This window comes from Halobacteriovorax marinus SJ (genome assembly GCF_000210915.2).
GTDB lineage: Bacteria > Bdellovibrionota > Bacteriovoracia > Bacteriovoracales > Bacteriovoracaceae > Halobacteriovorax > Halobacteriovorax marinus.
Map to the genome: position 1 here is coordinate 461,372 of NC_016620.1, position 57,180 is coordinate 518,551.

55 protein-coding genes, 1 tRNA gene and 1 pseudogene (2 of these 57 only partly in view) are annotated in these 57,180 nt (G+C 36.4%); 32 read left to right on the forward strand and 25 right to left on the reverse strand.

Going from position 1 to position 57,180, the window contains the following annotated elements:
• Positions 1 to 509, reverse strand: the 5' portion of a protein-coding gene (locus tag BMS_RS02145) for a CopD family protein (RefSeq protein WP_014243144.1). Its footprint begins 28 nt before the window's first position; the window shows 509 of its 537 coding nt (coding positions 1-509); it begins with the start codon at positions 507 to 509; its stop codon lies off the left edge, out of view.
• Positions 510 to 562: 53 nt separating this feature from the next.
• Between BMS_RS02145 and BMS_RS02150 the strand changes: the two genes are divergently transcribed.
• Complete coding sequence (locus BMS_RS02150) at positions 563 to 1,180, forward strand: histidine phosphatase family protein (protein WP_014243145.1); 618 nt, start codon at positions 563 to 565, stop codon at positions 1,178 to 1,180.
• Between the two features lie 30 nt (positions 1,181 to 1,210).
• On the opposite strand, the gene BMS_RS02155 is transcribed toward BMS_RS02150, so the two are convergent.
• On the reverse strand, positions 1,211 to 2,791 hold the full coding sequence (locus BMS_RS02155) for a phosphoenolpyruvate carboxykinase (ATP) (RefSeq protein WP_044557197.1): 1,581 nt from the start codon (positions 2,789 to 2,791) through the stop codon (positions 1,211 to 1,213).
• Between the two features lie 228 nt (positions 2,792 to 3,019).
• Here BMS_RS02155 and alaS point away from each other — a divergent pair, with 228 nt between their 5' ends.
• The 3 genes from alaS (at position 3,020) to BMS_RS02170 (ending at position 8,015) form a co-directional block, all read left to right on the forward strand.
• Positions 3,020 to 5,656: an alanine--tRNA ligase gene (gene alaS / locus BMS_RS02160; RefSeq protein WP_014243147.1), complete on the forward strand. Its 2,637-nt coding sequence runs from the start codon at positions 3,020 to 3,022 to the stop codon at positions 5,654 to 5,656.
• Positions 5,657 to 6,967 (forward strand): histidine--tRNA ligase, encoded by a 1,311-nt coding sequence (hisS, locus tag BMS_RS02165; protein WP_014243148.1) that lies wholly within the window; start codon positions 5,657 to 5,659, stop codon positions 6,965 to 6,967.
• A 70-nt stretch (positions 6,968 to 7,037) separates the two neighbouring features.
• A complete protein-coding gene (locus tag BMS_RS02170) occupies positions 7,038 to 8,015 on the forward strand; it encodes an alpha/beta fold hydrolase (RefSeq protein ID WP_044557198.1) in 978 nt (325 codons plus the stop codon).
• Here BMS_RS02170 and BMS_RS02175 read toward each other — a convergent pair.
• From BMS_RS02175 to BMS_RS02185, 3 genes are all read right to left on the reverse strand, one after another.
• Positions 8,012 to 8,410, reverse strand: coding sequence for an META domain-containing protein (locus BMS_RS02175; RefSeq protein WP_044557199.1), 399 nt, complete (start codon positions 8,408 to 8,410; stop codon positions 8,012 to 8,014). The genes BMS_RS02170 and BMS_RS02175 overlap by 4 nt on opposite strands.
• Before the next feature lie 64 nt (positions 8,411 to 8,474).
• Complete coding sequence (locus BMS_RS02180; RefSeq protein WP_044557200.1) at positions 8,475 to 8,969, reverse strand: hypothetical protein; 495 nt, start codon at positions 8,967 to 8,969, stop codon at positions 8,475 to 8,477.
• A gap of 211 nt (positions 8,970 to 9,180) precedes the next feature.
• On the reverse strand, positions 9,181 to 10,239 hold the full coding sequence (locus tag BMS_RS02185; RefSeq protein WP_014243152.1) for a helix-turn-helix domain-containing protein: 1,059 nt from the start codon (positions 10,237 to 10,239) through the stop codon (positions 9,181 to 9,183).
• A 116-nt stretch (positions 10,240 to 10,355) separates the two neighbouring features.
• Here BMS_RS02185 and msrA point away from each other — a divergent pair, with 116 nt between their 5' ends.
• The 4 genes and pseudogenes from msrA to msrB all read left to right on the forward strand — a co-directional run.
• Positions 10,356 to 10,853: a peptide-methionine (S)-S-oxide reductase MsrA gene (gene msrA / locus BMS_RS02190; RefSeq protein ID WP_014243153.1), complete on the forward strand. Its 498-nt coding sequence runs from the start codon at positions 10,356 to 10,358 to the stop codon at positions 10,851 to 10,853.
• 83 nt (positions 10,854 to 10,936) lie between these two features.
• Positions 10,937 to 12,160 (forward strand): TolC family protein, encoded by a 1,224-nt coding sequence (locus BMS_RS02195; protein WP_014243154.1) that lies wholly within the window; start codon positions 10,937 to 10,939, stop codon positions 12,158 to 12,160.
• Between the two features lie 11 nt (positions 12,161 to 12,171).
• Positions 12,172 to 15,228 (forward strand): efflux RND transporter permease subunit, encoded by a 3,057-nt coding sequence (locus BMS_RS02200; RefSeq protein ID WP_014243155.1) that lies wholly within the window; start codon positions 12,172 to 12,174, stop codon positions 15,226 to 15,228.
• 9 nt (positions 15,229 to 15,237) lie between these two features.
• A pseudogene (msrB, locus tag BMS_RS02205) lies at positions 15,238 to 15,672 on the forward strand (peptide-methionine (R)-S-oxide reductase MsrB); the annotation flags it as partial.
• Here msrB and BMS_RS02210 read toward each other — a convergent pair.
• Together BMS_RS02210 and BMS_RS02215 are read right to left on the reverse strand one after the other, a co-directional pair.
• A complete protein-coding gene (locus BMS_RS02210; RefSeq protein ID WP_014243157.1) occupies positions 15,669 to 16,529 on the reverse strand; it encodes a mechanosensitive ion channel family protein in 861 nt (286 codons plus the stop codon). The pseudogene msrB and the gene BMS_RS02210 sit on opposite strands and share 4 nt — an antisense overlap.
• Before the next feature lie 11 nt (positions 16,530 to 16,540).
• The gene (locus BMS_RS02215; RefSeq protein WP_014243158.1) at positions 16,541 to 19,363 is read right to left on the reverse strand and encodes a hypothetical protein; all 2,823 of its coding nucleotides are present in this window, start codon (positions 19,361 to 19,363) and stop codon (positions 16,541 to 16,543) included.
• 163 nt (positions 19,364 to 19,526) lie between these two features.
• Between BMS_RS02215 and BMS_RS02220 the strand changes: the two genes are divergently transcribed.
• The gene (locus tag BMS_RS02220) at positions 19,527 to 19,976 is read left to right on the forward strand and encodes a CBS domain-containing protein (RefSeq protein WP_044557202.1); all 450 of its coding nucleotides are present in this window, start codon (positions 19,527 to 19,529) and stop codon (positions 19,974 to 19,976) included.
• A 33-nt stretch (positions 19,977 to 20,009) separates the two neighbouring features.
• On the opposite strand, the gene BMS_RS02225 is transcribed toward BMS_RS02220, so the two are convergent.
• From BMS_RS02225 to BMS_RS02235, 3 genes are all read right to left on the reverse strand, one after another.
• Entirely contained in the window at positions 20,010 to 20,816 is an 807-nt protein-coding gene (locus BMS_RS02225) for a CPBP family intramembrane glutamic endopeptidase (protein WP_044557203.1), read from the reverse strand.
• A gap of 69 nt (positions 20,817 to 20,885) precedes the next feature.
• Positions 20,886 to 21,092: a DUF3955 domain-containing protein gene (locus tag BMS_RS17320; RefSeq protein ID WP_014243161.1), complete on the reverse strand. Its 207-nt coding sequence runs from the start codon at positions 21,090 to 21,092 to the stop codon at positions 20,886 to 20,888.
• 16 nt (positions 21,093 to 21,108) lie between these two features.
• Positions 21,109 to 21,363, reverse strand: coding sequence for a hypothetical protein (locus BMS_RS02235; RefSeq protein WP_014243162.1), 255 nt, complete (start codon positions 21,361 to 21,363; stop codon positions 21,109 to 21,111).
• 83 nt (positions 21,364 to 21,446) lie between these two features.
• Between BMS_RS02235 and BMS_RS02240 the strand changes: the two genes are divergently transcribed.
• Entirely contained in the window at positions 21,447 to 22,292 is an 846-nt protein-coding gene (locus BMS_RS02240; RefSeq protein ID WP_014243163.1) for a DUF6268 family outer membrane beta-barrel protein, read from the forward strand.
• Between the two features lie 42 nt (positions 22,293 to 22,334).
• Here BMS_RS02240 and BMS_RS02245 read toward each other — a convergent pair whose 3' ends face one another.
• Positions 22,335 to 23,234, reverse strand: a complete 900-nt coding sequence (locus tag BMS_RS02245; protein WP_014243164.1) for a LysR family transcriptional regulator — start codon at positions 23,232 to 23,234, stop codon at positions 22,335 to 22,337.
• 138 nt (positions 23,235 to 23,372) lie between these two features.
• Here BMS_RS02245 and BMS_RS02250 point away from each other — a divergent pair, with 138 nt between their 5' ends.
• The 3 genes from BMS_RS02250 (at position 23,373) to BMS_RS02260 (ending at position 25,319) form a co-directional block, all read left to right on the forward strand.
• Complete coding sequence (locus tag BMS_RS02250) at positions 23,373 to 24,383, forward strand: alpha/beta hydrolase (RefSeq protein ID WP_231853106.1); 1,011 nt, start codon at positions 23,373 to 23,375, stop codon at positions 24,381 to 24,383.
• A 14-nt stretch (positions 24,384 to 24,397) separates the two neighbouring features.
• Positions 24,398 to 24,895 carry a (R)-mandelonitrile lyase gene (locus BMS_RS02255; protein WP_044557206.1) on the forward strand — a complete coding sequence of 166 codons (498 nt, stop codon included), beginning with the start codon at positions 24,398 to 24,400 and terminating at the stop codon, positions 24,893 to 24,895.
• A 73-nt stretch (positions 24,896 to 24,968) separates the two neighbouring features.
• Positions 24,969 to 25,319 (forward strand): cyclophilin-like fold protein, encoded by a 351-nt coding sequence (locus tag BMS_RS02260; protein ID WP_157868222.1) that lies wholly within the window; start codon positions 24,969 to 24,971, stop codon positions 25,317 to 25,319.
• Positions 25,320 to 25,332: 13 nt separating this feature from the next.
• Here the strand turns inward: BMS_RS02260 and BMS_RS02265 are convergent, their stop codons facing one another.
• Positions 25,333 to 26,076, reverse strand: coding sequence for an SDR family oxidoreductase (locus tag BMS_RS02265; protein ID WP_014243168.1), 744 nt, complete (start codon positions 26,074 to 26,076; stop codon positions 25,333 to 25,335).
• Positions 26,077 to 26,150: 74 nt separating this feature from the next.
• Between BMS_RS02265 and soxR the strand changes: the two genes are divergently transcribed.
• A complete protein-coding gene (soxR, locus tag BMS_RS02270; RefSeq protein ID WP_014243169.1) occupies positions 26,151 to 26,609 on the forward strand; it encodes a redox-sensitive transcriptional activator SoxR in 459 nt (152 codons plus the stop codon).
• Positions 26,610 to 26,763: 154 nt separating this feature from the next.
• Positions 26,764 to 26,910: a hypothetical protein gene (locus BMS_RS17965; protein ID WP_407635798.1), complete on the forward strand. Its 147-nt coding sequence runs from the start codon at positions 26,764 to 26,766 to the stop codon at positions 26,908 to 26,910.
• Between the two features lie 43 nt (positions 26,911 to 26,953).
• On the opposite strand, the gene BMS_RS02275 is transcribed toward BMS_RS17965, so the two are convergent.
• Entirely contained in the window at positions 26,954 to 27,472 is a 519-nt protein-coding gene (locus BMS_RS02275; RefSeq protein WP_014243171.1) for a hypothetical protein, read from the reverse strand.
• Between the two features lie 326 nt (positions 27,473 to 27,798).
• Between BMS_RS02275 and BMS_RS17325 the strand changes: the two genes are divergently transcribed.
• Positions 27,799 to 28,548: a serine hydrolase domain-containing protein gene (locus BMS_RS17325; protein WP_157868223.1), complete on the forward strand. Its 750-nt coding sequence runs from the start codon at positions 27,799 to 27,801 to the stop codon at positions 28,546 to 28,548.
• Here BMS_RS17325 and BMS_RS02280 read toward each other — a convergent pair.
• Both BMS_RS02280 and BMS_RS02285 read right to left on the reverse strand, forming a co-directional pair.
• A tRNA-Leu gene (locus tag BMS_RS02280) sits at positions 28,527 to 28,612 on the reverse strand. The two genes, BMS_RS17325 and BMS_RS02280, sit on opposite strands and share 22 nt — an antisense overlap.
• Before the next feature lie 70 nt (positions 28,613 to 28,682).
• Positions 28,683 to 30,674, reverse strand: coding sequence for a M13 family metallopeptidase (locus tag BMS_RS02285; RefSeq protein ID WP_052590561.1), 1,992 nt, complete (start codon positions 30,672 to 30,674; stop codon positions 28,683 to 28,685).
• Between the two features lie 151 nt (positions 30,675 to 30,825).
• On the opposite strand from BMS_RS02285, the gene BMS_RS02290 reads away from it, so the two are divergent.
• Genes BMS_RS02290 through BMS_RS02300 form a run of 3 tightly spaced genes read left to right on the forward strand, consistent with a single transcriptional unit; the run spans position 30,826 to position 34,142 of the window.
• Positions 30,826 to 31,488 carry a succinate dehydrogenase cytochrome b subunit gene (locus tag BMS_RS02290; protein ID WP_014243173.1) on the forward strand — a complete coding sequence of 221 codons (663 nt, stop codon included), beginning with the start codon at positions 30,826 to 30,828 and terminating at the stop codon, positions 31,486 to 31,488.
• The gene (locus tag BMS_RS02295) at positions 31,489 to 33,399 is read left to right on the forward strand and encodes a fumarate reductase/succinate dehydrogenase flavoprotein subunit (RefSeq protein WP_014243174.1); all 1,911 of its coding nucleotides are present in this window, start codon (positions 31,489 to 31,491) and stop codon (positions 33,397 to 33,399) included. It abuts the gene before it with no gap.
• Entirely contained in the window at positions 33,396 to 34,142 is a 747-nt protein-coding gene (locus BMS_RS02300) for a succinate dehydrogenase/fumarate reductase iron-sulfur subunit (protein WP_014243175.1), read from the forward strand. Before BMS_RS02295 ends, BMS_RS02300 begins: the two co-directional genes overlap by 4 nt.
• Before the next feature lie 29 nt (positions 34,143 to 34,171).
• On the opposite strand, the gene BMS_RS02305 is transcribed toward BMS_RS02300, so the two are convergent.
• Positions 34,172 to 35,587, reverse strand: a complete 1,416-nt coding sequence (locus BMS_RS02305; protein WP_014243176.1) for an anion permease — start codon at positions 35,585 to 35,587, stop codon at positions 34,172 to 34,174.
• Between the two features lie 189 nt (positions 35,588 to 35,776).
• Here BMS_RS02305 and BMS_RS02310 point away from each other — a divergent pair, with 189 nt between their 5' ends.
• Genes BMS_RS02310 through BMS_RS02325 form a run of 4 tightly spaced genes read left to right on the forward strand, consistent with a single transcriptional unit; the run spans position 35,777 to position 38,371 of the window.
• Positions 35,777 to 36,421 (forward strand): CDP-alcohol phosphatidyltransferase family protein, encoded by a 645-nt coding sequence (locus BMS_RS02310; protein ID WP_044557207.1) that lies wholly within the window; start codon positions 35,777 to 35,779, stop codon positions 36,419 to 36,421.
• Complete coding sequence (locus tag BMS_RS02315) at positions 36,418 to 37,377, forward strand: phosphatidate cytidylyltransferase (RefSeq protein WP_014243178.1); 960 nt, start codon at positions 36,418 to 36,420, stop codon at positions 37,375 to 37,377. The genes BMS_RS02310 and BMS_RS02315 overlap by 4 nt, the downstream gene beginning before the upstream one ends.
• Positions 37,377 to 38,003, forward strand: coding sequence for a lysophospholipid acyltransferase family protein (locus tag BMS_RS02320; protein WP_014243179.1), 627 nt, complete (start codon positions 37,377 to 37,379; stop codon positions 38,001 to 38,003). The genes BMS_RS02315 and BMS_RS02320 overlap by 1 nt, the downstream gene beginning before the upstream one ends.
• Before the next feature lie 8 nt (positions 38,004 to 38,011).
• Positions 38,012 to 38,371, forward strand: a complete 360-nt coding sequence (locus BMS_RS02325) for a hypothetical protein (protein WP_014243180.1) — start codon at positions 38,012 to 38,014, stop codon at positions 38,369 to 38,371.
• 4 nt (positions 38,372 to 38,375) lie between these two features.
• Here BMS_RS02325 and BMS_RS02330 read toward each other — a convergent pair whose 3' ends face one another.
• Entirely contained in the window at positions 38,376 to 39,335 is a 960-nt protein-coding gene (locus tag BMS_RS02330; RefSeq protein ID WP_014243181.1) for an NAD-dependent epimerase/dehydratase family protein, read from the reverse strand.
• The gene (locus tag BMS_RS02335; protein ID WP_014243182.1) at positions 39,325 to 40,173 is read right to left on the reverse strand and encodes a lysophospholipid acyltransferase family protein; all 849 of its coding nucleotides are present in this window, start codon (positions 40,171 to 40,173) and stop codon (positions 39,325 to 39,327) included. The genes BMS_RS02330 and BMS_RS02335 overlap by 11 nt, the downstream gene beginning before the upstream one ends.
• A 145-nt stretch (positions 40,174 to 40,318) precedes the next feature.
• On the opposite strand from BMS_RS02335, the gene BMS_RS02340 reads away from it, so the two are divergent.
• Positions 40,319 to 40,612, forward strand: a complete 294-nt coding sequence (locus BMS_RS02340; RefSeq protein ID WP_044557209.1) for a hypothetical protein — start codon at positions 40,319 to 40,321, stop codon at positions 40,610 to 40,612.
• On the opposite strand, the gene BMS_RS02345 is transcribed toward BMS_RS02340, so the two are convergent.
• Together BMS_RS02345 and yihA are read right to left on the reverse strand one after the other, a co-directional pair.
• Positions 40,609 to 40,839, reverse strand: a complete 231-nt coding sequence (locus tag BMS_RS02345; protein ID WP_014243184.1) for a hypothetical protein — start codon at positions 40,837 to 40,839, stop codon at positions 40,609 to 40,611. The two genes, BMS_RS02340 and BMS_RS02345, sit on opposite strands and share 4 nt — an antisense overlap.
• Positions 40,839 to 41,513: a ribosome biogenesis GTP-binding protein YihA/YsxC gene (gene yihA / locus BMS_RS02350; RefSeq protein ID WP_014243185.1), complete on the reverse strand. Its 675-nt coding sequence runs from the start codon at positions 41,511 to 41,513 to the stop codon at positions 40,839 to 40,841. The genes BMS_RS02345 and yihA overlap by 1 nt, the downstream gene beginning before the upstream one ends.
• 139 nt (positions 41,514 to 41,652) lie before the next feature.
• On the opposite strand from yihA, the gene BMS_RS02355 reads away from it, so the two are divergent.
• The gene (locus tag BMS_RS02355; RefSeq protein ID WP_014243186.1) at positions 41,653 to 42,894 is read left to right on the forward strand and encodes a sigma-54-dependent transcriptional regulator; all 1,242 of its coding nucleotides are present in this window, start codon (positions 41,653 to 41,655) and stop codon (positions 42,892 to 42,894) included.
• A 1-nt stretch (position 42,895) separates the two neighbouring features.
• Here BMS_RS02355 and BMS_RS02360 read toward each other — a convergent pair whose 3' ends face one another.
• Positions 42,896 to 43,774, reverse strand: coding sequence for a hypothetical protein (locus BMS_RS02360; protein WP_014243187.1), 879 nt, complete (start codon positions 43,772 to 43,774; stop codon positions 42,896 to 42,898).
• A 208-nt stretch (positions 43,775 to 43,982) separates the two neighbouring features.
• Here BMS_RS02360 and BMS_RS02365 point away from each other — a divergent pair, with 208 nt between their 5' ends.
• The 7 genes from BMS_RS02365 (at position 43,983) to BMS_RS02395 (ending at position 52,512) form a co-directional block, all read left to right on the forward strand.
• Positions 43,983 to 44,636: a hypothetical protein gene (locus tag BMS_RS02365; RefSeq protein WP_014243188.1), complete on the forward strand. Its 654-nt coding sequence runs from the start codon at positions 43,983 to 43,985 to the stop codon at positions 44,634 to 44,636.
• A 175-nt stretch (positions 44,637 to 44,811) separates the two neighbouring features.
• A complete protein-coding gene (locus BMS_RS02370) occupies positions 44,812 to 45,792 on the forward strand; it encodes an acetyl-CoA carboxylase carboxyltransferase subunit alpha (protein WP_014243189.1) in 981 nt (326 codons plus the stop codon).
• A gap of 9 nt (positions 45,793 to 45,801) precedes the next feature.
• Positions 45,802 to 46,674, forward strand: coding sequence for a YicC/YloC family endoribonuclease (locus tag BMS_RS02375; RefSeq protein WP_014243190.1), 873 nt, complete (start codon positions 45,802 to 45,804; stop codon positions 46,672 to 46,674).
• Between the two features lie 2 nt (positions 46,675 to 46,676).
• Positions 46,677 to 47,243 (forward strand): guanylate kinase, encoded by a 567-nt coding sequence (gene gmk / locus BMS_RS02380; RefSeq protein ID WP_014243191.1) that lies wholly within the window; start codon positions 46,677 to 46,679, stop codon positions 47,241 to 47,243.
• A 13-nt stretch (positions 47,244 to 47,256) separates the two neighbouring features.
• Positions 47,257 to 49,446, forward strand: a complete 2,190-nt coding sequence (locus BMS_RS02385) for a RelA/SpoT family protein (protein WP_014243192.1) — start codon at positions 47,257 to 47,259, stop codon at positions 49,444 to 49,446.
• Positions 49,447 to 49,501: 55 nt separating this feature from the next.
• The gene (locus BMS_RS02390; protein WP_014243193.1) at positions 49,502 to 49,756 is read left to right on the forward strand and encodes a hypothetical protein; all 255 of its coding nucleotides are present in this window, start codon (positions 49,502 to 49,504) and stop codon (positions 49,754 to 49,756) included.
• A 134-nt stretch (positions 49,757 to 49,890) separates the two neighbouring features.
• The gene (locus tag BMS_RS02395; protein WP_014243194.1) at positions 49,891 to 52,512 is read left to right on the forward strand and encodes a coiled-coil domain-containing protein; all 2,622 of its coding nucleotides are present in this window, start codon (positions 49,891 to 49,893) and stop codon (positions 52,510 to 52,512) included.
• A 7-nt stretch (positions 52,513 to 52,519) separates the two neighbouring features.
• Here the strand turns inward: BMS_RS02395 and BMS_RS02400 are convergent, their stop codons facing one another.
• The 4 genes from BMS_RS02400 to BMS_RS02415 form a co-directional block, all read right to left on the reverse strand.
• Positions 52,520 to 53,158: a YdcF family protein gene (locus BMS_RS02400; protein ID WP_014243195.1), complete on the reverse strand. Its 639-nt coding sequence runs from the start codon at positions 53,156 to 53,158 to the stop codon at positions 52,520 to 52,522.
• A 1-nt stretch (position 53,159) separates the two neighbouring features.
• A complete protein-coding gene (locus tag BMS_RS02405) occupies positions 53,160 to 53,543 on the reverse strand; it encodes a Rid family detoxifying hydrolase (RefSeq protein ID WP_014243196.1) in 384 nt (127 codons plus the stop codon).
• A gap of 2 nt (positions 53,544 to 53,545) precedes the next feature.
• Positions 53,546 to 55,846 carry an NADP-dependent malic enzyme gene (locus BMS_RS02410; RefSeq protein ID WP_014243197.1) on the reverse strand — a complete coding sequence of 767 codons (2,301 nt, stop codon included), beginning with the start codon at positions 55,844 to 55,846 and terminating at the stop codon, positions 53,546 to 53,548.
• Positions 55,847 to 55,929: 83 nt separating this feature from the next.
• A protein-coding gene (locus tag BMS_RS02415) for a sodium:solute symporter family protein (RefSeq protein ID WP_014243198.1) crosses the window boundary here: on the reverse strand, positions 55,930 to 57,180 show its 3' portion. Its footprint extends 195 nt past the window's final position; 1,251 of the gene's 1,446 nt are visible here — the last part of the coding sequence; the start codon falls outside the window, past its right edge; the stop codon is at positions 55,930 to 55,932.

Consider the following 57,180-nt stretch of genomic DNA (forward strand, 5'->3'; position numbering starts at 1 on the left):
TTTATTCCAATCATAAGAAGAATACTGAGGAGAACGAGTCCTGCTAGCCCCTTCCACATAGACATTATACTTTGCAAGATAACGAGGAAGACTATAGCAAAGAGTAGAAGTGTTGCAACTTCATTCCATACTCTGAGCTTATTTGAACTCCACTTGTATTGATCATTCTGTAGTTCTTTAAAGATACGCTGACAAATAAAGTGATAAATATACAACAATAAGACGAAAGCCAATTTTGCTAGAAGCCACGGGTGATCTGTTATTGGGAAGTAGACATGAATAAGACTTGGGCCAAAGATAAGAGTTAAAATAGCTGATGGCCAAGTTATTCCATACCAAAGTCGTTTGGACATAATCTTAAATTGATTAGTGAGTATTGCTCTTTCGCTCTCTTCTTTTTCCTGCGCTTCTGTTTGGTAGATAAAGAGTCTTACAATATAAAATAGTCCCGCAAACCATGTTACAATAAAGATTATGTGCAGTGCTTTTAGATAGGGAAATGCTTCCACGTTTTTTCCTTTTTCTTAAATATTAACATAATTAGATAGGTGCGAGTAGCAATATGAAGATTGAGTTCTATATATTTAGACACGGGCAAACTGACTGGAATAAGTTGCGTAAGGTTCAAGGAAAAATGGATATTCCTCTCAATGATTTTGGGAGAGAAGAAGCACTAAAGTTAAAAAGTTTTTTTCAAGATATAGATATAGAAAAAGTTTATACCTCAGACTTAAAGAGAGCTTTTGAAACGGCTAAAATAACTTTTTCAGATAAAGATCTTACTCTTGAAACGAGTGAGAGACTTAGAGAGGCGAACTTCGGAGAAGTTGAGGGCATGAATGTGGAGGACTTACTGAATCAGTATTCTACAAAGTTTTGGGATATCCATATTGGCGGCGAAGAGGCGGATGATTTCTCCTATCCAGGAGGAGAGACGCGAAGAGAAGTTCGGGAAAGGGTTGTTTCACAAATCTTAGATATTAAGAGAGAGGGGAAGTATTCTAAAGTTGCAATTAGCACTCATGGTGGAAGTTTAAGATCATTGATTCATCACTTTCTACCGCCTCAAAATGAGTTGATAAAAATACCAAATTGCGTGGTCTATAAATTAATTTTTAATGGTGATGAACACTTTGTCGAAGGGCCATTTAATAATGAAGAGGATCTTTGTTATAGATAAAAAAGGCAGCCGAAGCTGCCTTGTGTTTTATTATTTGTGAGTTGGTGCGCCAGAGAGATTCTTCTGGTAGAAGTCTCCAAAGTTTTCCATCTGCTTATGGAAAGAGCTCGCAAGCTCCTTTGCTTTTTCTGAATACGCACTAGAGTCTTGCCAAGTTTGTTGTGGCTTTAGTAATTCTCCAGGAACATCTTCTACAGCACATGGGATACTTAAGTTAAAGATAGGATCGTTTTCAAAGGCAACATCATCGAGTTTATTTGCTTGAATTGATCTGATGATTTTTCTTGTAACTTTTAGAGGGAATCTTTGTCCTTCTCCGTAAGCTCCACCAGTCCATCCTGTATTGATGAGCCAAACTTTAATATCGTATTTATCTAAGTATTGACCTAGAAGTTCAGCGTAAACACTTGGGTGTCTAAGCATGAAAGGTGCACCGAATAGAGGAGAGAAAGTCGCTTGTGGCTCTTTAACTCCAATTTCTGTTCCAGCAAGCTTCGCTGTATATCCTAGAACAAAGTAGAACATCGCTTGTTCTTTAGTGAGTTTTGATACTGGAGGAAGAACACCAAAAGCATCAGCACATAGGAAGAAAATATCTTTTGGAATTTTTCCCTTAGACGAAGTTTCTAATTCCTTAATGAAGCTAAGAGGGTATGAAGACCTTCCATTTTCAGCAATAGATTTGTCGTCAAAATCAACTTTACCTGTTTGCTCATCTAAGACAACGTTCTCAAGCATCGCTCCAAATCTATTTGAAGCATCCCAAATTTCTGGTTCAGTGGCCTTAGATAACTTATAAGTTTTAGCGTAACAACCACCTTCAAAGTTGAAGATACCTTCATCACTTAATCCATGCTCATCGTCTCCAATGAGGTAAGTTCCTTCGTCTGTTGAAAGAGTTGTTTTTCCTGTTCCAGATAGACCAAAGAATACAGAAACATCTTCATTCTCAAGACGAGAAGCACCTGAGTGCATAGGAAGAATATTTTCTTCTGGAAGTCTGTAGTTCATGGCCGCGAACATACTCTTCTTGATCTCTCCAGCATAAAGAGTTCCACAGATAATTGTTGTATTTGTATCTAAGCACGTTACAACAGCAGTCTCGGTCTTAGTTCCAAATTCACTTGGATCAAGTTTTAATTCAGGAGCATGAAGGATTGTATAGTCCGTATCGTTGAACTCTCTAGATTTTTCTCTAAAGAGGTGCTTAGAAAAAAGTGCGTGCTGTGGGTGAGATGTAATTAGTCTCGCACCAATATTGTGTTTTTGATGAGCTCCAACTGATCTCTCTGTGATGTAGAGGTCACCTGCTTGGTTTAAATAATTAATAACTTTTGTCTTTAGCGCTGCAAATGTTTCGCTAGTCATTGGAAGAAGATTATTCTCCCACCAAACTGGTCCTGCTGTCGTTTCTGTTTTTACGATATATCTATCGTTGGCAGATCTTCCTGTGTGCTTACCTGTGAGAACACTTAGGGCACCGTCAGAAGTTAATCTTCCGTATCCCTTTCTCACGGCTTCTGCCACTAGAAAACTTCTAGATGAGTCTAAATATATTTTATGCTCTCCGCGTTCAGTATTAATTCCCAGTTCTTTGTAGAAATTATCCATATTGAATCTCCTCACTTTAATTCAGTGGATGTTTGCTAGCTTAAGCTAATATTTACTATTAGATTTGAATACTAGATACTAAACTGAAATAATCTATTTGGCACCCCCAAAATAGGCCTTAATATTCATCTTTTTTCGCGATATTCTCTTGAAACTTTTGGCGAAGTGAGTAAGTTGTTATATAACTAAAATTAAAAAATATAACATCTTGCGTAAGGTTCCAATTCAATGAAAAAACTGAATTCTAGAGAGATTAGAGAGAAATTTCTCGATTACTTTGAAAAGCACAATCATTTAAAAATTAAGGCCGCATCAGTTGTTCCTCAAAATGATCCGACATTACTTTTTATCAATTCAGGTATGGCCCCTCTAAAGCCATATTTTCTTGGAAAGGAAGAACCTCCAAATAAGAGATTATGTAACTTTCAACCTTGTATAAGAACTAAAGATATTGATGACGTAGGTGATAGACACCATTTAACGATCTTCGAGATGATGGGTTCTTGGTCAATTGGAGACTACTACAAAGAGTTAGCGTGTTCACTGGCCTACGGTTTATTAGTCGATGAGTTAGGTTTTGATCCAAAGAGACTTTACTTCACTGTCTATGGTGGAAATGAAGCTCTAGGTATTAAGCCCGATCATGAATCAGTTGAAGCGTGGAAGAAATGTGGCGTTCCAGAGGACCACATCGTTATGTTAGGCGATGATAACTTCTGGGGACCGGCCGGAGAGACTGGACCATGTGGACCATGTACTGAAGTATTCTTTGATTGTGGTCCAGAGTACGGGCCAGAGTATAAGCCAGGTAAGCACTTTGATGACGTTTCAAGATATATTGAAATTTGGAATGCTGGCGTTTTCATGGAACTCAATAAGAAGAAAGATGGAAGTTTTACGCCACTACCACTTAAGTCTGTAGACACTGGTTCTGGACTAGAGCGTTTGGCGATGGTTATGAATGGGCACGACTCTGTTTATGAGACGGATCTTATGCAACCGCTGATGGATATCTCTCACAAGCTTTTAAAGTCTGATGGAAGTGAGGCCTTTACAAAGAAAGCTAGAATGTTAACTGATCACATCCGTGCTGCAGTCTTTATTCTAAGCGAAGGGGTCACTCCATCTAACGAGGGACAAGGTTATATTCCTAGAAGATTAATTAGAAAGTGTGTTGCTGCACTTATGGCAAAGAAAGCTTCTAAGATTGACTTCTCTGAGATGGTTGATCTCATTGTTGAGATGATGAGCGATTATTATCCTCAGATTAAATCGGCAAAAGAGATGATCACTTATAATTTAAATAATGAAATAAATGACTTTATTCCAATTGTTAAAACTGGACTTGAGCTTATTGAAAAAGAGCTTGCTGAAAATAAGTCTTCCAATAAATCCTTCCCTGGTAAAGTTGCCTTTGACTTGGTGACGACACACGGTCTTCCACTTGATGTTTTAAAGTCAGACCTCTCGGATAGAGAAATTGAACTTGATCAAGCAGAGTATGATAAGTGTTACGAAGAACATAGAAAGGCCTCTAGAGTAATCTCAAGAAAGGGAGCTTCTGGTGACCAAGAAAAAGTAGAAGAGCTGGTAGCAAAATTATCTACTACTGACTTTGTTGGCTATGAAACGGAAGAAACTACTTCTAAAGTAAATCTTTTAATTAAGGACTCTGAAAAAGTTGACTCTGTAAAAGAAGGTGAGAGCTTTCTTTTTACGACGGTGAAGACTCCTTTCTACGGAGAGTCTGGTGGACAGATTGGTGACTGTGGTTGGGCCACGACAGATTCAGCAAAAGTTGAAATTGTAGATACGATGAAGGTTGGAAAAATTCACGTTCACGTTGCCAATGTTATTTCAGGTGAAGTTAAAGATGGAAGTGAAATTCAATTAAAAGTTGATTCTGAAGTTAGATCAGATATAAAGAGAAACCACTCTGCAACTCACTTACTGCATGCAGCTCTTCACAAAGTTGTTGGAAAGCATGCTGTTCAAAAGGGATCTCTCGTTAGATCCGATAGACTTCGTTTTGACTTTCAAAATCAAAGTGCAGTGACAAAAGAAGAACTCGATAAAATTGAGGCCCTCACTAATCAGTGGATCATGGAGAACTCTGGTAGTGAAACTGATCTTCTAGATTACGATGCTGCTATTGAAAAAGGTGCCATCGCTCTCTTTGGTGAAAAGTATGATTCGAAGGTTAGAGTGATTTCTTTTGGAGAAAATTCTGTCGAGTTATGTGGTGGAACTCACGTTTCAAGAACTGGTGATATTGGACTTATGCTCATTACTTCAGAGTCTTCTGTGGCGAAGGGGATAAGAAGAATTGAAGCCGTCACTGGTAGAGAAGCTTATAAGTTACTTCAAGAAAGAAATAATATCTTAAGAAAGACGAGTGAGCTTCTAAGTGTTAAGCCTTCTGAGTTTGAAAGTAAGATTCAAGAGCTTAAGAAGAAGTCTTCAGCAAAGAAAGCTGCGCCTAAGAAAGTTTCAGCAACTGATACAAAATTTGAAAATGAAAATAAAATTGAAGTATCGGGACAAAAAATCTTTGTGGCCCAGTTAAATGATAATGCTGATGTATTAAAAGATTTGGGAGATCAGCTCTTGGCCAAGGGTGAGTATAAAATTATTTGCTTGGCCGGAAATGATGGAAAAACAATTCGTGCCTTCTCTTGGGTTGGTGATGATTTAAATAAGAAAGTTAAGGCAGGGGATCTCTTAAAAGAGCTGCTTAAGCCGGTTGGCGGAAGAGGAGGAGGAAAGCCTCACTTCGCTCAAGGTGGATCACCTGATGTGGCCTCAATGGGGAAGATTTTCAGCAATATTTCAAACGTTGAAAGCTTCTTAAAGGAAAAGCTATAAATGGCACTTAATAAAAAACCATATAAAGGAACTCGTGACTTCTTTCCAGCGGATAAGAGAGTTCAAGACTATATCTTTAATAAAATGAGAAGCTCGGCCGAAGCTTTTGCCTTTGAAGGTTATGAAGGACCGATGCTAGAAGAAGTAGCTCTATATAAAGCGAAGTCTGGTGAAGAGCTGATTAACGAGCAGATTTACTCATTTGAGGATCGTGGCAATAGATTTGTGGCCATTAGACCTGAGATGACTCCTACTGTTGCAAGAATGGTGGCGCAAGTTCATAGAGAAATTCCAAAACCAATTAAATGGTATTCAATCCCAAACCTTATGCGCTACGAGAAACCTCAAAGAGGAAGACTTAGAGAGCACTGGCAATTTAATTGTGATATTTTTGGTGAAGTTGGAAGAAGTAGTGAAATCGAAATTCTTCAACTTATAACTCATCTCTTTAATAGCTTTGGTGCAAACTCTGAGCACTTTGAAATTCTTATCAACGATAGAGAGATAGTTAATATTGTCTTTAATGACTTAATGAAAATTGATGAAGAGACTTCTTATAAACTCTATAAAATTGTAGATAAGGCCAAGAAGGTTAAGCCAGAAGGGCTAGAAAAAATGATCTCTGAGCTTAACTTAAGTAGCGAAGCGGAAGCGATCTTTAAGAAATATCTCTCGCTTCAAAACTTTGAAGAACTCTTCTCTTTCTTAGAAGAAAAAGGTTATGGCGAAAAATCAAATGGATTTAAAGAGCTCTTTCAAATCACATCTGAGATTGGATTAAAAGATTACCTAGTCTATGACCCTACAATTGTAAGAGGACTAGACTATTATACGGGAATTGTTTTTGAGGTCTTTGATAAGAACCCTGAAAATAGAAGGGCCTTATGTGGTGGAGGGGCCTATGCCAATCTTCTACAAATATTCAATGAAAATCCTGTTCCAGGTGTAGGCTTTGGACTCGGTGATGTTACACTAACTGACTTTCTGATCACTCATAAACTTATGCCAGATCTCTCTAAGAATGAAGTAGACCTCTATCTAACATTTCAGTCAGATAGGGCGGTCGCTAAAAACTTTGAACTAGCAAATAAAGTAAGAGAAATGGGATTTAAATCTCTTAACTCTCTAGAGACCATTAAGTTTAAGAAAGTTTTCTCAAATGCTGATAAATTTGGCGCGCGCTTTGTTTCTATTCTTGGTGATAAGGAATTAGATGAAGGATTCTTTCAGGTAAAAAATCTTGCGACTAAAGAATCTTTTGATATTAAATTTAGTGAGCTTGATAAGTTAAGAGAGCTTTTAAACGCTTAGACTTCTTTAGACAAAATTCTATTCAGACAAAAACTAAGTTATAATGACTCCAATATTTAAAGGAGTCATTATGAATAAAATCTTATTAATCCTATTGGGATTAACTCTTGTTTCTTGTGCGAGTACTAATAAATTAAAATTTGATAGTGAGCTAACAGGATTTGATTACCCTCATGAAGTAAAGACATTTAATTTCACTTCTCAAAGACAAAATCTGGCCATGAGATATATGGATATCGGAAGTGAGAATGAAAAGGTTGCAGTCCTTTTACATGGAAAGAATTTCTCTGGTTATTACTGGGAGAGAGTGATGAATGAACTTAATAGTAAGGGATATAGAGTCATCGTTCCTGATCAAATTGGATTTGGTAAAAGTACAAAGCCAGAGAGCTATCAATATTCTTTTGCTCAATTAGCGACTAATACTCACGCACTTTTAAGCTCTCTTGGAATAAAGAAGTTTACTGTTGTTGGTCATTCAATGGGAGGAATGCTCGCTGTTCATATTGCAACAATGTTTAAGAACGAAGTTTCTAAACTAGTACTTGTTAATCCAATTGGTCTTGAAACTTATCTTGATCTTGTTGAGTTTAAAGACCCTGAGTTCTTCTATGGGAATGAGCTTAAGAAAACAGTTGAAATGTTTAGAAACTATCAGAAAAAAAATTACTATGATGGTGACTGGAATGAAACTTATGAAGAGCTTCTTACTCCATTTAAAGGGTGGAAGAATGGTAATGATTGGGATCTTGTAGCGTGGAATAATGCACTTACTTACTCACCAATTTTCTCTGATGATATCGTTGAGAAATTTAGCAAAGTTTCTGCACCTATTTATTTAATCAATGGAACTCGCGATAAGACCGGGCCAGGAAGAGGTTGGAAGAGACCAGGAGTAACTAAAGTCATGGGTGATTACAAGAAGCTTGGTAAGGCAATTAAGAAGAAAAATAGAAAAGTTAAATTAATTGAGCTAAAGGGCTTAGGACATATGCCGCAGTTTGAAGACTACGACACATTCTCTAAAGTTTTCTATCCAATTTTTTAATCACGAATAGCTTTAAAAATAACCTTTCCATCTTTTGCTAAGAGGGAGAGGTTATTTCCTCTGATCTCATAGCGGTTTACAAGTGGTAGAGACTGGAAAAAAAGAAACTCATAGTTATTCAATTTTCCAAAACATAATTTCTTAGTCGAACCAGTTTGCGAAATAGATAAAACTTCTCCATCGACTTTATACTTTCCAAAATAACTATTACAGCTTGAACTTCCTGCCAGGCTATCTTCTAATTTGAAATTTAAGTTGGCATTGGCATCACTTATAAGTGTGACATTTTGAATGTCTGTAACTTTCCAATTCCCTAGAATACTTGGTTGGGTAACTTTCTTTAGGCCACTACACGCGACTAATTGCAGGGAGAGTAGAATTAAAATAACTTTCATATTTATTCCTTTGTTAGAAATTGAAAGCATTTTAACACTAATCCAAGTGAGACTAAAAGCGTAATTATTTCCAGTTTGCGTAGAGAATTTGGTGCTTATTATTCAAGCTATTAAAGACAGACTTCTTTGTACTTCTCATATGATTTGTCTCTAGCTGTGGCGATAGCGTAACAAATTGATAATTGCCAAAGTGGCGAGTTTTAAAAGTAATAACACCGTCTTTAATTGTGTATGATCTCTTTGAGAGAACACCAATAACAGAAATATTGTCACTTGTTTGTGAGTGGTAGATTATGTGAAGGTTATTTGGAATATTATTCGAATTGATTTTGTAGCTTACTTCAATTGGAGTTCCAATTTTAAAATTGGCTTCGCCCTCTGATGGTCTTACGTTGATTGGTCCAGATACTGATTCAACTTTATCGATAATACTGAATTGTCTTATAAACTTCTTAGTAGCGAGGTCGTCGCCCTTATCAATCAAAATATCAGTCGTGTTTGAGCTTAAGATATTATCATGAGTTACACTAATGCCAGCAGGGGCATGACTCGTGTACATAATAAGACCCGCATCCTCATTATTGATGTTATTAAAATAAACTCTCACTAAACCTATGACGAGAAGAACCGCCAGGGGTGCAATAAACTTTATTTTATTGTTGAATATGTGCCAAACTTCCGAAACCATGGCTATATTTTAAATGAAATAGGGCTTTAGAAGTGTGCAGAAAGTCTTATTTCTCTGGGCTTAAAGTCCCAATATGCGAGAATTATAGGGCCCTAAACCAATTTTCCCAGATTCTATCAGGGGAAGTCGCATCAAATTTAATAGATCGATTGGCGCCTTTTTGAACATCTCTTGGCAATTGTTCAAAGAACTTCTTGAAGGCCCTTGTAAAACTAGATTCACTCTCAAAGCCAGATTCATACGAGATCTGAGATATTGTTTTATTATTAGTTTTAATAGAGAGGGACCTATAGGCACGGACCAATCTTCTCTCCTTTACATATCTCATAATCCCACCATTTTGAGTTGGAAAGAGTCGATAGAGAGTCGATTTCGTTAAGTTAAATTCTGCAAGTATGAGAGGAATACTAAGCTCTGTGTTAGAGAGATTCTCTTCAATATAATTCTTTATTCTAAAGATGAGGGCAACATTCTTGTCAGGACTATAGTGTGAGGTTTCATTGTTTGGATTATAATTGATCGCCGCACAGACCATCTCCACACTTGGACTCACAACAGAGTGGGCAAAGTCATTTGTAATTTTTGTTATATTCGCTTGCAGGGAGAGGATATGTGAGTGAAGAAGTGAAGCGAAGGGATTTTGTTGCGTATCTAAAATGAGTCCATGCAGTAGATCTTCATTTGGAACCTTGCCTTTAAGAAGTCTGCGTGGAATCACGAGAGTTAGATTTCTAAATTGTTTATTAAATGCTTTCCAAGGTCTTGAGGTATCAATGATAATTAAAGAGCCGCGAGGACAATTAAATTGATCATTTTGTAATTCTCTTGTTGTATCTCCGCTAATAAACATTTGAACAAGAATATGATCGAGTCCATCCTTGGCAATCTTAGACTTACTGCGCTCAAAGTATTGATCAAGAGTCGTACAGTCGATGAGCATAATCTCACTTAAAAGAAAGCTATGAATTTGGGCCTCAAAGCGGCTGACAATTTCTTTATCTGCTTCTGTATCAAAAACAATTCCCATACTTTCTTTATACACATCAAGCTTATCTTTCTTGTTGTAAGTATCTGTATTAAAAGTGGAATAGGGAACTTTCTTGGTCAAAATAAAGCCTTTATACTTCTTAGTTAAGTGCATTAATTCTTTCTCTTGAATAGAGCTCTGGCCACTTAAGAAAACATAAATTTTCTAGTGAACATGAATAGACATTATAAGCTGTAAATTATAGATATAAGGAATTCGAGGAGTTATCTATGAGTGAGTTAAGTACTGATTATATTATTCTGGCGGGTGGTTGTTTCTGGGGAATGGAGCAATTATTTAGGGAGCTAGAGGGTGTTGAAAGTACAGATGTTGGATACACTGGTGGAAAGCTCGTAAATCCTACTTATAAAGACGTGAAAACAGGTGAGACTAATCACGCAGAGGCCATTAAGATAACTTTTGAAACTTCTAAGATTAGCATTGATGAAATTCTCCATTTCTTTTTCAAAATACACGATCCTACTACAGTTAATAGGCAGGGAAATGATATTGGAAGCCAGTACCGCTCAGCAATTTTCATAAGAAGTGATGAGCAAAGAGAGGCGGCCTTAAAAGTTATTAAGGAAGTCGAAGGTCTTGGGCGCTTTAATGGTGATGTTGTAACTACGCTTGAAGACGAAAGAGAGTTCTACTTGGCCGAAGATTTCCATCAAGATTATCTTTTAAAAAACCCTATGGGCTATACTTGTCACTTTATTAGAAAATAATCGTCTAATGTGCGCATATTCCTGTTTGGCACTTCGAACTCTTCGATTGTTATTGAACTTAACTATGTCTATAATTCTAGGCTATGAAAAAGATTATTATAACTGGCCTTCTAACACTTAGTTTTACTTCCAACGCTTCAGTTGAGGAGTTATTTTTAAAATCCCTAGAAACTTCAAATGAAGTGAAAATTATTGATTTGCAAGAGCGAAAGACTATTGCAGAGCTGGATCAAACTGTAACCACTCTGTATCCTTCGATTAATCTTGTTAATAGAAATCAATATGGGAATGAATCTTACCAATCAAAATCTGGACTGAAGAAGTTTGATAGTAGTATTGCACTTTCTTTAGAACAAAAGATTTTTCAAGGTGGGGCAGAGTTCTCAATTTATAAGCTTCACAAAATAGTTCCTAAAAAGGCCTTAGCTGCTAAAGAGCAAAAGCTTGCTGAATACTTTGCACTTTTTAGCTCTTACTATTTTCAACTTTCTTCGGCCCTCGAGGAAAAGAGAGAAGTTTCTAAACTTCTGGTGAACTTAGAAAAGAGAGTAAGACTAGTAAGAAAGAGAACAAAAATTGGTCGAGATAGAAAGGCTGATCTCTATGCCCTCGAATCTCAATACGATAGATTAAAAGCAGACCTAATCGATACTGAGAGTAAACTTGAAGAGGCGAGAAAGAATTTCTTAAACTTTTCAGGTCTTAAGTCTGCAGGAAACTTTGAAAGAAGAGTTGATCCTTTTGCACTTAATCTTAATGAGAGTGTGGATTTAGAAAATCGTCCAGAGCTTAAAAGCTTAGAACTTGAGTATGAGACATCTCTTACTCGTGCAAAGATAGAGAAGTCTAGTTACTTTCCACAAGTTACTCTTGGATCAAATTACTATTTAGATAAATCTTATACTGGTCGCGATGAATGGGATGTTAGCGTAAATCTAACAATGAATATTTTTGATTTTGGAAAGACGGCGGCATCATATGATACGCAGAATATTCAAGCTCTTATCGATAAAACTAGATTGCAATACAACCGCTCTAACTCGGATAGAGAGTGGTCTAACTTTGTAAAAGTTTTCAATCATAAGAAGAGTCAACTAGCTTCTCTTAAGAAATCACTTTCTCAAATAAAAGCTTCATACACAGAGCAAGTAAAGGATTTAGACAAGGGTCTAGTGGCCCAAATCGATGTGATTCGCTCTCTAGATGATGTGATTAATTTAGAAAAACTTTATATTAAGGCCGCTCTCGAGCTTAAGTCTCTTTATTACCAATCGAAGGCCTACTTAGGCGAATACCCAAAGAAGTAAGAAGGTAGAAAATGAATATTTCAGAAATCTCAATTAAGAATCCAGTCTTTTCTTGGATGATTATGTTTTCGTTAATTCTCTTTGGGATTCTAGGCTTTAAAGAGCTAGGTATTAATGAAAACCCTGATGTCGATTATCCATCTGTTTCGATTTCATACTCCTATGATGGTGCAACTCCAGAAGTTGTCGAAAAAGATGTTCTAGAGCCGGTTGAGTCTGTTCTCGTTTCTATGCAAGGTGTGAAGGATATGACTTCTACTGCAAATAGGGGATCGGGAAGAATAGAGCTAGAGTTTACACTCGATAAAGACATTGATTTTGCGCTTCAAGAAGTTCAGACACTAATTGGTCGTGCCCAGAGACAGTTACCGGATACTGTTGAGCCTCCTACTGTAACGAAGTCAAATGCAGCGGATGATCCAATTCTCTATCTTGCCATTACATCTGAAACCTTGAACGAACGTGAATTAAATATTCTCTTTAAAGATGGAATTGTCGATAGACTCACTACAATTGAAGGTGTGTCGGAAGTTAGGGCCTTTGGTGCAAGAGATCCGATGATGAGAATTGATGTGGATGCTAAAAAACTTAGAAGTTACCAGCTCACATTAACTGATATTATCGATACTTTGGCCAGGGAGCACGTAGAGCTTCCTGCTGGAAAGTTTGAGGATATCAATAAAGAAGAAAGTTTAAGAGTTCTTGGTGAAGGTAAGACTGTAGAAGACTTCAGAGAAATGATTATCAGTAAGAGGGGTGGAAGGGCCAACTATGTGCCAATCAAACTTTCAGATGTTGCCTATATTCACAAAGGTGTAGAAAATAGAACAAGAATCTCAAGAGTTGATGGAATACCTTCTCTTTCAATGCCAATCTACAAGCAGCGTGGAGCTAACGCAGTTGATGTTGCAGATAGAGTAAAGGTAAGAGTTGATGAAATTAGTGCTTCTCTTCCTGAAGGAACAAATCTTTCTGTAAACTTTGATAGAACGCAATTTGTTAGACTCTCTATTGATGAGCTTATTCAAAACTTAATTATTTCGGCCCTACTAACATCATTTGTATGTTGGATCTTCTTAAATTCGATTTCTGCAACAATTAATATTCTATTAGCAATTCCGACTGCCATTATTGGAACTTTCGCTTTTATGCATCTCTTTGGTTTCACTCTCAATACATTTTCATTCTTAGGACTGACCTTGGCGATTGGGATTGTGGTTGATGATGCGATTGTGATGCTCGAAAATATTGTTCGTTATGCAAAGATGGGCAATGATAAAGTTCAGGCTTCTTTTAAGGGGAGTAGGGAGATAACATTTGCTGTTCTTGCTACGACTGCAGTTCTTATCGCAATCTTTGCTCCAATATCACTAATGCCAGGTATTGAGGGACGTTTCTTTAGAGAATTTGCTCTCACTTTATGTGTGGCGGTAGCGCTCTCTTCACTAGAGGCGCTTACTCTTGCTCCGATGAGATGTTCACAATTTTTAAATGTGACTTCAAAAGGTATTTTTATCCACCACTGGGTTGATAAGATGGTGGAGTTTACCAGAGATCTTTATGCGAAGCTTTTAAAGAGTGCCCTAAAACATAAAATTCTCGTTCTAGGTGGTTCGGTACTAATCTTTGGACTATCACTTCTTTCTTTAAATCATATTAATAAGGAATTTGCTCCTGAAGCTGATAGAAGTTTTATGTTTGTAATCTTTATCGCTCCTGATGGTAAGAGTCTTGATTATACTAATGAAAAAGTTAAGCAGTATGAAAAGATCGTACAAGCAAATGAGAATGTTCAAAGAGTTATTGTCTCTGTTGGTGGTGGTCGCGGTGTCTCTACTGGTAATAGAGGATTTGGTGTTGTAATTTTAAAAGATCGTAGCGAGCGTAAGAAGAGTCAATTTGAAGTTGCGGCAGATCTTAGAAAAGAGCTGAAGCAAATTGAAGGGATTCATATCATCGTTAGAGACCGTATGGGATCTGCTATTAGTGGTCGAAGAGGAAGTCCTGTTGAATTTACAATTACAGGTCCAGACTTAGCCGTTCAAAGAGAATTATTTGAAAAATTTAGAAAAGAGATGAGTGATTCAGGCCTTATGGTTGGAATTCGTTCCGATGATACAGGAGAGTTACCAGAGGTTCATATTACACCTGATCGCCTTAAGGCCCAGGAGCGAGGAGTTGAAATTAACACTATCGCTCAAACTCTGAATATCGGTGTTGGTGGTGTAACAGGTGGCAAGTATACAGAGGGCGGTAGACGTTATGATATCTTTGTTCAATTACAAGAAAAGGATAGATTGCCAGACACTATCTCTTCACTGCTTCTACAAAATAATAGAGGAGAGTTTGTAACGTTAACGGATGTTGTCGATATTAATCCTGCTTTTGGACCACAGAGTATTTATAGAGAAAATAGAACTCGTGGTGTTCGTGTGGATGCAAACTTAAGTAATAATGTGACTCAGAGTGAGGCCTTTGACTTTATAAAGAAAATTGCTCCAAATATCTTACCTGAGAAATATAGTATCAACTTCTCAAAAGATTTAAATGAGTCACTTATAAATATTGTTCTTATTATGATCTTAGGTCTTGTTATCGCTTATATGGTTTTAGGGAGTCAGTTCAATTCATTTGCTGATCCATTAACTGTATTTCTAGCTGTTCCATTTGGATTAACCGGTTCTTTCTTAGCTCTCTTAGCAACAGGTCAAACTCTTAATATCTACTCGATGATTGGTATTCTCCTTACAATGGGAATTGTAAAGAAGACCTCGATTCTCATCGTAGAATTTTCTAATCAACTTAGAGATGAAGGGAAGACTTTAGAAGAAGCGGTTATTGAAGCCTGTACGACGAGATTTAGACCAATTATCATGACGACTTTTACTACTCTTGCCTCAGCTGTTCCGGCGGCAGTTATGACAGGTGCAGGTTCAGAGACAAGAATGCCAATGGCCTTAGTTATTTTAGGTGGTGTGTCTCTTGCTACAATATTTACATTATTTGTTGTGCCTAGTTTTTATACTTTAATTGCTAGACCTAGAAGAAAAATTCTAAGAGAAGAGTAAATGGCAAAGTATTCTAAAGATGAAAACAGATTAAAAGAATTGAGTGAATTGCAATTTGATGTCACTCAAAGAGATGCAACAGAGAGGGCCTTCACTGGCGAGTATTGGGATACTAAAGATGAGGGTCTCTATGTTGATATTGTCTCAGGAGAACCTCTATTTACATCAATGGATAAATTCGACTCAGGATGTGGTTGGCCAAGTTTTACTAGGCCAATCGAACAAGACTCTTTAACTGAGCATGAAGATTACAATCTTTCAATGAGAAGAGTGGAGGTGAGGTCCAAGCATGCCGACTCTCACTTAGGTCACGTTTTTCCTGATGGTCCAGCACCTACTGGACTTAGGTATTGCATTAACTCTGCAAGCTTAAGATTTATTCCAGTTTCAAATCTAGAAGAAGAGGGATATGGAGATTACATCCCTCTGTTTAAAAAAGATTAAGACTTTCCTTGCATTTCAATTGTTCTAATTGGAAACGGTATTGTAATAGCATTTTCGTCGTAATGCTTCTTGATACTTAAGATAGCCTGGTGTCTAGAGTTAAAGAAATTGTAATTCTTTGTAAAGTGAATCCATACTTTTGCACAAAGATTAATCGAACTATCACCAAACTCTTCAAAGTGAACTTCCACCTCTGAAGTTTCAACTCGTCCGTCGATTTCTTCTAGGGCCTTCTTAGTCACTTCTGTAACCAGCTCTAGGTCGTCGGAATAGGAGACCCCGACTTTAATGTCTAATCTTCTAGTTGGTGTTGTACTGTAATTAATGAAGGGCTTAGTAAACATATCCTTATTTGGAATAAGTACTTCAAGACCTTGAAAAGTCATAATACTGGTCGTTCTAAGTGAGATTTTTTTGACCTCTCCTAAGTAACTATCAATTTCAACAATATCCCCAACTTGATAAGGCTCCTTAAAGGCAATGAAAATACCTGAAACAAAATTAGATGCAATTTCTTGAAAGGCAAAACCAAGTGCTAAACCAATAACTCCAGCACCTGCTAGTAGGGATGTAACAGTCTTTTCTAGGTGTAGTACTTCTAAAGAGATAAAGACACCTACGAGAAGAATTGTAAGGTAGATACTAGTTCCGATTAAATCTACTACAGTTCTACTTTTAAAAAATCTTCTAAGTAGTGGTGTTGAAATCTTTTTCACAAGATGAGAAAGAAGGATAAATAGAAGAATAACGCTAAAGGCGACAATGATATTGGGGAGAATCTTAAGCAGTGAACCAATCCAGCTCACTACCTTCTCTTGTAAAATGGAATAAATATTTTCAGTATTTATTTTCTTCAAATGATACTCCTTTAAAAAGCTAGTGATGTGGCTAAATAAAGTTCACCAACATTGCTCTTGAATTTTAGTTTGTGTGCATATCTGACACCGAAGTTAATCGGAAGTTTTCTTAAAAATACAGACTCAAATTCAAGCTCAAGCCCTGTACTATTAAAAGTTGTATTTAGTGAATTTGACTCAATCTTAGTGCTGTCAAAGAAAGTGTTAACTGTAAGTCTTCTTAGATAGTACAGCCCCCAGATATCAAAGTCTGGAGTCGCCAGAGGGAATGCGTAATTTGCTGTAATCTTCTGGTAGTGTGGAACACTCTCGTACTCGTACCCTCTAGAGAATACATTCTCCGTTGGATTCATTAACATTGGAAGAAAGCGATAAGAGTTAATATCGTTTCTTTGTTTTTCTTCGCTGAAAGTAAATCTAAATGCATCATGCTTAAATAAGCCTGGTATTTGAATTTTTCCGTATTGATAGAGTTTATATGAAGAATCTCTTTTCTCATTATTCCCTTTTGCATTCTCGTACTTGGCAAAGTATGAAATAGCCCAAGGTGACATTATTGATCGTGCTGTAAGATCTTTTGAAAGGTTGAAGTAGAATTCAGCATAAGTATTTAAAAAATATCTATTATCGTATGTTGGTCTTGTCGAGATTGCTTCGTAGTCTCTTGTGTCAACATATCTTCCCCCAACAGTAACGGCGCTGATTAGATTGTAGAGATTTTTCTTGTGGAAATAGGGAAGGGTCATTGATGAGCCTACTTGTTTTTCTTTCCACGTAAGAGTTTGTTCACTATTAAAGAAGTCCACTTCTCTATTTCTAATCTCTCCTGAAATATTGAAGATAGGATAATACTTTTTGAAACTGATATTAAATAGTGAATAATTTTGATCTTCACTTCCGTCTTTTCCAACTTGAGCGAAGATTCCTAATGTTCTTAGATAATTATCTGTAGTAAGTGATAGGCCAAATCCATTTCCTGCAAAGAAGCTCCATGAGTGTGGTACGATAACTCCTTTGTCTAGGTCTCCGTACTCGTGCTTCTCATAATGCTTTGTTGGATTTGTTCTAAGCTTCGCTTGATCTTCTATAGGTCTAAGAGTGAATTTATTATAACTGTCTGATGGGTTGTCACCTAAGTATTTAAAGTTAACTAAGTTGGAAACATTAAAATTCTGACATTTTTCAAGTGGTGTAACACTAATATGTGATCCATAGGCATCTTCACTACTATAGTATAGATTTTTTCTATCAGCGAAGGGAGAAGTAGCATTAATATCTACATTACTACATTTTTGAAGATTTCCTTTATCTGTAAATTTAAAAATATTTGTTACTCCGTGATATTGAGCTTCAAAGTAAGTATTTTTATTTTCATCTACAAAAACTGAACTAATATTATTTCGAGATTTCGCAAGAATGGTTTTTTTGGTTCTCTTTTCAAGATTTACTTTGGCTAAGAATTTATAACCAGCAGGATCGGCAAGAATAGCGATAACCTCATTTGAATTTATAGGGTACGCTTCAACAATTGTTTCAACTCCAAACCCCATTGAGGATATCTTTTCCCCATTTAAGTTAAAAGTTGAGAGTGTCCATTTTAAATCTTCATTGAACTCTGTAGCATAAAGACTTTTTCCATCTAATGAGAATCTTGGGTTATAGAGTCTTAGGCCAGATGTGATTTTTGTTTTTTCTCCATTCTCTAAATTGATAAGAATGAGATCAGAACTTCCCTTGTGACCGAATCTAGCGTGAGGAAGAAATTGTGAGTAAATAGCGTAATTATTTCTTATGTTTATTTTACTCATTCCTTTTGTAAAAGGGATTTCTGCTACTTTTACCTTATTGCCGTTCTCTTTCTTATAAAGAGTCCAGAAAGAGTCTAATGTATAATTTAGATAGTATGTTTTATTGCCGATTTTAAATGGAGAGAGATTATCTCTGTAGTCTACTTTGGCGAGAGGTTTCTCCTTAATATCCTTTTTCCACGATGCTCTTAATTCGTTCATAGTTTCATCATAGAAGTCGTAGAAAGATTGACCTGAAACTTCTTTAAAGGCGGTGTAGAGTTTATAAGGGTGTGGAAAGTGAACAATCTTATCTGTCACTTTCTTCCAGAAATCATCTCCAAACTTTCTTGTTGCATTTGAGACGAGCACAAACCCAAATGGATAGTGATTTGGAAGGAGAGTATTGTAAGAGCCATTTATTAATTCATCATAAGTTGGTATTTGGTCACTTGTGAGCATAGCCTTTAGTCTGGAAAGAAAGTGTGGAGACCTCCCACGACCAGCATCTGTATATTTAGTTTCTGACCAAACAGCGTCTCCCTCTAGGTACCATGGTTCAACGCCTGAGAATACACCAATTTGGTGGCCAACATCTCCAAGGATCCAAGAGAGAAATTTTATTGTACTTCTTCTTAGGTTATCAAATTGTTGAACATGCCTATATTCATGGATAGAGAGAGTTTGATACCACTCTGAAGACCCCAGTCTCGTAGAGAATTGAGAGGCACTAAACCATTCACTTCTTCTAGGTGCAAGAGATACAAATCCATTTGGTTGGGCGACCTCGGTACGAATAATTATAGGAACTTTCTTAGGGTCTTTTATACCATAAGTAAGACCGACATCTTTAGAGTAGTATTCAATTAGGTTTGCGATATACTCAGAGTCATTGCCAAGAGACTTTGGATAAATAAGTCTCACATGATCATTTTCAATCATTTCCCAGTCTAGAGAACTTGAGCTTTGAGAGTAGTCTTGCTCTAGAAATAGTTGAGCATTAGTACTTAGTGATAATAGGAAAAGAAAAAATAAGAGTTTCTTCATTGTTAGCTTTAACCTTAGTAAGAGTTTAAATTTGTAGTATTTTAGAAAGCTTTAGTAGGGTCTTGCAAGGATTTGAGGCGCGTCATTTGGTATAAATTATTTTAGGAGTAGACCTAGTTTTGTGTTAGAATTTACGTATATATACGTTTAAGTGAGGAAATATATGAAAGTATCAGAATTCATGACGAAAGATGTGATCTCTTGTACAGAAGAAAATACTGTAGAAGAGGCAGCAAAAATTATGCACGATAAAGGATTTAGTGTTATGCCTGTTGTTGATGGGGCAGGAGCATTAGTTGGAATACTAACTGAGTCTGACTTTGTTGGTACAGATGCAAATATCCCTCATGCACTTGCTTCAATTAAGAAGCTTTTTGGACAAAATTTCTATTTTAGTGATGCAGAAGAAATTTACAAGAAGTCGAAGGCCAAGAAACTTGGTGAAGTGATGACTAAAGATGTAACGACAGTTACTAGTGATCAATCACTTTCTGATGTAATTTCTGTAATGTCTCACAATCACTTAAAGCGTCTTCCTGTTGTTGACGGAGGTAAGCTTGTGGGAATTATTACAAGAAAAGATCTTCTTAAAGCCTACACAAAGCTAGCCTAACTCTAACTCCCCACGAAAGTGGGGAAATCTCCATTAAAAGTTAAATGTAAAACTTGCTCCAATTGGCATTTTATTCCAATCAAATTTCTCGTCAGGGTCTTGAGAGGCAATATTGAATGGCCCAATGAGAATCTGATCGTACCACGAATGAGTAAAAATATTTTTATTTAGATTGAACTTATTTCTATAATACTGCCAGCAAAAGAGCATGCCCAAAGCACCTCTTACTATATTGGCTTCAGTGTTTGCTCCCTTGTGGGCAAAAGCAAAAATTGCTGAACTGGTTATGGCTCCTCCCCATGGGCCCACTGCTTGAGAAAAAGCTGGGAAGAGAAATCCCCTAAAGAGAGCTTCTTCTCCCATTCCTACAGAAGCGAAGGTGAGAATTGATTTCCATCCATCTGTGGAGAGTCTTCGGTGAATGGTTTCGTGATCATTATGTTTTCTTGCTTCTTCAAAAGCTGTTTTTCTTGAATTGCTTCTATTAATTGCTGCTGCGGAGAGCAGGCCAATAGCAAAGGGGTCAATGATATTTACAGGGTTAAACATTTGAGCATAATCGTGAAAGATATTACTATTCTTATTGCTGGGTTTTCCACCAGCGTCTCTCCAAGCATCATACATATTATAGAAAGCTATATTTAGCCCTATAGTATTAAGCTTGGGATCCTTTGCTGCAAACATAAGTCCTAATGCTGAAACGAAATAAGCGGCTCCTTCCCAGTGATTACCGTTAAGAGATTGTCCCATTCCTGGAATGATACTTGAAACACCTTGGACTACTTGTCCATGACTATTTAGATTGAATAAGAGTGCTAGTGTTATGAGTAGTTTCTTCATAATCTTCCTTAATTTTCTTCTAGAGGAATTTTACAATGATAAAGGTTTAGGAAGAACTGAGAAAAAACTTCATTTTGATTTCTTCTTTCTCTTAGAAAAACCTATGATGAGGAAAATGGTTCCAAGGGTAAGAAATATGAGTGCTATAGGTAGAAGAAAGAATGGCTCTCTAAGCACTCCATGTTCATCAACATACTTATTGCTAAACTGATAAGATATAAGAGATATGATACCCAAGAGATCCAAACTAAGACCTATTTTGATCAAGTCATTCATTCCTTTTTCATTGATTCTATCTCTCTAGTTCAAGATCTCTTAATTTACCATTTTCGTTAACTTCAATCTCTAGCAAGATATCTTTATATTTTACTTTAAGCTCGTAGACGTTTGCTCCAAACTTCTTTTCAAGTTCAGCAGCTTGAATTTTACTTTCCGGAAAATAATTTTGAATTGTTGCATTTACATTTTTTGGGACTTCAGAGACTGGTACGTATTTTCCTGCAAAAGTATTGAAAGATAGAAGAAGTAGGATTAGGGAAGTTTTCATTAATGACTCCAGTTTTTTTGTAGATTATACTTATTTAATATTTATTATACATTATTAAAAAAAATTACATATAGGATGTTTGTATGAGTCTAAGTAAAATTTCGAAAATAGTTCTTGTTCACTTTTTTATGACAAGTGTCTTTGCCGCTGCAGATATCAGTCTAGATTACTCTGTTCCTCAAGAAGATGATAAAGGAAATGAAATAACTGAAACAAATTTTGCCGCTAAATATACCTATGTTTTAGGTAAGTCTGATTCAGAAAAAAGTACGTATACTTTAGGGGGAGACTTACGTTATACAGAGCTTAAGTTTGATGAGCCACTTCTTGGGAAACTTAAATTATTAAAAGTAAAAATCCCTGTAGGTGGTACGCATGTCTTAGGGAAGAATATTCTAAAATGGACCCTGACTCCAGGCCTACATGGCCAGAGTGATGACTTTCTTAGTGAATCTGAATTTAGACCTGAGGGTAATTTTATTTTCATTTGGCCAAGAACGAACCTTCAATGGCTTCTTGGGGCTGGTTTTTCTGATACTTTTGGTGAAACGAAGATTTTTCCAATATTTGGTGTGGTATGGAAGTTAGATGAAAAGTCGACACTAACACTAATGTTCCCTCAAATTAAATATGAATACCTTACGGAAGCTAAGAATAAGTACAACTTTACAGTAGCTCCAGCCGGAGCTCAATGGCAGTGGAAAGCTGGTCAAATTTTAAATAATAGTGAAGATGTAGATGTAGCAATTTCTGGAATAAGGTTTTCTGTAGGTGGAGACTTTATTTTAAATGACAGTAAATATCTTTATACAAATATTGGACTTGTGACAAATCGTAAGTTTGAAATTCACCGTCATTCAAATACTTCAATATCGGGAGAGCAGGAATTAGTTAATAGTTGGTTCTTCCAAGTTGGAGCAAGATTTTAAATAGTAAAGTTTAAATGGCCAGTGGATAAAAGCACTGGCTTCTTATTTTAATTCAGTCTTAAAGAAATTAATAAATGCTCTTAGTGCTGGAGAAATATGAATCTTATGGGGGTAATAAAGATAGAACCCCGTACTTTGGGTCTTATATTCTTCTAGGACAACTTTTAGCTTTCCTCTTTCCAGATCGTTTATAACCGAACCTTTTTCAATGTAAATGATTCCACTGTGGGAAAGAGCTGCTTGTCTAATGTGTTCGGAGTTGTTTAAAATGAGATTGCCATTAACTCTAACAGTGAACTCTTTCTTCTTGTCTTCAAATTCCCATTTGTCATAAACACTTGTACCAGAACCAAATCGAAGAAGAATACAATTATGATCTAGTAGTTCTTTAGGGTGTGAGGGGCTTCCGAATTCTTTAATATACTTTGGAGAAGCTACTGTTATAAAGTCAATTGGGCCAAATAATTTTAATGCGATTAAGTCCTTTGCTATTATATCATCAACTCTTATCCCTGCATCAAAGCCCTGAGAAAAGATATCAACTGCCTGGTCGTCAGAAAAAATCTCTAGTTGGACTTTAGGATACTTTTTTAAAAATTCTCTCACATAATCTTTAAGATAGTGCTGGTAAAATATAACAGGTGCATTAATTCGAAGTAATCCACTTGGTTCATTCCCTAAGGTTCTTACACTACTCTGTGCATCTATAATTTCATCAATAGCAGGTCCAGCTTTATTGAGGAAAGTGATTCCTGCTTCAGTTGGATTTACATTTCTTGTTGTTCTAGTTAATAAAATGACACCCATTCTTCTTTCAAGGTTTGAAATGATTCTACTAATGGCCGGTGTAGAAATATTCAAAATCTCAGCTGCCTTTTTAAAGCTTTTATTTTCAGCAACTAGTTTTAGAGCGACTAATCCATCTAATTGATCTTTGTTCACTGTTAACTCTTAGTTAATGATTCATTGTTGATTGTGCCATTTATTGGAATTGTTTTCCAGCTTAAAATGAGGAGGAAGTTAAAAAACGGAGGTTATATGAAGAGTTTTACTTTGTTACTTATGCTGGGGAGCCTTTTTATGGCCACTAGTTGCTCATCAAATAATTATAGGGAGAAAGGTACTATGGAAGTAGGTAAAGAGTGGGATAAGACATTTAAGAAAAGCGATAAAGTTAATCACCAAAAAGTGATGTTTAAAAATAGGTATGGAATAACTTTAGTAGGGGATTTATATACCCCTAAAAGAGAAAGTACTGAGCGTTTATCGGCTATTGCAATCAGTGGTCCATACGGAGCAGTCAAGGAGCAGTCTTCGGGGTTGTATGCACAAACTATGGCAGAAAAAGGATTTGTGGCTTTAGCGTTTGATCCTTCGTACACAGGGGAAAGTGGTGGAGAGCCAAGAAATGTTTCTTCTCCAGATATTAACTCTGAAGACTTTAGTGCAGCAGTTGATTTTCTAGGAACTCAAAAAGAAGTAGATAGAGAGAGAATTGGAATCATTGGTATCTGTGGATTTGGTGGAATGGCTCTCAATGCAGCTGCTGTAGATAAGAGAGTCAAGGCCGTTGTTACGACCAGTATGTATGACATGTCTAGAGTTATGTCTAAGGGTTATAATGATAGTCAAACAGCCCAAGAGAGAAATGAAATATTAGAAAAATTAAGCCAGGAGAGATGGAGCGATGTTGATGAAGGTAAGTTTAGACTAAGTCAGCAAGGCTTACCTGAAAAGATTACTGGTGATGAGCCTCTTTTTGTTAAGCAATATTTTGACTATTATAAAACACCTCGTGGTTTTCACGAGAGATCGATAAACTCAAATAGCTCATGGACATTTACCAATCCATTGTCATTTATGAATATGCCAATTTTGAGTTACATAAAAGAGATTTCACCAAGGCCTATTTTCATAATTGCAGGATCTAAGGCTCACTCTAGATACTTTAGTGAGGATGCTTATAAAGAAGCAGCTGAGCCTAAGGAACTTTTAATTATGCCTGAAGTTTACCACACAGACTTATACGATAGAGTAGATGTTATTCCATTTGATAAGATCGATAACTTCTTTAAAAGAAACTTAAAATAATCTTAGGAGTGACTATGAAAAAGTATAATAGAATAATTTTAATTCTAGCTCTGACATTAGCTAGTTGCTCTACAACTAAGTTTAATAAGAGTATGAGCATAGAGAAAATACCCGCTATCGTTCATCTAGATGACAAGTCTCCAACGTTTTCTGGAAATGTTGAAGTTCAAATGCTATTTTCAGAAAAAAATCATGAGCCGTCGAGGTTAACAGGAGCTGAGGTTAAATTTAATCCAAGAGCAAGGTCTGCTTGGCACACTCACCCTAGAGGGCAATTATTAGTTGTGACAGAAGGTGAGGGGATTGTTCAAGAGTGGGGAGAACCTGCTAGAAAGATTTCCAAAGGTAATGTGGTGTGGACACCTCCTGGAGTAAAACATTGGCATGGTGCTTGCGCGGATAAATTTGTTAAGCATTATGCTCTTCAGGAGAAAGACAGTAATGGAAAGAACGTTATTTGGATGGAGAAGGTTTCTGAAGAAGAATATGAGAAAGCAGCAAAGATGGAATAATCTTATAAGTTTTTTTATGTTGGGTGGGCTAGTAATCTCTAGCCTCTCCATATTTGGAGTAGAGGTTGAAAAGATGAAAATAAAAATACTTCTTGGAGAAGATGAAATCTTAATTTCATTGAATGATAATCCATCGTCCCGTAGTCTTTATGAGCAACTGCCACTAAGTGTTAAGGTGGAGGATTATGCTTCTAATGAAAAAATCTTTCATCCTCCTCGTGAGCTTTCTACTTTAGATGCCCCTGTCGGGTATGAGCCAAAGGTTGGAGATGTCACACTCTATGCTCCGTGGGGAAATGTAGCTATTTTTTATAAAAACTTTTCTTACTCCAAGGGACTTATTAAGTTGGGTGAAGTAACCTCAGGGGTTGAGTTACTTAGTAAGTTGAATAATCAAGTTGTTAAAGTTAAAAAAGCCCAGTAATGGGCTTTACACTTTATGGAAGGTAGGCTCCTCCACATACAGGAGTATATGTTCCAGTTATATGAGAACTATTCTCATCCACTAAGAAGGCAACGACATTAGCAACGTCTTTTGGAGTTGCAATTCTATTGGTTGGAGTCATAGATTTTATATAATTCTTAAATTCTTCTGGTGCTTGTTTAGTTGCATCAGTAAGAACAAGACCTGGAGCAACGATATTAGATGTAATTCCAAGTGGTCCAAGTTCTTGAGCTAAGTACTTAGAAAAGCTATCTAATGCTCCCTTTGCTGTTCCATGCGCAATGAAACTAGGTGCTGGACTTTCTGATAATGTACTAGAGATAAAAACTAGTCTTCCATATTTGTTGCCTTTCATATTCTCAGATGCATGCTTAGCCGTAATATAAGAAGCGTGTAATTCATCATTTAATTTTTGAGCAAACTCTTCCCAACTTTGATCTAGAAATGGTTTTTGAGTGAAGCTCATGTTCGCATTGGAAACGAGTATATCAACGCCTCCATGATCTTTTTTGATTTTGCTAAACATTGTTGAAACCTGGTCATTTTCTCTTACATCTGCTTGAATAGAGTAAGATTCTCCTCCGGAGTTGTTAATTTCTTCAACGAGTTCATTTGCTATAGCTGTACTGTTAACATAGTTAATGAAAACCCTGTAGCCTCTCTTTGAAAGTTCCTTGGCTATCGCAGCTCCAATCCCTCTTGCTCCGCCTGTGATAAGTGCATTTTTCTTTGTCATATTTTCTCCTTATGATGTCAATTTAAGGTACAATGAAGTATAAAACCTCAAGTTAACTTGAGGTCAAGGCGATTATGAATAGAATCATTCAAGACAAAGAAATTTTATCAGTAGGGGAACTCTCTGAGAGAAGCGGAGTCGCAATTTCAGCTATTCACTTTTATGAGTCTAAGGGGCTCCTGCGATCGACTCGAAATAGTGGAAATCAGAGGCGGTTCAATAGAAGAGAGCTCCGAGTTCTCGGGTATATTAAGGTAGCGCAGAAAATAGGACTCTCTTTAGAAGAGATTAAGTACGCTTTTAAATCAATTGTTAATAAAGAGAGACCGACCGTAAACGATTGGAAAAAATTAGGAAAAAGTTGGGATGAAGTTCTAACTAAGAAAATGAAACTGATTGAAAAGATGAAGTCGCAATTAGGTTATTGTATAGGATGCGGATGTCTTTCACTAAAAGATTGCCCACTAAGAAATGAAGGGGACTTTTTAGCGGCAGAGGGTTCCGGTCCAAGACTTCTGTTGGATGATGATTAGATTCTAAAATTCATAATTATTTTTATAAAGTATAAATGTACCAACTAGTATTAAGAATAAACCTCTATATTTTGATCTTCACTTTCTACCTACAAGAAGTGATATCGACTCAAGACTGCTCTTAGAATAGATTTTATCTTGTATAGGGTGCGGTATTTTAGGTATTTGTCCTGGGCCTGGAATTTTAAACCTCGTGACACTAGATACTAACTCCGTCGTTTTTGTTCTCTCGATGAGCTTTGGTATGCTAGTATTTAAATTATTGGAATGTCCAAAAATCAATAAAACGTTTTCGATGTAAAGTTAGAAAATGAAAAGGCCCTCAAGTGAGGGCCAGTTATTAACTAGATTTTTGTTCTAGCAGATTTCTTGAAGTAAATACCAACGTGAGTAGCACCTTCTCCACAAAGAGTGGCAGCATCTTCAACTTTAACTTGTAAAGAGATTGCACCACGACCATAGATATATGTATTTGGTTGAGCAAATAGTGAATCTAAGTAAGCCTTACCTGCTTCGCAGTTTACTTCGTTTCCACCATTAACTGAGTATGCAGAAGAATCAGTCTTAGTGAAAATCCAGTTCGCGTTATCAGCAAGTCCAACTAAATTATAACGACATTCAGTACCTTTATTGTGGAATGATGCTACAAGCTTTCCGTGATCAAGAGTGTAGTCAGTTGTCATGTAAGAGAACATGATAGCTTGATTTTTAAACTCTGTTGGTGTTTGAGTTGGAGTTCTATCTTGTCCACAAGTGAATCCACCGTGCTGAGATAGCCAACGTTCTTGTGCTCCAAGACCTAGCTCCTGTGCATTTCCTGATAAAGATAAAAGTAATGTAATTCCAAAAATAATGTTTTTCATATTTCCTCCATTGGATTGTTTTTAATTCATTTGTGCAAAGGGTTTATATGGTGAGACATTTGTTTGGTCAAGCAAACTTGCAAAAAGTTACACTAAAAACAGGTGGTTAGGTCGATGAACTATTGTAAGCAGTACAAATCACTGATTAATCTACCTTTTGTAATAAAGGAAAAGCTATCAATGTATAAGATTAACTTTACTAGGTTCAAATCTGGCATAGTATCTATAACTAGTCTGCCGAATAGCAAGATATAAAAATGTTTAGTACTTTACAGTAAAGTAAATAGAAATGAAGAATAAGGAAATTAAGAATGCTACCCCTTCTTATGGAAAGAGTAATAAATGAAGAAAGCTACATCATTAAAACAAGTAGAGAATCGTCCACTAAAGGATTTAATTCGAAGCAGTTAATAGCATCTCTTACTAAACCTATGATTAGTTACTACTTTAATGAGTTCTTGGCTGAAGAGTATAAGATTAGTCTAGATGATAAAGTCGGAAAGTATTTTGGAACGACTCATTTAATTACTTTAAGAGATCTTATTGAGCATAGATCGGGAGTTTTTGATTACCTAGAATTAGAAGAAAGTTTTATTAATGAGTCGAGACTAGAAGATATTAGTAAAATTATATTAACTAAAAGTCAGTATGATCCGCCTAATAAAGTAGCCTACTCTAATTCAGGTTATGTTCTTTTAAGTAGAGTAATTGAAATTATTACGGGCGCAGAGTATGAGAAGGCAATTGAGAACTTTTACAAAACTAAAGACATTGAAGTCTCTTTTTCTAAAGATTATTCAAATTATATTAAAGGCTGGGGAGACGGTGAATTCATTATGTCTCCTAATGACTACTTAAGATTTATAAAGTTGCCAAACATTAAAACTTACTTTCCAAAATTGAAAAATGGCATATCGTATTTTTCAGGCTTTTGCCCAGGGTTTGAAACTCTATGCTGCTTTAATGAAAATGAATACTTTGTACTCTTTAGGAAAGGGGTAGAGGATTCTTTATTTACTGATGAGTTATTAGATTTGATAGAAGGCATTAGTGATGGTGGCCCGGGCGAGACTTGAACTCGCACAGTATTGCTACCGGCGGATTTTGAATCCGCTGTGTCTACCATTCCACCACCGGGCCAAATTGAATATATCAAAGAGTATGTACTATATATTTAATATATTCAATTGTAAAAATCATTTAACATTCACTACCAAATTTTAACTCTTTTTGACTCTGGTAAATACATTTTATCTCCTTCTTTACATGAGAAGGCCTCAGTAAAACCAGGGTGATTTTTAACTTGCTGATTTACCCTTTGTCTTCCAAGAGAGTGGTAATCTGACTTAAGTCTAAGCTCTTTCATGCTGTCAGTTTGTACTTCACACCAAATTCTACCGTAGGCCTTGAAGAAGTTTTGCTGATCTTCTTTCGAGTATTCCTTAGTTGAGTCTGGAAATGCTGTTTTATATGCAGCAGCAAGCCCAACTAGGTCTCCAATATTCTCTCCTAGAGTCATTTTCCCATCATGTCCGACAGAATTAAATTGCTCTATTAATGGCTTTGTAAGTTCATCAAACTTCTTCTTATCTTCATCTTTAAGCCATTTTCTTAGGCGCCCCTCTGAGTCATACCTTGAGCCATTATCATCTATAGAATGTCCCAATTCATGACCAATAACCATTCCCATTCCTGCTATTATATCTCGATCATCCATCTTGCTATCAAAGAATGGGTATTGAAGAATTCCCTGTAGTAAGACAAACTTATTCAAAGTAGGGTTGTAGAAGGCATTAATGGCCAGTGGGGCCATACCCCATTTCTCTCTATTAATAGGTTTCGTGGCATCTTCAAGTCTTTTTTCTCTTGTAAGTTTTCCAAGAAGAATATCATTATAGATATAATCTTTTTCTGAATATTCACCTAGGTAATTGAAGTCCCACTCCTCTTCATTCTTTGGTTTTACAATTTGTAAGAGTGCACTTTGAATTTTTTTAATGGCCTCTTCTTTTCCTTGTTTAGATAGCCATTGATTTTTCTCTAAAGAATCTACAATAGACCCTCTAATTGATTGTACTAGCTTCTTGATTCTTTCTTCTGGAAAATTTGGAAACATTTTATCTATGACAAAGAAATCTATCTCTTTAGAGAATCTTTGCTTAATCATTTCAGTACACTCTTCACCTCTAGGGGCTCTTTCTTTTGGTTTTCCTAGATAAGTTGAGAGGAAATGGTATTTCTTACTTGAGAATTCTTTGTGACTTACTTCAATAGTGCCAAATAGAGTTAGATACAAGTAGATATTTTTTAAATCATCCAAGCTAGATTGATCTACATAGTTATTAAAGTGCTTCATTGTCTTTGGCATGAAGTCTCTAATATTTAGTCCTTTCGGAAGCTTTGTTAAGACATTGTCTATCTGAAGTGCTGGATATGCTTTTTTGAATTCAGCTATTGTCTTTACATTATTAATAGCAATGAGTTGTCTAATTTCTATTTTATTTGGTGAAACTTTTGACATAGATTCTTCAAAGTTCCAAACTGTTTTCATTGTTTGTTCAGGGCTCTTATCACCAATTATTTGAAAGAACTCTGTAATTAAAACTTTAAGATCATTTGTGAGATCTTTCTTAAGGTAATAAGAAGGATCTGGAAGAGTTACGACGTTAGCTGTGACAAGGAGATCACTTTTGGATGGATTGCTTGGATTAGCAAAGGGCTCAACACCAATAAGTGACTGTTGCCCTTTAAAGAATTGATTATTTATAAATGAAATCAACTCCTCCTTAGATTTTATATTATTGATCTTTTCCTTAGTTTCTTTAATGTAGTTTAGTTCACTTTTTTCTGAAAGAGAGAGGTCTAGGCAAGACATATAATAATTTTTAAGTTGTGATTCTCTTTTTGAGATTGCGTCTCTACTTCTTAACTCTGAGAGAAATTTTTTCTTGAACTCTAGAATTCTTTCATCCGAGTCACTGAAAGCAAATGCATATCTGGCACGGTTGGCAGGTAGCTCAAAAGAGTCGATAACTTTTGAGCAGACGTGATCATAGAAATCATTACACGCAGGGGCCGAAGTGTTGATTGGAAAATCTCTTTTATCAGGTATTCTATTTTTTACTTCTTTGTTACACCCTATTAGGAATATGCTCAGTATCGTTATAGAGCTCCATGTTCTAAAATTCTTTCTATTAATCATTTCTTTCTCCACGAATTAATTAAGTACATTTGTCATGTAAAACAAATATGCATTAAGAAATATTGATAATTTTCATGTTAGAAGATTAAATAATGATATATCTGTATCAAGTTTTCAACTATAATGAACTAAAAATTATTTAAGGTGTATTATGCTATTTTTTAGAAAAAATGTTATGGCCTTTACAGGTTTATTTCTATGTGTGTTCTTAGTAGTTCACTTAGGAGGGAACTTAATTCTCCTTCTCCCTCCACACATTTCTCATGATCTTTATAATATTTACTCTCATAAACTAGGAGAGAATATTTTTATAAAAGTTGTTTCTATAGCACTTTACTTATCGATAATCGTTCACACAATATATGCAGTTCTAGTTACGAAGAGGAACAATTTTTCTAAGGGACAAAAGTACTATGTGAATCATGCTACTGAGAGTAGTTCTTGGACCTCTCAGAATATGGGGCTTCTTGGTTTTATTATTCTCATTTTCATTGTGGTTCATATGGCAAACTTTTGGGCAAGAATAAAACTTGGATTTGGAGATTCTGTTCCCTTAGATTCAAATGGTCTTAAAGATGTCTATATTGTTACAACCTCTCTTTTTAAAAATCCTCTATACGTTTTATTCTACTCAGTTCTTATGGTTCCACTTGCTATGCATATAAATCATGGTTTTTCGAGCGCTTTTAAAACTCTTGGGCTTTATAATCTAAAATATATAAAGAGAGTTTCATTTATTGGAAAAATATTTTCTACAGCTGTGCTTGTTGGATTTGGAATCATTCCAATTATCGTTTACCTAAGGAGTCTTTAAATGAAGTTAGATGCAAAAATTCCCGAGGGAGAACTTGAAAAGAAATGGTCCAACTATCAAGATAAATGCAAACTTGTAAATACTGCCAATAAAAAGAAGTTCGAGGTCATTGTTGTGGGGTCTGGTTTATCTGGCGCCGGAGCAGCGGCAACTCTAGCGGAGCTCGGATATAAGGTAAATTGTTTTTGCTATCAAGATACACCAAGAAGGGCGCACTCTGTAGCAGCTCAAGGTGGTGTGAACGCGGCTAAGAATTATCAGCATGATGGAGATAGTGTCTGGCGTATGTTCTATGACACTCTAAAAGGTGGAGACTTTCGTTCTCGTGAGGCTAATGTTTATCGTTTGGCACAGCTTTCAGCTCCACTAATTGATCACTTTACTCAGCAAGGTGTTCCTTTTGCTAGAGAGTACGGAGGAGTTTTAACGAATAGAAGTTTTGGAGGAGTACAAGTTCAAAGAACTTTCTACGCTAGAGGCCAAACAGGTCAACAACTCTTAATTGCTGCCTACTCTCAGTTATCAAAAATGGTGGCGAGTGGTGGAGTGAAAATGAATACTCGAGAAGAGATGCTTGACCTTGTTGTTATCGATGGAAAGGCGAGAGGAATTATCACTCGAGATTTAGTTACTGGAGAAATTAAGCGCCATAGTGCTCATGCAGTAGTTCTCGCCACAGGGGGATATTCTAGAGTCTTTAGGCTCTCAACTCTAGCGATTGGGTGCAACGGCTCTGCCATTTGGGCCGCTCATAAAAAAGGAGCGTACTTTGCTGGACCTAGCTTTACTCAAATACATCCCACAGCTCTTCCCCAGTCCAGTGATACACAATCTAAATTGACTCTCATGTCAGAGTCTCTTCGAAATGATGGCCGAATTTGGGTACCTTTAAAGAAAGATGACTCGAGAAAGCCTGGAGATATTCCAGAAGAAGAGCGAGATTATTATCTTGAGAGAAGGTATCCTAGTTTTGGAAATCTCTGTCCAAGAGACATTGCTTCAAGGGCGGCTAAAGAGAGAATTGATGCTGGTCATGGAGTCGGACCTCTTAAAAATGCAGTCTATTTAGATTTTAAGCATGCAATTGCCAAACAGGGTGAAGATAAAGTTAAAGATAAGTACGGAAACCTCTTTAATATGTATCTAAAAATCACAGGGATTGATGCTTATAAAGAGCCAATGAAGATTTCTCCTGCCGCTCATTTTTCTATGGGAGGGCTTTGGGTTGATTACGAGCTTATGACAACTATTAATGGTCTCTATGCTATTGGTGAGGCGAATTACTCAGATCATGGGGCCAACAGACTTGGAGCGAACTCACTTCTTCAAGCAAGTATTGATGGTTACTTTATTCTTCCTAATACAATTAATAACTACCTCGCTGGTGAGTTAAATCATGATATTCCGACTGTAGAACATCAAGAATTTTTAAAAGCTCAAGAGGTGGTGAAAGAAAAAATTGATAAACTTATGAGCATCAATGGAACAAAAACAGTTGATGACTTTCATAGAGAGCTTGGTGCAGTCATGTGGCAAGAGTGCGCAATGAGTAGAAATCAAAAAGGATTGGAAGACGCCATTGTTAAAATAAAAAATATTAAAGAAGAGTTTTGGAAAGAAGTAAGTATTTCTGGATCAGATAAAGAGTTGAATACTGAGTTAGAAAAAGGCCTCCGGTTATCAGATTTTATAGAACTGGCAGAACTAATGTGTGTAGACGCTCTTCAAAGAGATGAATCATGTGGAGCACACTTTAGAGAAGAATTTCAAAGTGCAGAGGGAGAAGCTGTTAGAAATGATGAAGACTATAGCTATGTTTCTGCATGGGAATATAATAATGGAGATTTTAAGCTTCATAGAGAAGAGTTAGAATTTGAATTCGTTAAACCTACAGTAAGGTCGTATAAATGAAAGTTAAATTTAAGATATGGAGACAGAGCAATAAAGACTCTAAAGGTGGCTTTGTTTTATATGAAGTTGATAATATTTCAGAAGAGATGTCTTTCTTAGAGGCATTAGATGCGCTTAATGAGAAACTTGCTAGAAAGGGAGACTCTGTCGTTGCATTTGATCACGACTGTAGAGAGGGAATTTGTGGGCAATGTGGCGTTTTCATTAATGGTAGAGCACACGGACCTCATTCTAATACAACGACCTGTCAATTACATATGAGAAGTTTTAAAGATGGTGAAACAATTGTCGTAGAGCCTTGGAGAGCAAAAGCGTTTCCAATTATAAAAGATCTTGTTGTAGATAGAAGCTCATTTGATCGCATTATTCAAAGTGGTGGATTTATTACAGCTAAAACTGGTACAGCTGCTGAGGCCAATTCAATTCTAATAGGAAAAGAAGTTGCAGATGCAGCAATGGATGTTGCTGCATGTATTGGGTGTGGTGCATGTGTTGCGACTTGTAAGAACTCTGCTGCTGCACTCTTTACGTCAGCTAAGATTAGTCATCTAAATTCATTGCCACAAGGTAAGCCTGAGGCAAATGAGAGAACTCTTAAAATGGCGGAACAAATGGAGTTAGAAGATTTTGGGCATTGCTCATTTACGGGTTCTTGTGAAGTTGAATGCCCTGAGAATATCTCAATTTCAAATATTGCAAAGATGAATTTTGATTTACTTAAAGCTAAGATTTTGAAGAAATAGAACTCTCTTCCGAGAGTTCTATATTTATTCTAGTAGAGTCCTAGAATTTTCCACCAGATTCCTCCGACAGTCATCCAGATAATAATATTTAAAATTGAGAGTCCAAAACCAAGTTTCCACCAGTCTCCAAGATCAACAAACCCGGATCCGAAGAAAACAGGCGCTGGTCCTGAACCATAGTGAGTTAAGCATCCAAAAAGATTTGAAAAGAATCCTAATGAAATCGCCATAAGAGCAGGGGGGACACCAACGCTAATACCTACGAGCATAAATACTGATGCCATAGCTGTAACATGGGCAGTAGATGATGCAAAAATATAGTGAGAGTAAAAGTACACACCTAGCAAAATTGGAAAAGCCGTTGTCCATGCTAATCCAGAAACTTCTTTAGAAACAAATTGGCTAAACCATGGAATAAAGCCTAGCTTGTTTAGAAAGCTTGCCATCATCACAAGAACTCCAAACCAAATAAGAGTATCCCAAGCTCCTTTTTCACTTTTTACATCATCCCAAGTTAAGACACCTGTGATGAGTAGAATGGCTAGTCCACCAAATGCAGTAGTTGTTGAAGCAATTCCTAAACTTCCTCCAAAAATCCAAAAAACAATTAAAAAGAGAAAGACTGCTATCATTGTCCATTCAGATTTAGTCATAGGACCCATTTTTTGTAGGTTCTCTTTTGCGTGCTCTTTTGCGTTTGGCGTCTCTGTAATTTCAGGTTTGAAGAATTTATAAATGACAAGTGGGATAATGATAAGTGAAATAATCCCTGGAACTAAAGCGGCCAGTGCCCAGCTTCCCCATGTGATTTTTACTCCATGTTCTCCTGCAAATTGAGCAATGAGAGGGTTCGCTGCCATCGCTGTCATGAACATGGCCGAAGTAATCATATCCACTTGAAAACAACTGAAAGTCAGAAATTCACCCATCTTCTTTCTAGAGGGCTCATGCGGGTCTGAACCAAAGCTATGTGAGAGTGATTTCATGATTGGAAAAATGACTCCTCCAGCTCTCGCAGTATTAGAAGGAGTTACTGGTGCTAGAATTAAATCAGTAAGGGCTAATCCATAAGAGAGTCCAAGAGTTTTCTTTCCAAGAAGGTAGATGAAGAAGTAAGCAATTCTTGTTCCAAGCCCCGTTTTAATAAAACCTCTCGCAATGAAGAATGCAATAACGATGAGCCAAATAGTACTATTTGAAAAACCTGTTAGAGCTTCTCCTTTAAGCTTCAATGTTCCGGTAAAGAGTGCAACTGCAAGCCCTGTCATACAAATAGAACCCATTGGAAGTGCTTTTAAGATAATTCCGATGATTGTTGAGAGGAAGATTGCAAAGAGATGCCAAGCTCTTGGTTCCAGGCCTTCGGGAGAAGGAATAAACCAAAGTACGAGACCAATCACTAGAGTTATCGCCAGCTTAGGTAGGCTAACTTCTGAATTTTTCATAGGTATCCTTATTTTTGAGTAAATAATTTCTATGTTTTATTCTAACTGGAAATATAAGGATTTCAATACGATTGTTAACTAAATTGTATAGAGATTGATCAATTCTTGTAATGTTTTCAGCTACTCCCATTTTTACTGATTGAAATCTTAAAGTCGCTATAATTAAAAAAAATTTACATGGGATATTTAATGGATAGAAGACCTCTAAAGGTTCGAGGCGCGACTTGGGCAAAAAAATTAGCCAAAATGTTATCAGACTTGGGATTAACTCCTAACGCTATTTCAATTTTAAGCGTGGTCTTTGCTTTCTTAGTCTTATTCTCTGCTAAAGAAGCTCATGCAAATAAGCTCTTTCTCATTTTAAGTGCGGCCCTAATCCAGTTGAGATTAATTTGTAATCTACTTGATGGAATGGTTGCTGTTGAACATGGCAAGTCGAAGCCCAATGGCGAATTATTTAATGATGTACCAGATCGATTTGCTGATGCTTTCATTATACTTGGAGCAAGTTTCTATGTTCAAAAAGATCTTTTTTTTCTCACTGCAACTAATGTCGCTTGGATTGCCACATGCTTGGCCATAACTACTGCTTATATTCGTGTACTAGGAAAATCATTGGGGACTAGTTCGTACTTCATTGGGCCGATGGCCAAACAACATAGAATGTTTCTAATAACTGTGGCATTAATTTTAGAGTACTTTCTTTACGGTACGGCCTATGCTCAAAAAGTAATTTACTTCACTTTAGTTCTTATTGCATTTGGAAGTCTCATAACGATCTTTAGAAGATTAATTATCATTTCAAATGATTTAAATAAAGGTGAGTTGAGATGATAGATAGTATTTGCGAAATTACTGGTTTCACTCCGCTCTTTACAGAAGTTCTACTTGGAATCTATGGTCTTTTGGTTTTCTTTACTCTTTTATTTATTCCTTGGAATAAGGTTAAGCCATCCAAGGGAATGCATGAGATTGTTTTGAGAGTTTACTCTTGGTGGGCCATTTTAGTTTTGGCCACAGTGATGTTCTTGCTTCCAACCTCTATTGCACTTGTGGGAATTTCTTTGCTGACATTTATTTCATTGAGAGAGTTCTTAACAAAATTATCGGTAACAAAGCACTTTAGAAGTACTCTCTTTTATATTTACTTAGCAATTCCTATTCAGTTCTACATTGCCAAGAACGGAACTACATATAGCTTTAACTCATTTCTCCCTGTCTATATGTTCTTTTTAATACCGATAAGAAATATTCTCCATGGGGAGTATGAGAAGTACTTAGAATTCAATGGAAAGGTCTTTTGGTCGGTAATGCTTATTGTATATGGGTTTTCAAATATTACATTCTTAAGACATCAGGGAAATATTGAGACATATGGTGGTGAACAAGACTTACTGATTATTCTCATTGTATTTCTAACTCAAATAAATGATGTTCTCCAATTTCTTTGGGGAAAAACTATTGGTAAACATAAGCTAAGTCCAACAATTAGTCCTAATAAAACAATCGAGGGATTTGTTGGAGGAGCACTAACTTTGAGTTTATTAACATTTAGTCTCTCTAGTTATTTACCTTTTGATCATGCTGGTGAAGCTGCGCTATTTGGTTTTTTACTTAGTGTCTTTGGGCTATTTGGTGATTTAAATATGTCTGCAGTTAAGAGAGATCTTGGTGTGAAAGATATGGATGATCTAATCCCAGGGCATGGAGGAATTTTAGATAGACTTGATTCTCTATCGTTTACTTTGCCTTTCACTGTTCATTACTTACTTTTAAGAGGATATTTATAATGGAAAACTTAGCATTTATTATTCGAGTACTACTCTTTAAGGGAATACTAGGACCTTTTGTGAAGATTGTTTTAGGTGTTAAATTTCGTTACGATGAAAGACCTTGCTTTGACCAGCCAAAGATTATCGTCGCTAACCACAATAGTCATGTAGATGCCATTGCAATACTTTGTAGTCTTTCTATTAAAGACTTGAAGAGGGTGCACCCTGTTGTAGCGAGAGATTATTTCTATAGAAATTCATTTACCAAGTTATTTGCCAAGCTTTGTTTGAACTCTGTGTCTGTTTCAAGAAGTCGACAATTTGAGAATCCTTTAAAGCAATGTGAAAGTCTCCTAGAATCTGGTCATTCTCTAATTATTTTCCCAGAGGGGACAAGGGGCAATGCAAATGAAATGAAAGATTTTAAACAAGGCGTTTCTATTCTTTTGAAGAAATTTCCAAATGTTGAATTTGTTCCTGCATTCTGTGAAGGATTTGGTGAGATTCTACCTAAGGGTCAGTGGCTAGTCTTGCCATCTAATTCATTTCTAAAGATAGGTAAAAGTAAGAAGGTTGACCGTAGCCGTGAAGTTTCAGACATTACAAACTATATTAGAAAGTCTATTTTAGAATTAAGGTATTAGGTAGAAAGATGAAAGATCAAGCTGTACCAGCACTTCTTTACCTCATTGCTGCATTCGTTGGAGCAATTGGACAATATGCTTATAAAGTAGGAGGAAATAAAATTGGAGAGGTTCCAATTTATATGAATCTTCCTCTTATAAGTGGGATTGTTCTCTTTTGTCTCGTAATGGTTCTATTCGTTATCTCATTTAAAATGGGAGGTCGATTAAGTGTTGTCTATCCAATTTATGCGACGACTTTTATTTGGGGGACGCTACTAGGTGTCGTTCTAGATAAAGAAAGTGTTTCACCATCACAATTAGCATGTATTGCTCTTGTTGTTCTAGGTTCTGCCGGAGTCGCTTATTTTGCACCTTCTGGTAATTAATATTCTAGAGTTTTAATTTTAAAAGCTCTAGAGCTTCTTTAGTAGAGAATCTTAAAAATTCTCCTTTAAGGTGTTTCTTCAGTTCTGAGTTATCAATGACACAGCTGAATTTAATATACTCAATTAAGTAGTCGGGAAAGTTCCATATTTTCTTCACTGCTAGAGTCATTGGAGTGAGTGTAATTAAAGGAACTTTTAAACTCGGTAGGCCTATGAGCTCTTTTGCCTTTCTAAGGCTTACGACTTCATCAGGAGCAACGTTATATATACCAGTAGGGATCTCATTGAGAGATCTCGCAAGTATATTTGCCATATCAAATTCATGAATAAATTGAAACATTGGATTGAAGTCAATTCCAAGAGGTGCGTACTTTGTTGTCAAATATTGGCTCATGGAGTTTCGAATCTGTGGGCCAATAATACTACAAGGCCTAAGAACGACTGTTTCAATTCGATGTTGATTCTTCCACATCCAATTTGTGGCCAATTGGTCCATCTCTGTAACATCTCTAAGTTCAGGATGTTTGATACTTGCCTTAAGAGGTGAGTCTTCACTAATGAAAGTTGGATTATCAGAAAGAGCTCCGTATACGTGATATGTGCTTAAGATAATCATCTTCTTTACATCAAACTTTAGGGCCAGCTCTAAAATTCTATTTGTTCCCATTATATTTAGGTCAAGTCTCTGGGCAAGGTTAGACTTATTTGAGTAGGCGTGACTCATTCTGGCAAGGTGATAGACAGCATGGAATTCATTATCTCTAAAAAGCTTCTCAAAATTTCCACGAGTATATCTAATTTTTAAAAATTGAACATTATCTCGTTTAAACTCTTCCACTTGCTCTCTAGAGTCCACTCCAATAATTTCATCTTCAGGGTTGGCCTTAGAGAGTATGCTTGTGAGAATTCTTGCTAACCCACCTGCTGCACCTATGATTAATATCTTTCTAGATTTACTTAACATTGGCCCAAAACTTCCTTCTCTTTTTCAAGCCATCATTTGTCATTTGTTGAATGAGGCTCTCAATTTCAAAAATATGCTGGTCTATTTCTTTATCAGTGGAGTCCGCATTTAAATGTGCTGGCGGCATATAGGGTTTTCCAATATAGATATCAATAGGCGATGGTAGTGGAATATAGTTCGCACTTAATGGTAGTGCAGGTAGACCAAGCTTCTTGGCTACTGTCTTGGCCTGGTAAACAAATGGAAAGATTTCCTCTGCTCCAACAACAGCGATTGGAAGAATGGGAACTCCTGAACTGAGAGCAATTCTAAAGAATCCTCTAGTGAAGTTTTGAACTTTGTAAAAATCTTTTGTGCTTTTAGATATTCCTTTTACACCCTCTGGAAAAACGAGAACAGATTGATTTCTCTCTAGTAATTTTTCACAGTTTTGACGATCGCCAAGAACCGCACCACCCTGTGCGGCCCAGGTTCCGACAAAGGGAAGTCCTGTAAAGAATCTCTCGACCATCGCTCTCAAAATTCTAGGGGGATCAATTTCCATAGCAAATGCTGTTGAAATGAGCATTCCATCAATTGCAATTTGACCTGTATGGTTTGAGGTAATCATATAAGGTCTATCATCTACGTTTTCTTTTCCAAAAACTCTCACTTTGAAATAGTTCTTATAGATTGGCCAGACATACTCGATACTTGATTTGGCCTTATGCAGATCGAGTCCCCAAGGGTCTTCACTTTCACCATAGAGAGAGTACAGTTTTGAAAATACCTGATCAAAACTCTTCTTGTCTTGTGCACTGGCCTTCAAATTTATGGTTTCTAAAAAGTCTTTAATCATAGTTCTTTAATTGTAGTGGGTTAGGACAGATTTGGGGAGGGGACAGTCTTTACCTCACTTGGAGGTTTGATCTACCTTTTCAAGAAATTTTAAGATGGTATAATTGTTTCTAGAATTTTAATGGGACTATTTTTTGGAGGAATTTATGCAGAAACAGCCCCAGTGGAAAGACCGCTTCAATGAAATTGTGCAAGTTTGCCAAGAAGAAATAAAGAGAACAACTGAGATAGGTAAGAAGATGTTATCTGCCTCTAAGACAAATACTATGCTTCATGAATCTTATGAAGAGCTTGGTGCTCTTACGTTTAAGGCCCTTGAGGATGGAACTCTGGAGTTTGACGATCCAAGAGTTAAAGAGTTGGTTAATACTATTAGGTCTTGTGAATTTGATCTAGAAAAAATTGAAAGCGACGTTAACGATATTAAGAAGAATAGTTAAAAGATAATTATACTATTAAAATACCTGAGAATACATGTAAGTACCCCTAGTCCAATACTTGCCAGCAGTAAAAGTACTGCAAATAGAAAGCGAATAGGGGGATTACCATAGTTGAATGAAAACCTTCCAAGAAATTGTGGTCTCGCATAGAAAACTAGAGCAATATTTAAAATTGCAATATAGTAAATGAATAAATAAATAAAAGTATTTATTAAACTAGAACCCATTACATTGATTCTAATAGTTCTCTCTGTCTTAATAAATAGGAGATAATTGCTTCTTCTACTTGAGCAATACCGTCTTTTTTCTCTGCAGATGTGAAGTAGATTTGTCTGACCCACTTAAATTCTTTAGAGAGTACCGGCTTAAGCTTGTTAAGTGCTGCTCTTTCCTTTTGCTTCTTTAATTTATCAATCTTATTAAATAGAAGAAAAGTTTCAAAATTAAAGCCTTTTAAGAATTGATGAAATTCTTGGTCTGACTTTTGGTTTGGGTGACGAGCGTCTTGAATATTTACCATCAAAGTATGGAGAGAAATATTTTGGAAAAAAGTTGTCATTAGAATTTCCCAGTTTTTAGACATCTCTTTGGATACTTCAGCATGTCCGTATCCAGGAAGGTCATAGAAGTAAAATTCAGGAAGGTCCTCAACAATCTTTCCATCATTCTTTAACTTGAAAGAAAAGATATTGATCTCTCTAGTTCTTCCTGGAGTCTTAGAGACTTTTGCTATTTTATTGCCGAATAGAGTATTGATAGTGCTGGATTTTCCAACATTTGATCTACCCACAAAGCTTAGACCGATGGCACTTGGGTTATCCTTTAGCCATTGCTCGAGTTGTTCAGGATTACTCATTCCATATCTAAAAGTAGAAGTTTCTCTCGCAATTTCAAAAGCCATATATATTTACCTCAGTATAGTTCATAAATTGAACCGTCTTTAATTCTAATTAATTGAAATGACTATATATAGTATGGCACAAATTATGAAAATGTCTTTGATGAAAAAAATTCTTTAATTCTATCAAAAAGGAGTTCATATGAAGGCAATTGGTCAGGATTTACAAGATGCAGTTAAGTATTATTCAAAATTTACCCTAACTCCACTATATGGACAGGATAAAGAGATTAAGTTGAACCGAACCCATTATCTAATAAAGGGAACGTCTCATGATAGTTTTGAGCAGGATAATTACACATTATTCTTACCTGCTTTTAATAGTGAGGAGGTTGAGCTCTCTCTCAATTGGAAAAAATTTGGGTCTGGTCACTTCTTCTTTCTAGAGAGTTTGAATGAGATTCCATTCAGACACAATGGAAGCTTAGTTTTAAGTTCAATCATCTCTAGAGGAGATCAATTGGATATTGGGCATAATAGACTTCGATTTGATACTTCAACAACCTTGCAGGAAGATGAGTTTGATCTAGACGAAAGAATTGTAGATTCAAATTTAAATATTCTTATTGAGGGGGAAACAGGTACAGGTAAGTCTTATCTTGCAAGGGAAGTTCATAAGCGAAGCAGAAGAGTCGGCCCATTCGTTCATCTAAATCTTGCCTCCTTTTCACCTAGTTTAGTTGAGTCTGAAATTTTTGGTCACATTAAAGGAGCCTTCACAGGTGCAATCTCAAATAAGGTTGGAGCTCTTAAAGAAGCTAACTTTGGAACTTTATTCTTGGATGAGATTGATTCTTTACCCTTAGAGCTACAAACAAAATTATTACTCTTTCTAGACTCGAAAACTTTTAGGGCGGTCGGATCAAATAAGGAAGAATCGGTGGATGTACGAATTATATTTGCTTCTGGGAGAAATTTAATGAGCTTAGTAGAAGAGGGTACATTTAGAAAGGATATGTACTTTAGGATTTCAAGTGGATCATTTAAAAGGCTTGCTCCATTAAGAGAGGATCGCAGAAAGCTTGCGACATTGATTAATGAATTTGAAATTAAGCAAGATTGTATTCTAACTAGAAGGCTTAGAGAGTTTTATTTGAAAGTTGACTGGCCTGGAAATATTCGTCAGTTAATGGGACATTTAAATAAGAAGGCTGTTCTTAGTAATGGGCGAAAAGTAGATTATGATTTTTTAGATGATGAATTAATGTTTTTACCTGCGGAGCTAAAGAGTGATTTATCTGAAAATACGATTACCTATAGAGAGTTAAAACTAAAGTACTTCAACACTGTTCTAGCGCGAGTAAATGGTGATTATAGAAGTGCTGCAAAGAAGCTGGATGTCTCAATTAATACAGTGAAAAATGTTCTTTCGAAAGCGTCCTAAACTAGCCAGCTAGAATAGAGTTGATATGAACTTCCTTAATCTCACCTTTGATATTGAGATCTTTGATAAGTAAGTTCAGCTCTGATTTGATCTTTTCTTTTATTATCATTTTACCTTCGGTCTCTAGTGGAAACTCAGGAATTAGAGGCTGAATTGTTGTATTCAATCTATCTTTAATGAGATGACGATTATTAGAGAAATAACTCTTAATGTATTTATTTGAACTAATAAATGTTAAATCGATACTTAAAGTTTTTAAGTTCGTATCAGTTCCAATATAGACTGGCATAATTACGTGGTTAATGCTGAATCTCTTTTCGTCTAATTTGTAATAGCCCTTTCTTTTACTAACTGCTGTAGCGTTTTCTACTTGAGAAGCAGGCTCTCTCGCTCCGGCACTTGCTTTGTCAGATATCTTCTGGCTTTGAGTGTAAATCGTTATTGATGAAAGAGTTACAGCTGTTAGTGCAAAGGTTGAACCCAAGATAAATTTAGGGCTAAGATTTAATAACCACGATTTAACTTTGATGATTACTGGAGAAAAAATAAGGAGAGCACCAAGGAAGAGCTTCTTGTAATCTAATCTCTTGTAGTCGACTTCTTTTGCCTTAACAATAACTTCAATACTTTTACTTTGAATTTGATTTGCTGTTTTAAGAGTTTTATCTTTCGCATTTAGCGCAGAACTAAGTGCTTTCGTTCCTTGCTGATTTAATGCTTGCTTGGCCTTATTTTTAGTCTCTTCATATTTAAGACCACCATCGTTAATAGACTTCTTTATTTTACTAGGAGTGAGTTTAGATATGAGTCTGCCAAAAGCAGCCATGATCTGCTCAATTAGTGAATTTAAAAATGCTTCAATTTTTATCCAAAATTTCAAAGAAGCCTCCTGTTAATCTTATCGGTCAGGAATTCATAAGTTTTAGTCTTAAAGTTCGCATCTTTAACGGAGTAAAAAGGTCGGACTAGAAAGAACTTCCCATCAAAAAGAAATACTGCCCAAAGACTTATTCATTTGCTGATTGAAGTCGATGAGTCTTTTGCGTGTCTCAAACATGCATGAACATTAATCATTTTGGAATTGTAATATGAAAACGTTTGGATCAATTTTTAAATTAATCATACTTCTAAACTTCACCAGCTGTGCAGGTCTTCTGGCCAATCGAACTTATATAGACGAAATGGACAGGGAGTCAGACTCTTTTTGGGTAGCGGGGGAAGACTTTAGGCTAACCGCTGGAGATAGTGGTAGGGCCCATCGAAGCGAGAGAGAGATTTTAGAAAGAACTCCTGTGGACGGCTTAACTAAAGAAGAAATCCAAGAGAAGTCATTCCTAAGAAAGGAAATTACCCGAAAAGTTAACGCCCTCTCTGACGAAGACTACACACAATATGCAGGAGTGAGGGACTCACTAACTAGCGATTCTGAAAAAGTTTATTACTTAAATCTCCCAAGGCATGAGAGAGATGAATATATTCGCACAAAATTCTTTAGTGCCTATCAAGAAAATAGCCGATCACCTGCTAGTCAGAACTTTGGTTATATGCGATCTAGCGTAACGACAAAGGTTGATATTGGAATGAGAAAGTCCGATATCAAGAGAATCTGGGGAAGACCTATGCAGGTTGATGTAGCCGGAGACCCTCGTTATGAAAATGAGCGATGGTCTTTCTATGACGGCAGTAAATTGCGTCAAATCTACTTCGAAAACGGTGTCGTAAGTGGTTGGATTCTCGAATAAGAAATGACTTAAATTCACTATGCGCGACGCGTATTAAATTAAAGAGGCCCAAGGTCTCTTTTTTTTGCTCTAAACTTTCCAAATGCCACCAATTTTCCTAAGATTGGGAACCAATTTTAATCGTTAAATACCCATGAATACGTAAGATATTCGCAAAAAAGTGGTGAGGTAAAGTATGAGTGATTTACTCAATAATTACACATTAGAATTCGAGAAGCCTGTAAGAGATCTTGAAAATCAAATTAAAGAGCTTCAAGAGGCATCCCTTAGACCTGAAATTGATATCAGCAAAGAGATAAAGGCCCTTCAAAAAAAAGTAAGTACACTAATTAAAGATATATACGCAAACCTAAGTCCATGGGAGAGAGTTCAACTTTCTAGACATCCGAATCGTCCTCATACAATTGATTATATCAATGAGATGGTAGAAGACTTTAAGGAAGTTTGTGGCGATAGACACTTTGCCAATGATCCTGCCATTATTACTGGTTTTGGAAAAATTGATGGTAAGAAAGTTGCTATTGTTGGGATTGAAAAGGGAAGAAAAACTAAAGAGAAAGTTCACCATAATTTTGGAATGCCAAGACCAGAAGGTTATAGAAAGGCATTAAGAGTTATGCAAACGGCTGGTAGATTTGGAATTCCTATTGTTACTTTTGTGGATACTCCGGGAGCATACCCAGGTATTGGTGCAGAGGAACGTGGACAAGCATGTGCTATTGCAGAAAACCTTGCAGAGATGTTCGATATTAAGGCACCTATTATCTCAGTTGTTATTGGAGAAGGTGGTTCTGGTGGTGCACTTGGAATCGCGATTGCGGATAGAGTAATGATGATGGAATACTCTATTTATTCAGTTATCTCTCCAGAGTCTTGCGCTTCAATTCTTTGGGCCGACCCAAAGAAGGCAGAAGATGCGGCTAACTCTCTTCAATTAGTACCTTCAAAAGCACTAGAGCTAAAAGTTGTAGACTCTGTGATTGAAGAACCAATTGGTGGAGCACATAAGGATAAGAGTGCAGCTTTTGAAGTTGTTAAGAAGGCCATCTCAAAAGAACTTAAGGCCCTATCTAAAATGAGCATGGATAAAGTTCTTGAGCAAAGGTTTGAGAAGTTTAGAGAAATGGGTAATCAAACGATTACTACAATTCAATAGGGAGTCTTTGTGGCCATACAGTCGATGACAGGATTTGGAAAAGGTGAAGCCAGTGGAAGTGACTGGGTTATTACTGCTGAAATTAAGAGTGTTAATCACCGCTTTAAAGATTTGCGCTTTAAAATGTCATCGCTCTTTGCGCCTATTGAATTAGATTTAAAAAACTCCCTTGCTAAAGTTTTTAAGCGTGGAAGTTTCGATATTTACGTTAATTATAAAAAAGCCGAGGGAAAAACTAAATTCGACGATATTGATGAAGTTAAGGTCGCTGAATTCCTCGATAAAATCTCCACTATTACAAAGTCAAAAGGTCTTGATCTCGCGATATCTCCAAGTGAGTTCTTAAGACAAGATTTCTATAAAGACCTTGATGACTCCAGTGAAGAGAGCTTTAAGCTGGCCAAGGAAGCGTTTGAATTGGCCCTTAAATCCCTAGAGCAGTCTCGTCTCAGTGAAGGGGAGAAGATGCATGCAGTGATTGAGCAACATGCAAAACAATTTAGAGAGCATTTCAGAGTGATCTGCGGTCTAGTAGATTCATTCCAAGCAAATGTTGAAGAAAAGTTAAGAAAGAGATTTCAAGACTATTCAGATGAAATCTCAATCGATGAGCCAAGATTCTTACAAGAGGTTGTTTACTACCTCGAGAAGATGGATGTTCATGAGGAAATCAATAGAATTAAAGCTCATTTAGAAAAGCTTGACGCTATCTTGAACGATGGGGGAGAGATTGGAAGACAGTTAGATTTTCTTATTCAAGAGCTGAATAGGGAAACAAATACCATAGGGTCTAAATCTTCTCTAAAGGAAATCTCCGATAATGTCGTTCAGATGAAAGTACAATTAGAAAAAATTAGAGAACAAAGCTTAAATTTAGAGTAAGTATGAGTATTGGTAAAATAATTGTTATTTGCGCACCCTCTGGGACTGGAAAATCAACTTTAATAAAGAAGGTTAAGGCTGAGTTTACAGAGTTGATTGAGTCTGTCTCTTATACAACGAGGCCTATCAGAGAAGGTGAGCAAAACGGTGTTGCCTATAACTTTATTGATGAAAAGACTTTTCTTGAGATGAAGGATGACAACGAGTTCCTTGAGTGGGCGAAGGTTCACTCTAACTATTATGGAACTTCTAAATCATTTGTTGAGTCTGAGCTCGAGAAAGGTAAGAATCTGCTATTTGATTTAGATGTACAGGGCGCAGATTCATTTAAAGCCTACTTTGGAGATAAAGCACAAATTATCTTCATTGCTCCGCCTTCTATTGTTGAACTCGAGAAGAGACTTAGAGGGAGAGGTACTGATAGCACTGGTGTTATTCAAATTAGGCTTGAGAATGCAAAAAGAGAAGTTTTACGTAAAGATGACTACGACTTTTGTGTAAAGAATGAAGAGTTGGAAGTCGCTTTCAATGATCTTAAAGATGTAATTACAAAAATTTTAAATTCATAAGGTAAAGAATTAAATGTTTCACCGATTAGACTTCTCACACGAGCGCGATTTAAATATTGATGAACTAGTTAAGAGAATGGAAGCTTACTATCCAGATGCAGACTTTGCACTTCTTAGAAAGGCCTATCTCTTTGCAGAAAAATCGCATAAAGGACAAATGAGAAGTTCGGGGGAAGAATATATCATTCACCCTCTCAACGTTGCAGGAACACTCGTAAAGTTAAGAATGGATATGGACAGTGTTATTGCTGGACTACTCCATGATGTTGTCGAGGATTGTGATGTAACACCTGAAGAAATTGAAAAGGAGTTTTCTCCTGAGATTGCTCAGATTGTTGTTGGGCTAACTAAAATTTCGAAAATTAAATTTAAAACGAAAGAAGAATCTCAAGCAGAAAACTTCAGAAAGATGGTTGTGGCCATGGCCAAAGACCTACGTGTTATTATCGTAAAGCTTTCTGATCGAATGCATAATATGAGAACTCTTCAATACGTCTCTGATGAGAAGCAAAAGAAGATAGCGACAGAGACGTTAGAGATCTATGTTCCTCTTGCGAGTAGACTCGGTATTAACTCGGTAAAAGGAGAGTTAGAGGATCTTTGTCTAAGGTTTATGAAGCCTGAAATTTACTATCGCTTGGCTGAAAAAGTTGCGATGAAGAAATCTGAGCGTGATGTTTACATTAGAGAAACAATTGATGTTATCAAAGAAAAGCTCCTTGAGTACTCTGTAAAGAGTGATGTTAAAGGAAGATCTAAACACTTCTATTCAATTTATAAGAAAATGAATGCAAGAGGAGTTGACTTCGAGCAGATCCAAGATGTTTTAGCATTTAGACTGATCGTAAGTAATATTACTGAGTGTTATAAGGCCCTTGGTATTATTCACTCTTCTTTTACGCCAATTCCAGGAAGATTTAAGGACTATATTGCGATTCCTAAGGTGAATAACTACCAATCACTTCACACGACAGTTATTGGTCCAAAGGCCGAGAGAATTGAAATTCAGATTCGTACTCAGGAAATGGATGAGATTGCTGAAAGAGGGATCGCTGCACACTGGAAGTATAAAGAAGGCAAGAATGGTTTCGCCAAGAAACTTGATTGGGTCCAAGAGCTTCTTGAGTTCAATAAGAGTGTCGATAATAATGACGACTTCATGGATGTGGTAAAGAACGATCTCGATGTTGGTGGAGTATTCGTATTTACGCCAGATGGAGATGTGAGAGAGCTGCGCTATGGTGCGACTCCATTAGACTTTGCCTACGCTGTTCATACAGAGATTGGACATAAATGCGTTGGTGCAAAAGTAAATAGTAGAATGGTTCCTCTTCGCTATACTCTTAAGTCAGGTGATACTGTTGAAATTCTAACAAGTAAGTCTCAGACTCCAAATAAAGACTGGATAAATATCGTAAAGTCATCAAAGGCCAAGCAAAAAATTAAGCAATGGCTTTTAAAAGTTGAGAGAGAAAAGAATAAAGAAGTTGGTAGAGAAATTTTAGAAAAAGCATTTAGAGTTGTTGGTACTTCAATGAAAAATGCTTTTAAACTAAATGAACTACCTAAGGTTTTAAAATCTCTTAGTGTTTCTAATGAGGATGACCTTCTTATAAATGTTGGTTCTGGAAAATTCACTGCAAAGCAAGTTGTTGAAGAATTTCCATCACTAAAACAAAATGAAGATGAAAATGCAATTAACGAACTTAATGAAATAGATAGCTTCTCTAAGAAACTATCTAAATCAGCACGTCGAAAATCTAATAAAGATAATGCCGTAATCGTTGATGGAATGAATGACGTTATGGTGAGAATGGCACGTTGTTGTAACCCAATTCCAGGTGATCCTATTACAGGCTACATTACTCGTGGACGTGGAATCACTGTACACACTACGAGGTGTAATCGAGTGGACTCTGCTGAGGTTGGTAGAGGAGTAAGTGTAGAGTGGAACTCTGACTTCTCATTTAAGCACCCTGTGAATATTAGAGTTATAACTCACGATAAGCCAGGTATTCTCTCGCAGATATCTAAGAATATTAACAATTTAGGAGTTAATATTAGATCTGCTTTGGCAAAGTCCCTTCCGGATAGAAAGGGGAGCTTTATCTTTGAGATCGAGGTAAATGACTTTTCAGAACTCTTAAAGACTATTAGCTCAGTTGAGGCCATTGAAGAAGTTATCTCAGTAAATAGAGTGTAAGCGTCGAAGATATTGCCCTATTCTTAGTGGTCCTACGGTTTGGTAATATTTTTCTATGAAAAGTGATGAAGAGAAGTCTCTACTTACATTGTCTAAAAATAAGCTCCCTAGAAAATTTGAAGTCCTACAGGCCGAAATTCTTCTTTTTAAATCCAAAGAGGAACTTGTGAGTGAATCCGCTCCATTTGATCGACTCTCATTTGAAAATGATAAGATAGTTCGCAATTCTCCAAAACTTAAGAAAAGATCTCATTTGCGTTTAGTTGTACATGAGGAAAACTTGCCTGATAACGTTTTAAAGTTTCAGTAATTGATCTCAATCGTCGGTCAAAGCATCTTCTTTTAATAACTTACCATTTTGTTTAGTAAAATCTTCCCTCTAATAATAGAGCCCAGTTCAAGTCATAATATTAAATGAATATTCTATAGTTCAAAGTAGGTTATATGGGTAATTTTAAGGATAAATTAATCCAGAAAGGTTTTGAGTTAGTAAGAAGGGATCTCGAGAAAAGACGAGAGCGTGCAACTCAAAATATTCATGAGAAATATTTAAATAAGAGTGAGTTAAATGACACTTTAGATAGCTTAATTTCAGATATTGATGCTGGTATATCAAAGAGGGATAAGCTCACTTTTCAAATCAAAGAGTTATCAAATAATTTATTAGCTAAGGAAAGAAGAGTTGAAGCTTCTTTTGACGAATATATTGTTTTAAATAAGGAATTAGAAGACCAAAGAGTTCAAAGAAATAGCCTTGAATTTAAAATTAAAAAATTAAGCGAAAAAGAATTAAGCTTAAATAATGAAGCAAGAGAATATAAAGAAAATATTGAAAATCTTAACTCTGAAGTTATCGAATATTCGAAAAGAGTAGAAGAGCTAGAGAGTGAAATTAAAAATATTAGTAATGACCTTACTCTTAAAGAGGGGAGTTTCGAAAAGTTAAGTAATGAAGCTCAACAATTAAGTGAAGAGTACGCAACAAAGACAGAACTCTTAGACTCAAAGAGAGGACTTTTAAATGAAGTTCTACAAAAAATAGAATTATCTAATACTAGGAAAGAAGATCTCTCTCTTAAAATATCTAATATAAATAATGAGATTTCGGCTCTTAGAAAAGATCTTGATTTAAATCAAGATGAGCTAAGCCGAACATTAGAGGAGATAAGTCACTATCAAGCAACCTTTAGTAACTGTGAGCTAGACCTATCAAAATTAGAAGTTGAAAAGAGCAAGTTATTATCAAAAATATCTGATCTTAAGCAATCTCAGGTTAGAATCGATGCTCTTGTAAATGAGTCATTAAATAAGAAGCGAGATGTTGAGAAGGAAGTTCTCATTCTAGATTCAAAAAAGAATGACTTAGATGAAAAGTTACTTAGGTCAAAGAAGCAATACGATAAGTTAAAAGTTAAAGAAGGGCTTGAGGAAGAGCTTCTATCTGAGAAGGCCCACGGAGTTGAGGAGCTAGAGAGAGAGTTGAAAAATTCTCAGAGCTCTGTAAATGCTCTCGAAAAGCGAATAGAGTCCTTAAGTAGAGATATTAATGAATCCAAGAAAAGTAAGAGAGCTCTAAAAGAAGATATCTCTTATATGGAAAGAAATTTAATAAATTTGAAAAAGGAAATAGAGGTTTTAGAGATTGAGACTTCTAGTGAAAACAAAGGCCTTAAGAGAGCAGAAGATGAGAAGTTCTATTATCTCGAAAAGTTAGAGAAAGAAACCCTATATAAAGAATGCTTAGATGAGCAGGTTACTAATGTACGCAGAAAAATTGATCAAGCTAAGGAAGAAATTCTAGAGTTAAGGGATGATCTTAAATCTCAAGAAGAGATTCTAAATAATAAAAAAATAGAGAGAAAGAACTTACTAAATGAACTAGAAGAGCAACTACAGATCAGTTGTGGTCTTAAGAATGTTATCTCAGCTCTTGATTCTAGAATTGAGCAAAAAGAAGTCGTACTAAAAAGAAGCTTGAAAGAGTTAAATGAAGTAAAGACCTCTGTTGAAGAATTGCATAGAGAGGTTGATGCTAGGGAAGACTCCATATTAGAACTAGACGTTAAAATTAATAAGAATAAAAATATTAGATTAAACTTCCAAGAGAATATTGATGATCTTTACTTCCAAGTTGAAGGAAAAGAGTTAGAGATACGTGAAAGAAAGGTACAGCTTTCACATGAGGAAGCGAAAACTTCAGAGGTTGAAAGTAAGAGAGATCAAGCTAGAGATCTATTGGCAAGAAGAAGAGATTCTCATGAAAGAGTCTCAAAGAATTTATCTTTAACAAGAGAAGAGAATCAAAGGCTGGCTAAAGAAGTTAGAGAACTTGATCTTGAAACATATTCACTCTATGAAAAGTTAAAGAGTGAAAGGCTCTATTTACGTTCTTTAAAAGAAAGAGAAAGTGTTGAGATGATGAAAGTTGAAAAGCTCAGTATTAGAAAAAGAGCAGTCATGAAAAAGGTCGCTCAAACTTCTAAAGAGATTAATGAGACTCATGAAGAATTAGATAAGTATAAAGCGAATTACTCTCATGAGGATAATTTACTAGAGGAATTGGAAGAGAAGTACGCCAATCTTCAAATGAGCCTAGTTCACTTAAGAAAGAATAGAGAAGATATAGAAAAAGAAATCGCAAGCTGTAAGCTTAAGAAAAACGATATGCTCTCAAAGATAGAAGAATTAGAGAAGCGATCTGATAGTCGCAGTAGTGATCAAACCCGAGAGGGGGAAGAAGAACTTCTCAGCTTAAGACAAGAGGTTGCAAGCCTTTCTGAGAGCTATGCGACGAAGAGAATTATCTTTAATGAAGAAGTCTCTAAGAGAAACTCTCTTGATAATCAGCTTAAAATGTTACGTGCGAAGAGGGATAAGTTAAGCTTAGATATGATTGAGATAGATAATAAACTAGATCAAAAAACAAGTGAGAATGAGAGCAAACGAGAAGAACTCTTAAATCTCTCTGAAGAAATTTATCAAGTTAAAGAAAATATTCAATTTAAAAATGAATCTACCAAAAAAGGTAAGAGATTAGTTATTAAGAGACCGACTCGCGAGGTTTAAATTATGGCTATTCTGGTGACCACAGCATCAGAAAGCCATAAGTTCTAATCCACTTATAAACTTCCTTTGCTACGATTTTAATATTTCTCATATTATCAAAATCTGACTCTACACTATAAAAGTAGAGTTGGTAGTCATCATCGGCTTCCATTAATTTATTGAAGATAAGCTTTATTCTCATGACGTGATAGTCATGGGAAATAACAATAATCTTCTTATTTCCCTTTCTCTCTCTTAAGTGTCTAAGCGTAGAGATGACATTCTCAACTGTATTTCTTGCCAAGTAATCAATAGTGAGAAGGTTTGTATCTATTTCCTCATCAATTTTGAGGGGCCTTAGAAGACTGTCCACAGAGTTCTTGGAATAAACACCTGTAATAAAGATATTAGATTGTTTGTATTTCTTTGCTAGTTGAACAGCTAGAGGGATTCTTCCCGAGTCACCTGTAAAGACGACAATTAGGTCGGGAGATCTATTGTAAAAAGTTTTCTCTGTTTCTTGATTATAGTTTCTCGCGATGAGAACAAAGATAAGAGACATGATGGCGTAGAGAATAATTGAAACGAGAGAGATAAAGACGATATTCTGTAAATATCTTAAAATCTTAGTTCTCTGCGTTTCAAAAATATATCTCTTTTTAAACATCTTATCTCGCTGCTATAACTTCAATCTCAACAAGTGCACCTTTAGGAAGATTTGGAACTTCAACACAGCTTCTTGCTGGATATGGCTCTTGAAAGTATTTAATATAAGCTTCGTTCACGAGATTGAACTTTCCTAAATCAGTAACAAAGATACTCGTTTTGATAATGTGAGTTCTATCAATACCTTGAGACTCTAAAAGCCCATCGATATTTTTCATAATCTGATTTAGTTGTGCTTCAAAACCTTCCAGTAATACAGAAGTCTTTGGGTCAATACCAATTTGTCCTGAGAAGTAGAAAACACCATTGTGCTCTACTCCTTGAGAATATGTTCCTACTGCCGCTGGGGCAAGGTCTGTATTAACGATTTTCTTAGTGAAGGCCATTACTACTCCTCTTTCTCTTCTTCTGCTAGTAGTGCAGTGATATTAGACATATTTACAATTTCAGAAATTGTAGCCGTTCTTTGAATAATATTAACTGTATCATTCATACTTACTAGAATTGGTCCAATTGCATCAGCATCACTTAATTGCTGTAAGAGTTTGTAACTAATATTTGCAGAGTTTAGATCTGGGAATATTAGAATGTCCGCAGGTCCTTTCATATCGGCAAAGCTAAAGAGCTTTTCTCTGATATAAGCATTAACTGCAACATCTGCTTGCATCTCACCTTCAACGTTTAGTGATGGGTAGCGCTCATGACATAGCTTTACAGCTTGTTTCATCTTCTTGGCACCTGGATGATTATTTGAACCAAAGTTAGAGTAACTTACAAATGCAATATTTGGATCTCTGTTGATAAGTTGCTTAAATAGTTTTGAAGTAGACTTTGCAATATCACATAGATCTTCTGGTGAAGGATCAACTTGAGCAGTAGTATCAGCTAAGAAGAGAATTCTATTCTTAAAAATAAGGATATAGACACCAGCGGCCTTCATTGATTCTTGTGTACCAACAACGTTGATGATTGGCTTAAAACACTCAGGGTAACTTAGAGTTGGACCTGAGAGCATTGTATCGGCCATTCCTTTTCTAACCATCATGGCGCCGAAGTAATTCTCTTGTGCCATCTTATCTTCTGCATGGTAGATACTTACGCCGTTTCTCTGTTTCATTGAGCAATATTCTCTGTAGAACTCTTTGAATCTTTCATGCTTTGTAGGTTCGATAATTTCCAATTCTTTAAGTCCAGATAGACCAAGTTTATCCATTCTCTTTAAGATAATTTCTTTATTACCTAGGAGAATTGGTTCGATTCTTCCTTCCTCTTGTAGCAATTTAACTGCTTCAAGAATTCTCGTATTCGCACCTTCAGCAAAAACAACTCTTGTTTTCTTCTTATTCTTTTCTACTCTAGAGCTCAATCTGTCTCTTAGAGACTTAAGGAATCTTGCCGAGCTTCCAAGTCTTTCTTCTAGTTGCTTAGCATATTCGTTAAGGTCTTTAATTTGATGTTTTGCTACACCTGAGTCCATTGCAGCTTTAGCAACTGCAGGTGAGACTCTTGTGAGAACTCTTGTATCGAATGGCTTAGGGATTAAGTACTCTCTACCAAACTTAAAGTTCTGTCCGGCATAGGCCATTTTTACTTCTTCAGGAACTTCTTCTTTTGCAAGACTAGCAAGCGCTCTAACTGCAGCAAGTTTCATCTCGTCATTAATCTTAGTTGCTCTAACGTCTAGAGCTCCTCTGAAGATAAATGGGAATCCAAGAACATTATTAACTTGGTTAGGGAAGTCAGATCTTCCTGTGGCCATAATAACGTCAGTTCTTACTTCGTGAGCTTCATGAGGATAAATCTCTGGTTCTGGGTTTGCCATTGCAAAGATAATTGGATCTTTTGCCATAGTCTTTACCATGTCAGCATTGAGAACACCTCTCGCTGAACAACCGATAAATGCATCTGCACCATCAAGTGCGTCTGCAAGAGTTCTGCAATTAGTTTCAACTGCGAATTCTTCCTTATAAATATTCATTCCGTTTTCACGACCTTTATAGATAACTCCTTTAGAGTCACACATTAAAAGGTTTTCATTTTTTACACCTAAATTAAAGAATAGTTTTGCACATGCCATTGCAGCAGCTCCGGCTCCACTGAAAACTACTTTAACTTGATCCATTTTCTTTTCAGCAATTTCAATCGCGTTGATAAAACCTGCTGAAGCAATGATAGCCGTTCCATGTTGATCATCGTGGAAAACAGGAATATTCATTTTTTCAATTAATTGCTTTTCAATTTCAAAACACTCAGGAGCTTTAATATCTTCTAAGTTAATACCACCAAAAGTAGGTTCAAGAGATTTAACAACGTTTACCATCCCTTCTACTGTAGGCTCATTAACTTCAATATCGAAAACATCAACGTCTGCGAAGCGCTTAAAGAGTACTCCCTTTCCTTCCATTACTGGCTTACTTGCGAGGGCCCCGATATCACCAAGTCCAAGAACAGCTGTTCCATTGGAAATAACTCCAACAAGGTTTCCTTTACTTGTGTACTTGAAGGCATCTTCTGGGTTCTTTGCAATTTCTAGGCAAGGAACTGCAACACCTGGTGTGTAGGCTAGAGAAAGGTCTTCCGCTGTTAGGCAGGCCTTAGTTGGGACAACTTCAATTTTTCCCGGTCTTTCCCCATTATGGTAGTTAAGTGCTTGTTTATTTTTTTCTTCATTAGTAGGATTCGTGCTCATCGAATTATCCTTTTTTTACTTGATTTTAAAGTCTACAAGAATAATTCAAAGATAATAAAATGGCACGAAATCAGAGCTTTTTTCTAACCTTTGCGCGCTGAGGCAAGTTGTTTAAATTGTGGATAAAAATAGAAAATTACAAGGGTGCTTCCCGTTGTTAAAACTCCGATATAGAGCTCGTCAACATTTTGCCAGAATCCTTGATGAGTTGCGTTGCGCCAATAGGAAGTTGTAATAACGCCGAGTAGGCAAGTTGTTACAAATTGCTTATCGCTAATTCTTCCAGGGAAAATATATCCAAAGAGAACTGGAAAGAGTAGACAAGCCGCCGATAGGCTTCCAAGAGTTTTCCAAACCGTTTTAATATCACCATTGAAAACTTGTGCCATTATAATTGCCAAAACTCCTACAAGTAGAACCCCTAAGTGATGCATCATCGGTTTAGACCTAAGCCTCTTAGGTGCTAAGTCGTAGGCCAATGTTGTCCCGGCTAGAAAGAGGTATGAATCTATTGTGGAGAGAATTGTCGCCAATATACCAGCGAGCATAAATCCTCTTAGTCCATCTGGCAGAATCTGTGCCGCATATAAAAGGTAAGCGTGGGCGGAATTGGCTTCGGGCATAGTGGCCTTAGCGTACATAGCTCCAAAAGTTGTACAAATATCGAAGCAAAACCAGATACAAGTTGAGATTAGGATACCCTTCTTGGCCGTTTTAGGAGAGTTTGCAGCAAAACACCTTTGATAGAAGTTTGGATCGACCAAGGTAGAGAGAGCAATAAATCCCCAAACTAATGTTGTCCCAATTCCAACACTACCGGTGAGGGAAAAATAACTTGAAGGTAAGCTCTCTTTTAAGAACCCAAGTCCACCAAAGTTCGCAACACTCATAGCGAGAACTAAGAATACGCCTAAGCACATGACAAAGAATTGAACGAGGTCAGAGAAAACAACCGCCCTAAATCCTCCCCACATCGAGTAGAGAAGTACAAAGAAAACACCAATTGTTGTATTTAGCCAAAGCTCACCACCAAAGATCATTTGAGAGAAAATACCAAGGCTAATTGCATAGGCAATAGGCAGGACGTTGAAGAAGTTGAATACCGCACTTAATTTAGCAGATTTTGGACCAAACATCTTTCCAATAAGATCAGGTAGTGTCACAGCTTGCATATGGGATATTTTATTAATGATAAAGAAAGCAAAAATAATATAGGCCACGTACCAGAATGCCCCTTGAGTGACGAAGTTAAATATCCCTTGGTTAAAAGCTATCTCAGTTACTCCAAAAATTCCTCCATACCAAGTCGCTACGAGTGTCGCGATAAAGAGTGG

Excerpts from the sequence above, each read along its gene's own strand:
- BMS_RS02150 (WP_014243145.1), top strand. The coding sequence starts at position 563 with ATGAAGATTGAGTTCTATATATTTAGACACGGGCAAACTGACTGGAAT.
- BMS_RS02155 (WP_044557197.1), bottom strand. The coding sequence starts at position 2,791 with ATGGATAATTTCTACAAAGAACTGGGAATTAATACTGAACGCGGAGAG.
- alaS (WP_014243147.1), top strand. The coding sequence starts at position 3,020 with ATGAAAAAACTGAATTCTAGAGAGATTAGAGAGAAATTTCTCGATTAC.
- hisS (WP_014243148.1), top strand. The coding sequence starts at position 5,657 with ATGGCACTTAATAAAAAACCATATAAAGGAACTCGTGACTTCTTTCCA.
- BMS_RS02170 (WP_044557198.1), top strand. The coding sequence starts at position 7,038 with ATGAATAAAATCTTATTAATCCTATTGGGATTAACTCTTGTTTCTTGT.
- BMS_RS02175 (WP_044557199.1), bottom strand. The coding sequence starts at position 8,410 with ATGAAAGTTATTTTAATTCTACTCTCCCTGCAATTAGTCGCGTGTAGT.
- BMS_RS02180 (WP_044557200.1), bottom strand. The coding sequence starts at position 8,969 with ATGTACACGAGTCATGCCCCTGCTGGCATTAGTGTAACTCATGATAAT.
- BMS_RS02185 (WP_014243152.1), bottom strand. The coding sequence starts at position 10,239 with ATGCACTTAACTAAGAAGTATAAAGGCTTTATTTTGACCAAGAAAGTT.
- msrA (WP_014243153.1), top strand. The coding sequence starts at position 10,356 with ATGAGTGAGTTAAGTACTGATTATATTATTCTGGCGGGTGGTTGTTTC.
- BMS_RS02195 (WP_014243154.1), top strand. The coding sequence starts at position 10,937 with ATGAAAAAGATTATTATAACTGGCCTTCTAACACTTAGTTTTACTTCC.
- BMS_RS02200 (WP_014243155.1), top strand. The coding sequence starts at position 12,172 with ATGAATATTTCAGAAATCTCAATTAAGAATCCAGTCTTTTCTTGGATG.
- BMS_RS02215 (WP_014243158.1), bottom strand. The coding sequence starts at position 19,363 with ATGAAGAAACTCTTATTTTTTCTTTTCCTATTATCACTAAGTACTAAT.
- BMS_RS02220 (WP_044557202.1), top strand. The coding sequence starts at position 19,527 with ATGAAAGTATCAGAATTCATGACGAAAGATGTGATCTCTTGTACAGAA.
- BMS_RS02225 (WP_044557203.1), bottom strand. The coding sequence starts at position 20,816 with ATGAAGAAACTACTCATAACACTAGCACTCTTATTCAATCTAAATAGT.
- BMS_RS17320 (WP_014243161.1), bottom strand. The coding sequence starts at position 21,092 with ATGAATGACTTGATCAAAATAGGTCTTAGTTTGGATCTCTTGGGTATC.
- BMS_RS02235 (WP_014243162.1), bottom strand. The coding sequence starts at position 21,363 with ATGAAAACTTCCCTAATCCTACTTCTTCTATCTTTCAATACTTTTGCA.
- BMS_RS02240 (WP_014243163.1), top strand. The coding sequence starts at position 21,447 with ATGAGTCTAAGTAAAATTTCGAAAATAGTTCTTGTTCACTTTTTTATG.
- BMS_RS02250 (WP_231853106.1), top strand. The coding sequence starts at position 23,373 with ATGGCCACTAGTTGCTCATCAAATAATTATAGGGAGAAAGGTACTATG.
- BMS_RS02255 (WP_044557206.1), top strand. The coding sequence starts at position 24,398 with ATGAAAAAGTATAATAGAATAATTTTAATTCTAGCTCTGACATTAGCT.
- BMS_RS02260 (WP_157868222.1), top strand. The coding sequence starts at position 24,969 with ATGAAAATAAAAATACTTCTTGGAGAAGATGAAATCTTAATTTCATTG.
- BMS_RS02265 (WP_014243168.1), bottom strand. The coding sequence starts at position 26,076 with ATGACAAAGAAAAATGCACTTATCACAGGCGGAGCAAGAGGGATTGGA.
- soxR (WP_014243169.1), top strand. The coding sequence starts at position 26,151 with ATGAATAGAATCATTCAAGACAAAGAAATTTTATCAGTAGGGGAACTC.
- BMS_RS02275 (WP_014243171.1), bottom strand. The coding sequence starts at position 27,472 with ATGAAAAACATTATTTTTGGAATTACATTACTTTTATCTTTATCAGGA.
- BMS_RS17325 (WP_157868223.1), top strand. The coding sequence starts at position 27,799 with ATGGAAAGAGTAATAAATGAAGAAAGCTACATCATTAAAACAAGTAGA.
- BMS_RS02285 (WP_052590561.1), bottom strand. The coding sequence starts at position 30,674 with ATGATTAATAGAAAGAATTTTAGAACATGGAGCTCTATAACGATACTG.
- BMS_RS02290 (WP_014243173.1), top strand. The coding sequence starts at position 30,826 with ATGCTATTTTTTAGAAAAAATGTTATGGCCTTTACAGGTTTATTTCTA.
- BMS_RS02295 (WP_014243174.1), top strand. The coding sequence starts at position 31,489 with ATGAAGTTAGATGCAAAAATTCCCGAGGGAGAACTTGAAAAGAAATGG.
- BMS_RS02300 (WP_014243175.1), top strand. The coding sequence starts at position 33,396 with ATGAAAGTTAAATTTAAGATATGGAGACAGAGCAATAAAGACTCTAAA.
- BMS_RS02305 (WP_014243176.1), bottom strand. The coding sequence starts at position 35,587 with ATGAAAAATTCAGAAGTTAGCCTACCTAAGCTGGCGATAACTCTAGTG.
- BMS_RS02310 (WP_044557207.1), top strand. The coding sequence starts at position 35,777 with ATGGATAGAAGACCTCTAAAGGTTCGAGGCGCGACTTGGGCAAAAAAA.
- BMS_RS02315 (WP_014243178.1), top strand. The coding sequence starts at position 36,418 with ATGATAGATAGTATTTGCGAAATTACTGGTTTCACTCCGCTCTTTACA.
- BMS_RS02320 (WP_014243179.1), top strand. The coding sequence starts at position 37,377 with ATGGAAAACTTAGCATTTATTATTCGAGTACTACTCTTTAAGGGAATA.
- BMS_RS02325 (WP_014243180.1), top strand. The coding sequence starts at position 38,012 with ATGAAAGATCAAGCTGTACCAGCACTTCTTTACCTCATTGCTGCATTC.
- BMS_RS02330 (WP_014243181.1), bottom strand. The coding sequence starts at position 39,335 with ATGTTAAGTAAATCTAGAAAGATATTAATCATAGGTGCAGCAGGTGGG.
- BMS_RS02335 (WP_014243182.1), bottom strand. The coding sequence starts at position 40,173 with ATGATTAAAGACTTTTTAGAAACCATAAATTTGAAGGCCAGTGCACAA.
- BMS_RS02340 (WP_044557209.1), top strand. The coding sequence starts at position 40,319 with ATGCAGAAACAGCCCCAGTGGAAAGACCGCTTCAATGAAATTGTGCAA.
- BMS_RS02345 (WP_014243184.1), bottom strand. The coding sequence starts at position 40,839 with ATGGGTTCTAGTTTAATAAATACTTTTATTTATTTATTCATTTACTAT.
- yihA (WP_014243185.1), bottom strand. The coding sequence starts at position 41,513 with ATGGCTTTTGAAATTGCGAGAGAAACTTCTACTTTTAGATATGGAATG.
- BMS_RS02355 (WP_014243186.1), top strand. The coding sequence starts at position 41,653 with ATGAAGGCAATTGGTCAGGATTTACAAGATGCAGTTAAGTATTATTCA.
- BMS_RS02365 (WP_014243188.1), top strand. The coding sequence starts at position 43,983 with ATGAAAACGTTTGGATCAATTTTTAAATTAATCATACTTCTAAACTTC.
- BMS_RS02370 (WP_014243189.1), top strand. The coding sequence starts at position 44,812 with ATGAGTGATTTACTCAATAATTACACATTAGAATTCGAGAAGCCTGTA.
- gmk (WP_014243191.1), top strand. The coding sequence starts at position 46,677 with ATGAGTATTGGTAAAATAATTGTTATTTGCGCACCCTCTGGGACTGGA.
- BMS_RS02385 (WP_014243192.1), top strand. The coding sequence starts at position 47,257 with ATGTTTCACCGATTAGACTTCTCACACGAGCGCGATTTAAATATTGAT.
- BMS_RS02390 (WP_014243193.1), top strand. The coding sequence starts at position 49,502 with ATGAAAAGTGATGAAGAGAAGTCTCTACTTACATTGTCTAAAAATAAG.
- BMS_RS02395 (WP_014243194.1), top strand. The coding sequence starts at position 49,891 with ATGGGTAATTTTAAGGATAAATTAATCCAGAAAGGTTTTGAGTTAGTA.
- BMS_RS02400 (WP_014243195.1), bottom strand. The coding sequence starts at position 53,158 with ATGTTTAAAAAGAGATATATTTTTGAAACGCAGAGAACTAAGATTTTA.
- BMS_RS02405 (WP_014243196.1), bottom strand. The coding sequence starts at position 53,543 with ATGGCCTTCACTAAGAAAATCGTTAATACAGACCTTGCCCCAGCGGCA.
- BMS_RS02410 (WP_014243197.1), bottom strand. The coding sequence starts at position 55,846 with ATGAGCACGAATCCTACTAATGAAGAAAAAAATAAACAAGCACTTAAC.